A 56,837-nucleotide genomic window follows, 5' to 3' on the forward strand; every position below is an offset into this window, starting at 1 on the left:
GCCTACCGCCACACCGCGTGAGTGCCGCAATGACAGCAATCCACCGACGAGCAGGGTGACCGCCACCCCCAGGGGCGTGTTCCACCAGCCGGTCAGGGACTTCCGGGTCGCGTCGGCCTTCGCGAAGTCGATCGTCGGCGTGCTGCCGACGAACTTGACCCCGAGAATCACGAATCCGACGACGAGCACCGTCGACACGAACGCGATGATCGCGTCCACCTGCGTGACGCGCTTGAAGATGAGGCCGAGGAGGAAGGCCCCGAGCAGCGCACCGTAGGTGTAGCCGGCGATGCCCAGCGCCTGCACCACGATCGGATCGGCCGTGGTCTTGTTCGAGGAGGCGAACAGGCCTGCGCAGACGATCAGCAGGGCCGCCCACACGAGGGTCCAGATCCGGCCGTGGCGCAGGCGTTCGTCGTCGGTCATCGGGGTCTTGCGGATGCGTTCGTAGATGTCCGTGACCGTGCTGGAAGCCAAGGCGCCCAACGAAGACGACAGCGCGGCGGCGAGGATGCCGGCGATCACGAAGCCGGACAGGCCGCTCGGCAGGTCGTTGACGATGAAGTGGGCGAAGAGCTCGTCCTTGTTGTTGAGCTTGAGGTCCTTCACCGGGTCGACGCCGTTGTAGAACGCCCACATCATCACGCCGATGACGAGGAAGAACGCGAACTGCAGGAAGACCACGAAACCGGACGCGATCAACGCCTTCTGCGCGGACTTGACGTCCTTCGTGGCCATCAGCCGTTGCACGATCAGCTGGTCCGCGCCGTGCGAGGCCATCGACAGCAGCGCGCCACCGAAGAACGCCGCGATGAACGGGAAGGAGCCCGTCAGCGGGGACGACGTGAAGTCGAAGATCTGGAACTTGTTCAGGTCCGCGGCCTTGCTGAACCAGCCGTCCGGCAGCTGACCGGCCAGCACCCAGATCACCACGACGCCACCGAGGATGTACCAGAGCATCTGGATGGCGTCGACCCACACGACCGCACGCACGCCGCCGAAGAAGCTGTAGAACACCATCGCGATGCCCAGCGCGACCACGATCGCCCAGTACGACGCGGTGATCCCGTACTCGGCGAGCACGACCTTGATCGGGATCGCCGTCGCGAAGAGCCGGATGCCGTCCGCGAGCAGGCGGGTGAAGAGGAACGTCACGGACGCCGTGGCGCGCATGCCGTTGCCGTACCGCTTGCCCAGGAACGCGTACGCCGTGACGAGGTCACCGGCGATGTAGCGCGGCAGCAGCACGAAGCTGACGATGATCCGCCCGACGATGTAGCCGAGCGCGAGCGTCAGGTACGTCATGCCGCCCTGCGCGGGCGTGGCCATGTAGGCGATCACCGGCACGCTCAGGACGGTGAGCGTCGAGGTTTCCGCGGACACGACCGACAGACAGACGACCCACCACGAGATGCGCTTCTCGCTGACGAAGTAGTCGGTGGACGACTTCTGCCTGCCGCCGATCCACGTGCCGATCAACGGCATGCCGACGAGGAACAGGGCGATGATCGCCAGGTCTAGTCCGCGCACGTCGCTTCCCCCACTTTCAGCTTGGTCACGGCGGTGGTGACGGGCTCAGGCAACCGCAGCGGCCCGTTGCCGGGCGTGATGCTGCCGAGCAACCGCGGTCCGGACGCACCGGTCGCGGACGGCGTGTTGCCCGGAACTCCGTGCCACGTCAGGAATGCGAGCAGGGCGGCGAGGTAGGCCTCCTTGCCGTCCCTCGGCAGGCCCAGCGAGTCGCTGATCTTGAGCGGGATCGGGTCGAGCGCCTTCGTGAGCGCCTCGACCAGCACCGGGTTGCGCATCCCGCCGCCGGACGCGACCACCACGCTCGCGTCGTGCGCCCGGCAGGCGTCCGCGATGGTGCGGGCGGTCAGCTCCGCGAGGGTCCTGAGCATGTCCTCGGCCGGCACCGTCGGAAACCCTTGCAGGTACTCGGCGTTGAAGAGCTCCTTGCCCGTCGACTTGGGCCAGGGCTTCGCGTAGTACGGGTCGGCGAGGAGCTTCTTGAGGATGTCCTCGCGCGTTTGGCCACGGCTGGCGAACTCGCCGTTGGTGTCCTGGCGCCTCTGGCCGTGGGAGATGACCTCCATGACGGCGTCCATCAGCGCGTTGCCGGGGCCTGTGTCGTACGCGATCGGCGGGCTGCCCGGTCTGACGACGGTGATGTTCGCGATGCCGCCGATGTTCAGTGCGACCGCGGGGGCGTCACCGGCCAGCCAGAGCGCGTCGAGCGTGCTCGCCAGCGGTGCGCCCTGGCCTCCCGCGGCGACGTCTCGCACCCTGAGGTCCGCGACGACCGGGACGCCGGTCCGTTCGGCGATCCAGGCGGGCTGCCCGAGCTGCAGCGTGCCGAGGCAGTCGCCGTCCTGCACCTCGTGGTGGACGGTCTGCCCGAGCGAGCCGATCAGGTCGGCCGGCAGATATCCGGCGGCGACTTCACCGAAAGCCTGCCCGAGCGACGTGTCGAAGGCGCACACTTCAGCGAGGTCCCGGGGTTTCTCCAGCAGGTCCTTCGGGAAGGGGTGCTCGGCGTGTTGCACCGGCACGAGTTCGACGACGTCACCGCTGATCGACAGGTCGGCGACGGCCACGTCGATGCCGTCCATCGACGTGCCGGAAATCAGTCCGATCACCCTCACGACGTGTGGTCTATTCCACACCGCAGCCGGGCGCAAGAGCTTTGGTGAAATTTTCGCCTAATTGAGCAATATGTGGTTGACAGGTCACATGCGGGCCTGTGAAACCATGAGCCCGTGCCGACGTCTTCCCTTGTCCTGATCCTCGCCGTGGTGGCGGTCGTGCTGATCGCCGCGCTGGTGACCGGTGTGGTGCTGACGCGTCGCCGTCGCATCAGCCTGACCCAGAAGGACGAGGCGCCCCGGTCGGGCAGTTACCAGGCCTCGTCCGGCTTCACGCTCACTCCTGCCGCGCCCGACGCGTCCTCGGCCGAGGCGGTCGCCGGGGCGGAGGTGGCCGAGGTCGCGGAGGACACCGCGCCGGTCGAGCATCCGGTCGCAGAGCGGACCGAGGTCGACGGGCAGCCAGGCGTCGGGGACGACGCCTCGGTGCCGCGTGACTCGGTGAAGCGCGGGTTCGTCGAGGTCGACCTGCCGGAAGAGGCGTCCGAGGTCGAGGAGATCGAGCCGACCGCGGGACGGCTGGAGCGGCTGCGCGGGAAGTTGTCGAAGTCGCGCAACGCGTTCGGCACCTCGCTGCTGGGGTTGCTCGGGGCCGGCGACCTGGACGAGGACTCGTGGCAGGACGTCGAGGACACGCTGCTGATCGCTGACCTCGGGGCGGCTACCACCACCGAGATCGTGGAGACGTTGCGGTCGAAGATCGCTTCGGCCGGGGTGCGGACCGAGGCCGAGGCCGCCGCGTTGCTGCGGTCGGTGCTGGTGGATGCGTTGGGGCCGAAGATGGATCGGTCCTTGAAGGCGCTGCCGCATGCCGGTAAGCCCGCTGTGTTGCTCGTGGTGGGCGTTAATGGCGTTGGTAAGACGACTACTACGGGCAAGCTGGCTCGGGTGCTCGTGGCTGATGGGCGCACAGTGTTGCTGGGTGCGGCGGACACGTTCCGGGCTGCTGCGGCTGATCAGTTGGAGACGTGGGGGAAGCGGGTCGGGGCTGAGACCGTGCGCGGGCCTGAGGGTGGGGATCCGGCGTCGGTTGCCTTTGAGGCTGTCAAGCGCGGGGTGGAGACCGGGGTTTCCACGGTGCTGGTCGACACCGCGGGGCGGCTGCACACCAAGAAGGGCCTGATGGACGAGCTTGGCAAGGTCAAGCGCGTCGTCGAGAAGCAGGCTGTGGTGGACGAGGTCCTGCTGGTGCTGGATGCGACTACTGGGCAGAACGGGTTGACGCAGGCTCGGGTGTTTGCGGAGCAGGTCGACATCACCGGGATTGTGTTGACCAAGCTGGATGGGACTGCCAAGGGCGGGATCGTGTTCCAGGTGCAGCGGGAGCTCGGGGTGCCGGTGAAGTTGGTCGGGCTCGGGGAAGGGGCCGACCACCTGGCGCCGTTCGAGCCTGGGGCCTTTGTGGACGCGTTGCTCGGGTGACGGTCCGCTGGTGGTCGGGTTGGCACCGTCGGTTTCTGTTTAGGGATTCCGGGGCTCCGCCCCGGACCCCGCCCCGGACCCCGCCAATCTGATCAAGGACCAGTTCCACGCCGTGCGCGGGTTGATGGCACGCCAGTTGCGTTGGGCGGCGGCGCGTTGCGTAGGTGGTTGCGTTGGTGGTGTGGTCCCGTCACAAGCCGTACCAGGAGCGAGCCACAACGACTCGTGACGGGACCACACCACCGGAAACGCTCGCGAATAGCTAAGAGCCGGTGGCCTGGTCTGCCAGGCGCTTCGCTATGGCCAGCACCTCGGGGAGGATGCGGTTCACCGCGTCCTTGGTCAGCCTGCCCTCCGGGCCTGAGACTGACACTGCGGCCAGGGTTGGGCCGCCGATCACCGGTACCGCGATGCAGCGGACGCCCAGTTCCTGTTCGGACTCGTCCAGTGCGTAGCCGCGCGTTGCGATCTCGTCCAGCGAGTCGAGCAGTTCGGTGGCGTCGGTGATGGTGTTCGAGGTGTAGGCGGGTAGACCGGTGCGGTCCAGGAGCGCCTTCACCTCGTCGCGGGGGAGTTGGGAGAGCATCGCTTTGCCCACGCCGGTGCCGTGGGGGAGCAGGCGGCGGCCTACCTCGGTGAACATGCGCATCGAGTGCTTTGACGGGACTTGGGCCACGTAGACGACCTCGTCGCCGTCCAGGACCGCGAGGTTTGCGGTTTCCTCTACTGAGTCAACTAGTTGCGAGAGGAACGGGCGGGCCCAGGTGCCGTATTGGCGCGAGGCGGTTTCGCCCAGGCGGATCAGGCGGGAGCCGAGGGTGTAGCGGCGGTTGCTGTTCTGGCGGACGTAGCCCAGCGTGACGAGGGTGCGGATGAGACGGTGGATCGTCGGGAGGGGGAGGCCTGAGGTGGTGGCCAGTTCGGAGAGGGAGGCTTCGCCGCCTGCGTCGGCTAGGCGTTCTAGCAGGTCGAACGCCCTTTGCAACGACTGCACGCCACCTGTCGACACGTGCGACTCCTCTCGTTGCAGTTCCGCAATGCAAAAACTATAGTCCACACAGCAAAACCGAGAGAGGTGGATCCAGGTGCAGGTCCTCACTGACGAGGCTCTTGAGTTCGTGGCGAAGCTGCACGAGGCGCATGCCGCCCGCCGGGACGAGTTGCTCGGCCTGCGCAAGGAGCGGCGGGCCCTTGGATTCCTCGAGGAGACGCGAGGCATCCGCGAGGGTGAGTGGCAGGTGGCGGAGGCTCCTGAGGCGCTGCGGGATCGGCGCGTGGAGATCACTGGGCCCACTGAGCGGAAGATGACGATCAACGCGCTCAACTCGGGTGCGAAGGTGTGGCTGGCGGACCTCGAGGACGCGAACACGCCGCATTGGGACAACGTCGTGCAGGGGCAGGTGAACCTGTACGAGGCGGCGCGCGAGACGATCGCGTTCACCTCGCCGGAGGGCAAGGAGTACTCGCTCAAGGGCGGGCCGTATCCGACGATCGTCGTGCGGCCGCGTGGGTGGCACCTCGACGAGCGGAACCTGCAGTTCGGCGGCAAGAACGCTGTGGGTGCGCTCGTGGACTTCGGACTGCACTTCTTCCACAACGCCGAGTTGGGGCGGCCCTACTACTACCTGCCGAAGATGGAGTCGCATCTTGAGGCACGGCTGTGGAACGACGTGTTCACCACGGCGCAGAAGCTGAAGGGTGTTCCGCACGGCACCATCAGGGCGACGGTGCTCATCGAGACGATTCCGGCCGCGTTCGAGATGGAGGAGATCCTCTACGAGCTGCGCGACCACGCGTCGGGGCTCAACGCCGGTCGGTGGGACTACCTGTTCAGCGTCATCAAGTACTTCCGCGACGCGGGGGCGGACTTCGTGCTGCCGGACCGCAACAGCGTGACGATGACGGCGCCTTTCATGCGCGCGTACACCGAGCTTCTGGTGAAGACGTGTCACAAGCGCGGGGCGTTCGCCATGGGTGGCATGGCGGCGTTCATTCCGAACCGGCGTGATCCCGAGGTCACGGAGAACGCGCTGCGCAAGGTGCGCGAGGACAAGACGCGCGAGGCGACGGACGGGTTCGACGGGTCGTGGGTGGCGCACCCGGACCTCGTGCCGATCTGCCGCGAGATCTTCGACGGGGTGCTGGGCGACAAGCCCAACCAGATCGACAAGCAGCGGCCGGAAGTCGAGGTCACGGGCGCGCAGTTGCTGGACTTCAAGTCCGCGGGTGGTGGAGCTACTCGCGCGGGGCTGGAAAGCGCCGTTGACGTCGGGGTGCGGTACATCGCGTCGTGGCTGGGTGGCAACGGGGCGGCGGCGATCCACAACCTGATGGAGGACGCGGCCACGGCCGAGATCTCGCGCAGTCAGATCTGGCAGTGGATCAACAACAAGGTCGTGCTGGACGACGGCACCCAGGTCACCGCCGACGCGGTGCGGGAAGTGCTGGCGCGGGTGGGGAACGAGGTCGAGGGGCCGCACGTCGCGGCGGCTGTCGAGCTGTTCGAACAGGTCGCGTTGTCCGAGGACTTCGTCGACTTCCTGACGCTGCCGGCGTACGAGCGCATCTGATGTACGAGACATCGCTGTCGCCGGACGACGTGGCGCGGGTGACCGCGCGGTTGTCCACTGTGGAGCGTGACTGGCCGGTGGGGCGTCAGCCCGTGCACACGTGCTACGTGCCCGCCGGTCGCATCATCGGGACCACGATCGGCGACTGGGGGCGGGAGGCGCTGGAGTCGATCGAGCCGGACCTCCTGCCCGAACTGCCGGAGGGCGTGCTCGAACGCGTTCAGGCGAAGTTGCGGCGGGAGCCGATCGAAGATCTGCGGATCGACTTCGAGGACGGCTACGGCGCGCCCGAGGACGACGTCGAGGACATGGACGCCGAGAGCACGGCGAACCTCGTGTCGCGCTGGCTCTCGGAAGGCGTCGCGCCGCCGTCGTTCGGGGTGCGGATCAAGTCGTTCGACACCAAGGCGTTGCGCGAGCGCGGGCTGCGGACGCTGGACATCTTCCTGACAGCATTGGGAGAGGTTCCGCCAGGTTTCGTCATCACTTTCCCGAAGGTGACATCTGCCGACCAGGTCGAGGTGTTCGGCGAGGTGCTCGACCTCTTCGGGAAGGATCTGAAATTCGAGATCCAGGTCGAGACCACGCAGTCCGTTGTGGATGGAGAAGGCCGGCTGGCGATCCCGCGGTTCATCGAGGCGGGCCGCGGCCGGGTGACAGGTCTGCACTTCGGCACCTACGACTACACGGCTGGCTGCGGGTTGTCTGCGGCACAGCAGCACCTCGCGCACGGCGCGTGTGACTTCGCGCGGCACGTCATGCAGGTTTGCGCTGCTGGAACGGGTGTGCGGCTGTCGGACGGCTCCACCAACGTGCTGCCCGTCGGCGACCAGAAGCAACACGGCTGGGACACGCACTACCGGCTGGTGCGACGGTCGCTGGAACACGGTTTCTACCAGGGTTGGGATTTGCACCCGGCACAATTGGTGACACGTTATGCGGCTGTTTACGCGTTCTACCGCGAGGGATTGGACGCGGACGCCACAAGGCTGAAGTCCTATGTGCAGCGCGTCTCGGGAGGCGTTCTGGACGAGCCCGCGACCGCCCAGGCGTTGTCGTCGTTCTTCCTCCGTGCGGTGGACTGCGGTGCACTCGATCCGGTGGAAGTGCAGGTGGCGACGGGTCTGGACGAGTCAGCACTGAAGGGGCTCGTCGCACGATCGGTCTGACCGGGTCATCACCCGTTCGTGTGGTTCTGTCAATGGGTGTCGAATGTTGTCGGCAATGGGTGCAGGGTGGCTGGCATGAGCATGCGTGCTGGCCTTTGGACCGGGCTACCCGACCTCGACGCGGCGGAGCACAAGTATCAGGTCGTCGCGTGCGAAGCGGATGTGGACACGTTGATCCGCCTGCTCGGCAGGCCGGAGTGCAACGACGGTTCGCTCGACCACTTCGGGCGGGCGCTCACCGCCGAGGGCGATCCCGACCACAACGTCGTGCTCGCCGTGCGCGGCGGGTGGGGCTACATGTACTTCGTCGACAACAGTTTCATGGGCTGGCCCAAGGGGTCGGAGGAAGCCCCGTACGTCAACGAGAAGTACACGGACTTCCCACCCGGCGTCGGCGTGCCGCTCAAGCTGTACAAGCAGTTGCTCATCGAGTTCATGACGACCGGGGAACGCCCGACCGGAGTGGACTGGTACTCCGAGGCGGACCTCTTCCACTCGTGGCGTGACCAGCAGATGGCCCTGCGCACGACCGAGAACCGGTGACCCTCAGCTGATCGCTGGTTCAATGGGCCCATGAAGGCCGTGGTGATAGGTGGGGGAATCGCCGGCTTGCTGGCGGCGCGTGTGCTGGGCGAGTCTCACGATGTCGTTGTCCTGGAACGGGACAAGCTGTCCGACGAACCCGAGTACCGGGCGGGTGTACCGCAGGGCAGGCACGTGCACGGGTTGCTCGTGCGCGGTGGCGAGCTCATGGAGGAGCTGTTCCCGGGGCTGCGCGAGGAACTCGTGGCCGCAGGGGCTCCGCTGGTCGACGCCGGGGACATGCGGATCCTCAACCCGCTCGGATGGCTGGCCACCACGCGGACCGGCTTGCCGCTGCTGTCGTTGAGCCGCCCGTTGCTGGAGACCTGCATCCGGCGCCGCGTCACCGCGAAGATCGTGGACGACGTGCACGTCACCGGGTTGTCGTTCCGCGACGGAAACGTGGACGGCGTGCTCACGCGCGACGGCAGGATCGAGGCGGACCTGGTCGTCGACGCGTCCGGGCGGTCGTCGAAGCTGCCGGCCTGGCTCGCCGAGGCGGGGATCGCGGCGCCGGAACCCGAGGTGGTCGACTCCCGCACCGGGTACGCGACCCGGATCTACACCGCGCCGCAGGACTTTCCCGTGGTGTACGCGCAAAGCCTGTCGGCTCCGGACATCACGCGCGGTTGTGCGGTGATGCGCATCGAGGGTGACCGGCTGATGGTCACCGCGCAGGGTGCCGCCGACGATCACGCGCCGCGGGACCTCGACGGCTACCAGGAGTTCCTGGACTCGTTGCGGGTGCCGATCTCGGAGCTGCTCGCCGAGGCCGAGCCGCTCACGCCGGTCTACCTGTTCGCCCGCACCGCCAGTCGCCGCAACGCTTTCGAGACCACCGCGAACTGGCCCGGCGGCCTGGTGGCGGTGGGCGACGCGGTGTGCGCGTTCAACCCCGTCTACGGGCAGGGCATGACCGTGGCGGCGATGGAGGCGCTGTTGTTCCGGCAGCACAACGACTTCAGCGCCAAGGGGTGCCGGGCGTTCCAGCGCAAGGTCGCGAAGGCCGCGCAGGGGACGTGGGCGATGTCCAGCAACGCCGACCGCAGCTGGGCGGAGACCAAACGTGGCGGCGTGCTCGGCTGGTACCTCAAGAAGTGGCAGGCCGGGATCGTGCACGACCCCGACCTGTTCCGCCGCTTCGTCCGGGTCGTGCACATGGTCGCCTCGCCGGCGAGCCTGTTCAACCCGATGGTGTTCAGAAGGCTGGCAAAGTACTCCAGGCAAGACCGGCGTCCGGCGCGTCGTCCCGGAGGATCGAGCCCTCGATGAGGCCGTACGGGCGGTCCGCGGCGTAGAAGACCTCGTTGTCGTTCTCCAGCCCGAACGCGCTGAGGTCCACCAGGAAGTGGTGCTTGTTCGGCATGGACAGGCGTACCTCGGCGACCTCCGAGCGGGCGTTCAAAACTGCCTCGCCCATCGCGTACAGCGTCTGCTGCAACGACAGGGAATGCTTGTCCGCGAACGTCTTCAGCATGATCGACCGGATCTCGGTGAACGACTTCGCCCAGTCCACGTCGGTGCCGGCGTAACGCCAGCGCGCCGTCACCGACGTCGCGAGGATGCGGTCGTTCGTCTCCTTCAACGTCGTGTACGGGTCCTTCGGGTAGCCGTGGAACTCCGAACCCGTCGACTTCAGCACCACGAGGTCGCGCACGCCCGACACGACCCACGCCTGTGAGCCCTCGATCGTCACGGCGGTGGTGCGCTTCTCGTTCGACCCCTGCGAGAACGCGTGGTCGTGGCCGTCGATGCGCTCCCAGGCGTGCTCGTCGATCAGGATCCGCGCACCGGAGATGGCTTCCTGCGTGCCGACGAAGTGCCGGCCCAGCCGCAGCGCGAAGTCCTCGATCTCGCCGACCGGCGCCTCCTTGGCGAAGGCGTAGACGGTGTTCTTCTGCGTGTCGGTCGCGAGCACCTTGGCGTTGTCGCCGGTGAGGTGCGTGTCGGCCAGGTCTCCGCGCAGCGAGGTGCTGACGGTCAGGTCTTTGATCGTGTGCACGGAACCGTTGCGCGACACCGTGACGAGGCGGTTCTCGGCTTTTCCGTACTGGTTCGGGCCCAGGACGATGGCCATGTTCTCAGCTCCCGATCAGCTTCTGCAGCCGCAAGGCGGCGATCTTCGCGAGTTCGTCGTTGACGACGCGGAGCTCGGTTTCCGGCGGGTTGTCCATGCGTGAGGACAGGTTGCCGAGCATTTCCGCGCCGCTCAGGCCGGTCGCGCACACCAGGTAGATGTGCCCGAACCGATCCTCGTACGCCGCGTTCGCAGCCGCCAGGCGATCAGCCTGGGAGCTGTCCACACCGGACTGTTCGGACCGCGACCACTTCGCCGACACCCCACCTGTCTTCTGTCGTTCGCCGATGCGCGGGTGCCCGGCGATGGCGCCGAGCACCTCCTCGTCGGAAAGTCCTTGTGCGGCAACCGAAGAAGCCGCGAGGAGTGCATCCGTCGACGCGTATGGCCTGCCCGCCACTATCGCGTCGACCCAGCGGGGTACCGCGAGGCACTCGGTGAGGAGAGGTCGAAGGTCGGCCTCCGGGGCGCTGTTGAAGCTGTCCACGTCTCTCCAAGTTTCTGTATCGCGGAATCTAACTTCCACATTCTTGACCTGGGCCGCGCGGAATGTCTAGTGTCTCCGTTGTACGGAATCTAACTTCCGCAATGTGGAAGGACCCCTCAGTGATGTTCGACGCCAACCTCTCGATGCTCTTCACCGAATTGCCGTTGCTGGAGCGCCCACAGGCGGCGCGGGCCGCCGGGTTCGACGCGGTCGAGGTCTGGTGGCCGTTCGCGGACGCCGTACCCGAGACGCGCGAGATCGAGGCGTTCGAACGTGCCGTCGAGGACGCCGGCGTGCGTCTGGTCGGCCTCAACTTCTTCGCGGGTGACATGCCCGCGGGCGATCGCGGGCTCGCGTCCTGGCCCGGCCGGGAGACCGAGTTCCGGACGAACGTCGAGATCACCGTCGCCATCGCGGCCCGCCTCGGCTGCCGCACGCTCAACGCGCTGCACGGCAACTTCGAGACCACCGCGCAGACCATCTCGAACTACCGCTTCGCCGCCGACATCGCGGCAGAGGCCGGCGCGCAGATCGTCATCGAGCCGCTCAGCGGCGCGCCCAAGTACCCGATCAAGACCGCCCAACAGGCGTTCGACGTCATCGAAGAGATCGACCGCGGCAACGTGAAGCTGCTCGCCGACCTCTACCACCTCGCCACGAACGGCGACGACCTCGACCTCCTCGCCGACCACGTCGACCTCATCGGTCACGTGCAGATCGCTGACGCTCCCGGACGCGGTGAGCCCGGCACCGGCGAGCTCGACATCTTCGGGCATCTCGCGAAGCTCCGCGCCAACGGCTACACGGGCTTCGTCGGCGCCGAGTACAAGCCCGTCACCCACTCCTTCGCTTGGAGGGATCAAGCATGACCCGCCCAAAGGGATCCACTGTCGGTTTCATCGGCCTCGGCATCATGGGCAGCCCGATGGCGGCCCACCTCGTAGCCGCCGGGCACGACGTGACGGGCTTCGACCTCAGCTCGGCCTCGCTGGAGAAGCTCGTCGCCGACGGCGGCAATGCAGCGGCATCCGCCCAGGAAGCCGTGACAGGCGCCGAGGTCGTCATCACGATGCTGCCGAACCACCCGCAGGTCGAAGCGGTGATCGACGAGGTCACGTTCGACGACGGCACGTTGCTGATCGACATGAGCACGATCCGCCCGTCCACGTCGATCGAGATCGCTCGGAAGCTGTCGAACGTCCGCGTGCTCGACGCACCGGTCAGCGGCGGCCAGACCGGTGCGGTCCAGGCGTCGCTGAGCATCATGGTCGGCGGCAACGAAGCCGACTTCGCCGCCGCCAGGCCGTTCCTGGAGGTCGTCGGCAAGACGATCGTCCACGTCGGACCGCACGGCGCCGGCCAGGTGGTGAAGGCCGCGAACCAGCTGATGGTCGGCGGCATCTACGCCCTGGTCGCCGAGTCGATCGTGCTGCTCGAGGCGTCCGGCGTGGACCCCAAGGCGGGCCTGGACGTGCTCGCGGGCGGTCTCGCGGCGAACCGGATCCTCGACCTCAAGCGCGAGTCCATGATCGCGCGCGAGTTCCAGCCCGGCTTCCGGATCGACCTGCACCACAAGGACATGGGCATCGCACTGGACGCGGCACGCGCCGCCGACGTCGCGCTGCCGGTCACCAACCAGATCGCCGCACTGGTCGCGGCGGCACGCGCGCAGGGTTACGGGTCGCTCGACCACTCCGCGCTGCTCAAGGTCATCGAGAACTTCGCGGGAAGGGCCTGAAATGCCGAAGATCCCAGTCATGCAGGCGGTCGTCGAGGTCCTCAAGTCAGAGGGCATCGACACCGTGTTCGGCTGCCCCGGCGCCGCGATCCTGCCGCTGTACAAGGCGATGGAGCAGGACGGTTCCATCGAGCACCTCATCGTGCGGCACGAGGAGGGCGCCACGCACATGGCCGACGGCTGGTCGCGCACGACCGGCAACGTCGGTGTCGCGATCGGCACGTCCGGTCCCGCCGGTACGAACATGATCACCGGGCTCTACACCGCGCAGGCCGACAGCGTGCCGATCCTGTGCATCACCGGCCAGGCCGCGGTGTCGAAGCTGCACCAGGAGGCGTTCCAGGCCGTCGACATCGTGTCGATCGCCGCGCCCGTCACCAAGTGGGCGGTGCAGGTCAAGGAAGCCGCGCAGATGCCGTGGATCTTCCGCGAGGCGTTCCGGATCGCCCGCTCCGGACGGCCCGGCCCGGTGCTGATCGACCTGCCGATCGACGTGCAGAAGCAGGAGATCGAGTGGGACTCGAGCATCGACGAACCGTTGCCCGTCCCCAAAAGCGTGCCGTCCGACGCGCGGGTCGAGCGGGCGCTGGAGATGTTGCTCGCCGCCGAACGCCCACTGCTGCTCGCCGGTGGCGGTGTCATCCTCGGCGAGGCGTCCGCCGAACTGCTGGACCTGGCTGAGTTCCTGCAGATCCCGATCCAGGCCACGTTGATGGGCAAGGGCGCGATCGACGAGGACCACCCGCTGTACGCGGGCATGACCGGCATCCAGACCTCGCAGCGCTACGGCAACGCGTCGTTCCTGGAGTCGGACCTGGTGCTGGCGCTCGGCGCGCGGTTCGGTGACCGGCACACCGGTGACCTCGCGACCTACCGCGGCGACCGGAAGTTCATCCACGTCGACGTCGAACCGACGCAGATCGGCAAGGTGTTCGGGCCGGACCTCGGGATCGTCGCGGACACCAAGCTGTTCCTGCAGGCGTTGCTGGAGAAGGCTCGTGAACGGGGGCCGCGCGCCGCCGGCGAGTGGGCCGACCGCTGCCAGGAGCTCAAGCGCACTCTGCTGCGGCGCGAGGACTTCGACACCATGCCGGTCAAGGCGCCGCGGGTGTTCAAGGAGATCAACGACTTCTACGGCCCGGACACCTACTTCGTCACGGCCATCGGGCTCTACCAGATCTGGTCCGGCCAGCACCAGAAGGCGCACAAGCCGCGGCACTACCAGGTCTGCGGCCAGGCCGGTCCGCTCGGCTGGGAGATCCCGGCGGCGATCGGCGTGAAGAAGGCCAGGCCCGATGCCGAGGTCGTGGGCATCGTCGGCGACTACTCGTTCCAGTTCCTCGTGGAGGAGCTCGCGGTCGGCGCCCAGTACGACGTGCCGTTCGTGCTGATCATGCTGAACAACGAGTACCTCGGCCTGATCCGGATGGCGGAGGACCACGGTGGCTACGACATGAAGTACGAGGTCGACATCCACTACGACACCAGCGGCTCGGACAACGTCAAGATCATGGAGGCCTACGGCTGCTCCGGCATCCGCGTGGCCGATCCCGGCGAGATCCGCGGTTCGCTGGAGTGGGCGCGCAAGGAGGCCGACAGGACCTCCAGGCCGGTGCTCGTGGAGATCATGATCGAACGCGAGGGCAACACCGCGAACGGCACGTCGATCGCCGCGATGAAGGAATTCGAGCCGCTGCCGTGACACGAGTGGTCCCGAAAGTGATCGTTGCGCCGGACAAGTTCAAGGGATCGCTCACCGCCCCGCAGGTCGCTGCCGCCGTCGCGCGCGGCCTGCGGGAGGCGGTCCCGGACGTGGACGTGCGCCTCCTCCCGGTGGCCGACGGCGGCGACGGCACCGTCGACGCCGCCGTCGCCGCCGGGTTCATGAGGGTCGGCCGATGGGTGGCCGGGCCTCTGGGCAAGCCCGTTCCCGCGTCGTTCGCGGTGCGCGGCACGACCGCCGTGGTCGAGGTGGCCTCGGCGGCCGGGCTCACGTTGCTGGAGACGCCGGCGCCGCTCGACGCCACCAGCCACGGTGTCGGCGAGCTGCTGAAGGCCGCGCTGGACATCGGCTGCACCACGATCGTGCTCGGGCTGGGCGGCAGCGCGTGCACGGACGGCGGCGCCGGAATGCTGGAGGCGCTGGGCAAGGCCTCGTTCACCGGCGTCGACCTGGTGCTGGCCTCGGACGTGGACAACCCGCTGCTCGGACCGTCCGGTGCGGCGGCGGTCTACGGGCCGCAGAAGGGTGCTTCACCCGAACAGGTGGAGATCCTCGAAGCCCGGCTCGAAGCGTTCGCCCAGCGGGTCGGGCCGGAGTACGCGGCACGACCGGGCGCGGGTGCGGCGGGCGGGATCGGGTTCGCGGCGCTGGCGGTGCTCGGCGCGCGGTTCCGGCCGGGCATCGAGGTGGTGCTGGAACTGGCCGGATTCGCCGAGGCAGTCGCGGAGGCGTCGCTGGTGATCACCGGCGAGGGGTCGCTGGACGCGCAGACCCGGCACGGCAAGGCGCCGTACGGGGTGGTCAGGGCCTCCGGGGACGTGCCGGTGGTCGCGGTGGCGGGTCAGTGCTCGGTCGAACCCGGTGACCTCGGGTTGAAGGCCGCCTACGCGCTGTTGGACGTCGAACCGGACGTCACGAGGTGCATGGCCCAGGCGGACCCGCTGCTGGCTGATCTCGGCGGTCGCATCGCCCGCGACTGGGTGTCAGAGTGAGGGACATGGACCTGGTCTTCCGCGCCCGCAGGGTCATCACCCCTCAGGGCGAGATCGCCTGCGACGTCGGTGTCGTCGACGGCAGGATCGTCGCCGTCGAGCCGTTCATCGACTCGCCGAACATCATGCATCTCGCCGACGACGAGGTGCTGTTGCCTGGCCTGGTCGACACGCACGTGCACGTCAACGACCCTGGCCGCAGCGAGTGGGAGGGCTTCGAGACGGCGACGAAGGCCGCTGCCGCCGGTGGCGTCACCACGATCATCGACATGCCGCTCAACAGCATCCCGCCCACGGTCGAGGTGGCGGCGCTGGAGATCAAGCGCAAGGCCGCGGCGGCCGTGTCGGTGGACGTCGGGTTCTGGGGCGGCATCATCCCCGGCAACCTCGCCGACCTGAAGCCGTTGCACGAGGCCGGTGTCTTCGGCTTCAAGTGCTTCCTGCTGCACTCGGGTGTCGACGAGTTCCCCGCGGTGACCAAGGCCGAGCTCGAAGCGGCACTGAAGGAACTCGCCACGCTCGACGCGTTGACGATCGTGCACGCCGAGGACGCCCACACGGTTCGTGACGCCGAACCGGACTACGCGGGGTTCCTCGCGTCACGGCCGCGCGAAGCCGAGAACCGGGCGATCGCCGATGTCGTCGAGCTGACCCGCAGGACCGGTGCCCGTACGCACGTGCTGCACCTGTCGTCGTCGGACGCGTTGCACATCATCGAGGGGGCGCACCGCGACCGGCTCCCCGTGACCGCGGAGACCTGCCCGCACTACCTCACGTTCACGGCCGAGGAGATCCACGACGGGCAGACGGAGTTCAAGTGCTGCCCGCCGATCCGCGAGGCGTCGAACCGCGAGGCGTTGTGGCAGGGGCTGCGCGAGGGCGTGATCGAGCTGGTCGTCAGCGATCACTCGCCGAGCACGGTCGAGCTGAAGGAAGGCGACTTCGCCACGGCGTGGGGCGGGATCGCGTCGCTGCAACTCGGCCTGCCCGCGGTGTGGACCGGGGCGCGGGAACGGGGTTTCCAGCTCACCGACGTCGTCCGCTGGATGGCCGTGCACCCGGCGCGTCAGGTCGGGCTGGAGACCAAGGGCGCCATCGAACCGGGCAAGGACGCCGACCTCGTGGTGTTCGCACCGGACGAGACTTTCGTGGTGGACAAGAACAAGCTCCACCACCGCAACCCCGTCACGCCGTACCACGGGCGCACGCTGCACGGCGTTGTGCGCCAGACGTGGTTGCGCGGCAAGGAAATCAGTACAACGCAGGGCAAGTTGCTACGCAGAGGAGAAGCATGACCGAGTGGACCCGGCTGCCCGATCTCGCCTCACGTGCGGTCGGAGGTGGTGTGGTGTGGGCGAACGACGAGCTGTTCGCCGAGCGGGAGAACCTGATCAAGCCCGCCGAGCCGGTCTACCAGACCTACACCTTCGGTCACAAAGGCCAGGTCTACGACGGCTGGGAGACCCGCCGCCGCCGTGAGGCCGGCGTCGACCAAGCGGTGATCCGGCTCGGGATGCCGGGTGTCGTGCGCGGAGTCGTCGTCGACACGGCGTTCTTCAAGGGCAACTACCCGCCGTTCTGCTGGGTCGAAGGTGCTCAGGTCGACGGCTATCCGTCCGCCGACGAGATCACCGAGTGGTTCCCGTTGGTCGAACGCTCCGCACTCAAGGGCGACGACAAGCACTACTTCGACGTGAGCGAAGGACGCCGTGTCACGCACGTACGCCTGACCATCGACCCCGACGGCGGCGTGGCCCGACTGCGCGTGCACGGCGAACCGCTCGCCGACCCGCGTCTGCTCGTGGGCGGCATCGACCTCGCCGCGCTGGAGAACGGCGCGGTCGTCACGGGGTGCAGCAACATGTTCTACAGCTCGCCCAACAACCTGATTTCCCCTGGTCAGGCCACGGTCATGGGCGAGGGCTGGGAGACCGCGCGCCGGCGTGACGACGGCAACGACTGGGTGTCGCTGCGGCTCGCCGCACCCGGCGTCGTGCAGCTGGTCGAGCTCGACACCAGTCACTTCAAGGGCAACGCGCCGGGCTGGGCGTCGGTCAGCGGCTGCGACGAGCGCAAGGACCCGGAGGCGTGGTTCGACCTGCTCCCGCGCACCCGGTTGCAGCCGGACACGCGGCACCGGTTCGTCGTGGACGGCACCGAGGCGACTCAGGTGCGACTCGACATCTATCCCGACGGAGGCATGGCACGCCTCCGAGTGCTCGGCACCCCTACGAGTGATGGTCTATCCCACCTGCGGACTATGTGGGCCAAAACGACTAACTGACGGTGGTTGTACGACCACAGTCTGATTCTTTTCCCTACCTCGGTTGGTTGCCTACGTCACACGATCGGTGGAAGCGTTTCCTCTCGCAAGATCGGGGATCTAGGGAGGAAATCCACATGCAACCGATGATGCGCGCCCTCGGGGCCGCGCTCGCGAGTTCTGCATTGGTTCTGGGCATGACGCCGCTCGCGTTCGCGGCTCCGGAAGGGCAGCCGGAGTTCAAGGTCGGCGCGATCGACTGGAAGCCGTGCGAAGAGGTGCCGACCGTCGAGTGCGGCTTCTTGACGCTGCCGATCGACTACAGCAAGCCGAACGGGGAGAAGTTCCAGCTGGCCGTCTCGCGCAGAAAGGCGAGCGACCCGGCCAAGCGCATCGGCGCGATGGTCATCAACCCCGGCGGACCCGGTGGTTCCGGCGTCGACTTCTCGATGTTCGCGGACCGCTACTTCAGCAAGGACATCATCGACAAGTTCGACGTCATCGGGTTCGACCCGCGTGGCGTCGCGCGCAGCGCGCCGATCAAGTGCTCGGCGGAGGTGCTGCAGCGGCAGCCGTCCGACTACCCGAAGAGCAAGGCCGAGTTCGACAAGCTGGTCGAGTTCAACAAGGAGCTGCGCGCCGACTGCCGCAAGGTGTCCGGCGCGATCTTCGACCACGCCTCGACGTTCGACGTCGCGAACGACATCGACTCGATCCGTCGTGCGCTCGGCGAGAAGAAGATCAACTACTACGGCGTCTCGTACGGCACGATCATGGGCCAGCACTACGCGGCGCAGTACGGCCAGAACATCCGCGCGATGATCATCGACTCCAACATGGACCACAGCCTCGGCACCTGGAAGTTCGTCGAGACCGAGGCCCGCGGTGCCGAGGACATGTTCAACGAGTGGGTCAAGTGGAGCGACCGCACGCCGACCTCGCCGTTCTACGGCAAGGACCTTCGCAAGATCTGGAAGGACCTGCTCGCCAAGGCGGACCGCGGTGAGGTGACCGACCCGAACGGGCGCAAGATCACCGGCCAGGAGCTCGGCGGCTCCGTGGTGGGCATGGGCTACGGCCCGGCCTTCAAGCCGTTCGCCGACTTCGTCGCGTCGCTCGTGCAGGGCACGCCGGCTGCCGCTCCGGCGGGCTTCGCGGCGGGTGAGACGTTCGAGAACCCGTTCGCGGGCATCTTCTGCAACGACTACAACCTGCGCGTCGGCTCGTGGGGCGAGTACCAGGCGCTCTACGCCATGGAGAACCGCGTCGCGCCGAACACGCGTGGTTCGTCGCTCGGCCACGGCGCCACGATGGGCTGTGTCGGGTTCCCGAAGGCCACGAACCCGCAGCGCCCGCTGAAGATCAAGAACGCACCGAAGATCCTGATGACCAACGCCAAGTACGACCCGGCGACGGTCTACGAATGGGCGGTCAACGCGCACCGTCAGACCCGCGACACCACCGTCTTCGTCACCTACGAAGGCTGGGGCCACGGCGTCTACGACCGCAGCGAGTGCACGCTGAAGATCAACGACGAGTACCTGACGTCGCTGAAGCTGCCGCGCAACGGCACCTCGTGTGCCGCTGTCGAGCCGCCGGCCCAGGCGTCGATCCTGACGGCCAAGCGCCCGGTGCCGGCTGGACCGTTCTCGGTTCGCTAAAGACCAGGTCGTGAGCTATACCCCCGGTGTATACGCCGGGGGTATAGTCAGCCGCCATGGTCGGCCTGTGGTGGCCCCGAGGCAGGGGTGCGTGGGCGCGTTTCGCGTTCACGGCTGCCGGTGTGGCCGTTGGCGTCACGGTTCTGATGCTGTGTCTCACGGCCCAAAGTGCTTTGCAGGGCCGTTCTGACCGTTCGGCGTGGCAGTACACACGCGCGGACACGCCTGGTTCCGGTGACGTGCGGTGGTTGACCGTCACCGACTACTTCCGCGGCGAGCAGATGCTGCGGATCCACGTGGCCGATGTCGATGCCGACTCGCCACAGCCTCCTGGTTTCTCGCTGCCCGGTCCCGGTGAAGTCGTTGCCTCACCGGCGATGCAGCGGTTGTTCGAGTCCACTCCGGACGATCAGCTCGATGATCGCTATCCGGGCGAGGTCGTCGGCACGATCCCGGTGGACGTGCTGGCCTACCCCGAGCAACTCGTCGCAGTGGTCGGTGGGCAGGTTCCCGGCATGTTCCAGGTCTCGGGGATCGCGGTCGAACCCGATCACGCGTTCTTCATGTTCGCGCGGGTCCTCCTCGGCATCGCGGCGCTGCTGCTGCTCCTGCCGGTCGCGGTGTTCGTGGCGATGGCGACCAGAATCGCCGCGGCCCAACGGGAACGGCGCCTGGCCGCGCTTCGGCTGGTCGGCGCGACCCGGTTGCAGACGGCGTCGATCGCGGCCGGCGAGACGGGGATCGCAGCGGTGGCCGGCACGGTTCTCGGCTGGCTCACCTGTGAAGGCGGCCGGCGCTGGTTCGCCTCTTCGCTGACCTACCAGGGCTTCCACTTCCACGCCGCGGACGTGCGCGCGCCGTTGTTCGTGCTGGTCGTGGTGCCACTGCTGGCGGTCGCGGTGTCCGTGATCTCGTTGCACCGCGTGAACATCGGCCCGCTCGGGGTGCTGCGCCGGGCCGCTGCCAAGCCTCCGCGGGCGTTGCGGGTGTTGCCTCTCGTGGTCGGGCTCGGCGGCCTGTTCCTGATCACGTACACCGATGTGGCGGGGTTCGACGAGCTGACCCCGTTGTTCCTGATCGCGACCATGGTGGGCGTCGCAGTCGTCGGCCCGTGGGTGTGCCTGCAGGTCGGACGGCTGCTGGCCAGGGCTTCGAGTGCCACCACGGTGCTGGCCGCGCGCCGGATCGAGCACGACCCCAAAGCGTCGTTCCGCGCGGCGAGCGCGCTGGTGTTCGCGGCCTTCGCGGCGACGTACCTGAGCGGCCTGGTCAGCGCGTACGGCGACGACCCCGGCACCGCGACCCCGCCGGGTTTGGTGACCGTGTTCGACGGCCGCGACCGCGAGATCGTCAGCAACGGCACGGTGGAGGACGAGGAACGCATCCGCACCCGAGAAGCCGTTGCCGCACCTCGGGCCATCATCAACACCCGCCGCGAGTTCGTGCTGCGCGAGCAACGCCTGTGGGACGACGTCGAAACCGCCGTGCACTTCGCCGTCGCTGTCGTGGTGGTGGTCGCGGGCTGTGGTCTCGCGGCGGGCGCGGTGGGAGGCGTGCTCGAACGGCGCCGGTCGTTCGCGCTGCTGCGGGCGGCGGGCACGACCGTGGGTCAGTTGCGACGGGTCGTGCTGCTGGAGACCGGAGTGCCGTTGGTGGCGATGACCGGGCTCGGGGTGGTGCTGGGCGTGGTCACGTTGCTCGCGACGAAGGGACCGCTGCCGACGCCCAGGTTCGCCGGGGTGGTGGTCAGCGGGCTGGCGGTGGCGTTGCTCATCGCTGCTACACCGCTCGTCCTGCTTCGGCAGTCCACTGGTGAAGCGGCGATCATGGGCAGATGACTCCGCCGTGGCCGTTGGCTGGACATCAGCCCACGGTGTCGAGCGGCCACGACGGGTGCGTCCAACTGCCCCGGAAGTGGGAGCCCGCGGCTACGTCTCGTCACCGGATCTCGTTACCTGCCCGGCGCCGTGAGGTGGCCGAATCGAGACCGTGAACGCCGCGAAACGTGGACGTAACAACCTCGGCCCGACAGTTCACCTCCGCGAAACGTTCGGCGTAAGTGCGCGAAACCTGACATCTCGATGCTCCCTGCAACCGACGTGCAGTGGAGGTCGAAGTGGATACAGGGGACACCGCCTGGGTGCTCACCAGCGCCGCATTGGTGCTGCTGATGACGCCGGGCCTCGCCTTCTTCTACGGAGGCATGGTCCGTTCGAAGAGCGTGCTCAACATGATGATGATGAGCCTGGGCGCCATGGCTGTGGTGGGTGTCCTCTGGGTGCTGTTCGGGTACTCGACGGCATTTGGCGCCGACGTCGGCGCCGGTTTGGTGGGCAAGCCGTTCGAGTTCTTCGGCCTTGACGGGCTGCTGGGTGCCGACTCGCTCGCGGGCAAGATCCCGAGCACGGTGTTCGTGGCGTTCCAGGCGATGTTCGCGATCATCACGGTCGCGCTGATCTCCGGTGCCATCGCGGACCGCGCCCGGTTCGGACCCTGGCTGCTGTTCGCGGGCCTGTGGGCGACGATCGTGTACTTCCCGGTCGCGCACTGGGTGTTCGACTTCGACGGCAAGGACGCGGCCGGCAACGTCGTCGATCCCGGTGGCTGGATCGCCAACAAGCTCCTCGCGATCGACTTCGCCGGTGGTACGGCAGTGCACATCAACGCCGGTGCGGCTGGTCTCGCGCTCGCGATCGTGCTCGGCAAGCGCGTCGGCTGGCCCAAGGAGCCGATGAAGCCGCACAGCCTGCCGCTGGTCGTGCTCGGCGCCGGTCTGCTGTGGTTCGGCTGGTTCGGGTTCAACGCCGGTTCGGCGCTGGGTGCCAACGGACTCGCTGGTGTCACGTTCATCAACACGCTCGTCGCCACCTGCGCGGCGATGCTCGGCTGGCTGCTCACGGAGCGCATCCGCGACGGCAAGGCCACCACGCTGGGTGCCGCCTCCGGTGTCATCGCCGGTCTGGTCGCGATCACGCCCGCCTGTTCCTCGGTCACCCCGATCGGTGCCATCGCGGTCGGTGCGATCACCGGTGTCCTGTGTGCCCTGGCCGTGTCGCTGAAGTACCGCTTCGGCTTCGACGACTCGCTCGACGTCGTCGGCGTGCACCTCGTCGGTGGTCTGTCCGGCACGATCCTGATCGGTCTGTTCGCCAGCGAGGCGGCCCCGGCCAAGATCAACGGTCTGTTCTACGGCGGTGGCTTCGACCAGCTGTGGCGCCAGGCCGTCGGTGCCTTCGCGGTGCTCGCCTACTCGTTCGTGCTGAGCCTCGCGCTCGGTTACCTGGTGAAGTTCACCGTCGGCTTCCGCGCGTCGGAAGAGGCCGAGGTCGCGAGCATCGACGAGGCTGAGCACGCTGAGCGCGCCTACGAGTACGGCAGCCTCACCAGTGCGCGTGGTACCGGCAAGCCGAGCGTGGCCGCTGGTGCGACCGCGGTCCTCGAGGGGAGCAACAAGAAATGAAGCTGGTCACCGCGATCATCAAGCCGTTCACGCTCGACGACGTGAAGGGCGCCCTGGAACAGCTCGGGGTGCTGGGCATGACCGTCAGCGAGGTGCAGGGCTACGGCCGCCAGAAGGGCCACACCGAGGTCTACCGCGGCGCCGAGTACTCGGTGGACTTCGTACCCAAGATCAAGATCGAGGTCGTCATCGACGACACGGCCGTCGAGAAGGTCCTGGAAGCGGTGGTCGAGGCCGCCCGCACCGGCAAGATCGGTGACGGCAAGGTCTGGGTCACTCCGGTCGAGACGGTCGTGCGCGTGCGCACGGGCGAACGCGGATCGGACGCGCTGTAACAACGCTTGGGGAGACGGTCCGTGGAGAACAACGAAACGGCCGTCGTCACGGCTGACGACCTGGTACGAGCACGCGAAAGGCTGCTCGTGCCAGGTCGTCGTCGCTTGGCCGCCGAACCACTGCGCGAGGCACTCGTGGACCTGCACGAGTTCTGGCTCACCAAACACGCGGGGGGAGCGGGGATATCCGGATCGGGTATCGCGCTCGTGGCGGTCGGCGGGCTGGGGCGGCGTGAGCTCGTGCCCTACTCCGACCTAGACCTTGTCCTGGTGCACAACGGCGTCAAGAACGTCGACGCCATCGCAGAGAAGCTCTGGTACCCGCTCTGGAACTCCGGCATCGGGCTCGACCACTCGGTCCGCACGGTCGGTGAAGCGCTGCGGGTCGCCGCCGGTGATCTGCGGACAGCGTTGGGACTGCTGGACCTCCGGCACATCGCGGGCGATCCCGAGGTGTCGCAGAAACTCGCCGAGGGGGCGCGCCAGGCGTGGCGCGGCAACGTCCGCAACCGGCTGGACGAGATCGCCGAGTCGTCGCAGAAGCGCTGGGGCCGCAGCGGCGAGATCGCACACCGTGTGGAACCCGACCTGAAGCACGGCCGTGGCGGGTTGCGGGACATCACGATCCTGGATGCGCTGTCGATCGCACAGGTCGTGGATCGGCCTTCCGCTGACGTGGATGAGGCCCGCAAACTGCTGTTGGACGTTCGCACCGAACTTCGCCGTGTGGCCAGGAAACCTCGTGACGTGCTGCGGGCACAGGACGGCGACGAGGTGGCGTCCGCGCTCGGTTTGGCCGACCGGTTCGCTTTGGCCCGTTCACTTTCTTCTGCCGCACGCACTGTCGTCTACGCGTTCGACGTTGCTGTGCGCACGGCTCGTGCCGCCGCGCCCAAGCGTGGGCTCGGGGCCTTCCTGAGGGGACAGCCGCCGCGTCGGCCGTTGGACGAAGGCGTTGTGCTGCACGGGTCTGAGGTCTCCCTCGCCCGTGACGCGATTCCCAGCCGTGACCCCGCGTTGTTGTTGCGCGTGGCCACGGCGGCGGCACGTTCGAAGCACCCGATCGCGACCGGTACGTTGTCCCGGCTCGCGGACTCGGCGCCGGAGCTGCGGCAGCCGTGGCCGCGTGAGGCCCGTGAGGAGCTGCTGGCGTTGCTGGGCAGCGGTAGCGGGCTCGTGGACGTCGTGGAAGCGTTGGACCGCACGGACTTGTGGGGCCGGCTGTTCCCCGAGTGGGGCGCGGTGCGGGACCTGCCGCCACGCGACGCCGCGCACATGTGGACGGTCGACCGGCACTTGGTGCAGACGGTCGCGCACGCGGCTCGTCTCGTGACCACGGTGGCGCGCCCGGATCTGCTGTTGCTGGGCGCGCTGGTCCACGACATCGGCAAGGGCCGGCAGCAGGACCACTCCGAGGTGGGCGCCGCGCTGGCGACCCAGATCGGGGAGCGGATCGGGTTGTGGCCGCAGGACGTCGAGACGCTGTCCGCGATGGTGCGGCACCACCTCCTGTTGCCGCACACCGCGACCCGGCGGGACGTCGAGGACGAGGCGACCGTGCACCGGGTGGTCGAAACGCTCGGCGGCGACCCGATCCTGCTGGAGCTGTTGTACGCCTTGGCGGAGGCCGATTCCCTCGCGACCGGCCCCGGCGTGTGGACCGACTGGAAGGCCGCGCTGCTGGCCGACCTGGTCGCGCGGTGCCGCAAGGCGATGGCCGGGGAGGCGTTGCCCAAACCGGAACCGCTGGATCCGACTTTTGTCGCCATGGCGGAACGTGTCGCGACATCAGGAAAGCCGGACGTGCTGCTGGAGAAGCAGGACCACGCGGCGATCGTGACGGTGCTCGCGCCGGACCTGCCCGGCCTGCTGTCCAAAGCCGCCGGCGTGCTCGCGTTGAACTCGCTGGAGGTCCACGCGGCGACGTTGCGCTCGCACGGCGGTGCCACGGTGGACGCCTTCACGGTGTCGCCGCGGTTCGGCTCGCTGCCGGACGCCTCACTGCTGCGCGAACAGCTGGCCAGGGCGATCGAGGGCTCGTTGCCGTTGGCGGACAAGCTCGCCGCGAAGGAACGCGACTACGGCGGCCCGCCGCTCGACCCGCCGCCCGCGAAGGTGCTGTGGTTCGACGACGAGGCGACCGGCGCGGTGGTGCTGGAACTGCGTGCCGCGGACCGGATCGGGCTGCTGCACCGGGTGGCGGGCGCGTTGGAGCAATGCGGCGCCGACGTGCGGTGGGCGCGCGTGTCCACGTTGGGCGCGACGGTCGTCGACTCGTTCAGCATCGCCGGCGACGACCTGGACCGGCGGCGGATCGAACGAGCGGTGCTCGACGCGGCCAAGTAGAGGTTGAGTAGCTCTACGCACAACCTCTCCGGGTGCTCACGCTCCTGCGCGCTTCCGGAACCGGGCAGTCTTCGTGGTGTCCGGAAAGCGTCCTCGAGGGGTGGATCGCTTCCCGGACGGGCAGAGGCGGTGGTGACGAGTGACGGGCCGGGGGAGGTACCGCGCACTCGCACCGCCGCCGGTGTTCCTCCTTGCATGACAACGAGACAGCTTCCTGGACAACGCTCGTGCGGTCCGGGCATGGTCGAGTTCTCGTTGTTCTGACTGGGGAGGAACAAAGTTGAGAACCGCAATGGTGGCCGCCGTCGTCGCGGCCCTGATCATTCCCGCCACCGCTCAAGCGGCTCCACTGGCCGTGGAGGACCTCGGCACATTGCCGGGTGATCTCCGGAGCGCCGCGATCGACATCAACGACTCCGGCACGATCGCCGGCGTCTCCTACGGCTCAGGCACCTCGCAGCACGCCGTGCGCTGGGACCGGTGGGACGGCATCAAGAAGCTCGCGGACCTCGGGTTCGACTCGCATGCGACAGCCATCAACCGCGACAACGTTGTCGTCGGTTATGCGGTGAACTCCGCGGGCGCCGCCCAAGCCGTGAAGTGGAATTCCACCGATGCGGTGGTGCAGCTGGCGGTGCCGGGCGCGACCAGCTCCGTGGCGTACGACGTCAACGACTCCGGCACCGTCGTCGGTACCGCCACGATCAACGGCGTCAGCCAGGCGGTGCTGTGGGAGTCGTGGGGTGACGTGACGGTCCTGGGTGCGGGCAGCGCGCACCACGTGGCCAACGGCAACACGGTCATCGGCAAGAGCGGCAACGACGTGGTCCGGTGGAGCCCGTCCGGCGTGCGGACCGTGCTCGACGCGGGCGAGTTCCTCGGTGCCAACCAACTCGGTGAGGCGACCGGAACCGTTGGCGGCAACGGCGTGCTGTGGCTGCGCAACAGCAAGACCCAGCTGGGTGCCGGCGCACGGCCGTTCGACATCAACGACAACGGATACGCGGTAGGGGACCTCTCGTCGCAGGCGATGCGGTGGGACGTCTTCACCGGTGGCGTCGAAACGCTGGCGCCGGCACCCTCCCGCGCGTCCGAGGTGAACAACTCCGGTGTCGTCGCGGGCACCGTCGGCACCGCCGCCGCGACCTGGAACATGGGCGGCACGCAAACCTTGTTGCCATCGCTGTCAGGTGCCGCACGTCACTCCGTGACGGGCCTGAGCGAGGTAGGCCTGGTCATCGGCGTCGCGACGTTCGCCAACGGCACGTACCGCGCGGTCGTCTGGCGCTGAAACCGCCGTGCATTTCGCCCGAAATCGGACCAAACTGAACGAGAAGGATGGTCAAGACGTCTTCTAGGACATGACCGCCGTGTTGAACACGCAGACCGCAGTCATCCGAGTGCAGCCGCGCTCGCTCGTAGTCCTCGCCGGAATCCCCGGCGCGGGCAAGACGACGCTGCTCACCCGCCTGGACGCGGACGAACCGGTCACCGTCCTCGACTCCGACCAGGTGCGCATGTGGCTGGAACCGCGCATGCCCCTGCCGTACAAGTACTGGCGCGTCTTCGTGCACCTCACACACCGGCTACGGGTCTTCTGGGCAGCCCTGTTCTCCGCGGGCCTGCTGGTGGTGCACGAACCGTCCACCCGCCCAGGCACCCGTTTCATGCTGGTACTGGCCGGCCTGCTGTCGGGGCGCTCCCGTCACTTCCTGTGGCTGGACGCCTCGGCGGCCCAGGCCCTGGACGGCCAGATCGCCCGCCGCCGCGTGGTGCGGACTCACGCTTTCGAGCGACACGTGCGCCGCGGCTCGTCGATGCGAGCCCAGTTCGAGGCGGGCTGGGTGCCCTTCGGCTTCGCGAGCGTGACGCTCCTCACCCGTGCGGGCACCTCGGGTGGTCTGCGCATCATGGTGTCGTGATCAAGGCCGTCCTCTTCGACTTCGCAGGCACCCTGTTCGGGCGTCCCACCTACCGCTGGCTCTCCCCACCCCACCTCACCGTGCTCCGCGCGCCGGCCCCGTTCATCGCTCGGATGAACGCCGCCGAACGCGCGGTGTGGGACGCCCGCGACCTGACACCGCTGGCCAACCGGTCGGCCTACCTGACCCTGTTCCGGCTGGCAGGGCTGACGATGACCGACGACCTGTTCCAACGGCTGCACAACCCGGCGTTCTGGCTGCCCTACTCCGACACCGCCGCCGCGTTGTCGCGCGTCCGGCCGCTGAAGGTCGGGGTGCTGAGCAACATCTCGTGGGACATCCGGCGGGTGTTCGCGCGCGAGTCGCTGTCGGTGGACGGGTTCGCGCTGTCGTTCGAGATCGGCGTCTCGAAGCCCTCGGCTCGTGCCTTCGAGGCCGCCTGCGTTCGTCTCGACGTTGCTCCGTCCGAGTGTTTGTACGTCGGCGACGACCCGGTGTCGGACGGGGCGGCGGTGTCGGCGGGGCTGCGGTTCGCGCAGATCTCGACGGCTCCGGTGGGGCGCCGCGAACCGGTGCTGCTGGAGGCTCTGGCGGCGCACGGGATCAGCTGATCCGCATCCTGGCTTCCTCGATGAGATCAGCGACGTCCTGACCTGTGCAGGACAGCGGATGAGCGAACCCGTCCGACGTGTCCCAGTACCGCACGGTGTGATCGGCTGAACCGGTGACGGCCAGGCCCTCCGTCGACCACAGCGCCGCGGTCACCCGTCCCGTGTGTCCGATCAACGCCGTGCGCTGACCACCTGTTCGTGAATCCCAGACGCGAGCGGTGTGGTCGTTGGACGACGTGAGGAGGCTGCGGCCGTCCGGTGACCAGGCGATGGTGTTGATCTCGTCCCTGTGCCCGGACAGCTCGGTGATCAGCGTGAGCTCGTTCGACAGGTGCAGGAGCGCGATGGTTCCGTCCGTCGCGCCGACCGCGAGCACGTCGCCGTGCCAGGCGGCTGAGGTGAACCGCTTGCCGGCGCGGTACGAGCACAGCGTGCGCTCGAGGGAGTTCACGGTGATCAGGTTGTCCTCGCCCGCGACCGCGAACACCTCACGATCGGGATGCCACGCCACCGCGCGCAGGAACCCGGAGTGCCGAGTCCACCCAGGAGAAGGGAGCAGGCGGCCGTCGCGGTCGTACACCCTGGGCAGCCAGGTGCGATCCCGTGAGGCGACCGCGATCCATTCCCCGTTCGACGACCACTGGGCGTCGTGGACACCGTCGAATGCGTCGGCCAGTCGCGCCACCGTGTTCAGGTCGCGGTCGAAGATCGTGACCGTGCCATCATCGACGCCGATCGCCAGCAGTTCTCCGTCCGGGGACCAGGCGAGCGATTCCGGACGGTAGCGCGGTTCGAGCACGCGTTCGTCGCGGAATCCCAGATCTAGCAACCACGTCCTCGGTAGATCTTTCGAGTCGTCCTTCTGTCCAACGGTCACCTGACCGGTGCGCGGGTCCAACGCCATCGCACTCACGGCGTCACGCGTGCTGGCCCACCGGTAACCGGGTTCCGATCCGATCTTCCACACCCGCTGCCCGCCGTCGTCCGCGACGGTCGCGAGCCGATCGCCGGCGTGCGACCACGCCACGTCGCACACACCTTGCCGATGGCCGCGCAAGCAGAGGACCTCCTGCGCGGTGACGGCGTCCCACACCCGCACGGTGCCGTCCGCGGAAGCGGTGGCGAGCCTCGTGCCGCTCGGTGACCAGGCCACCCTCCTCACCTGATCGGAGTGCCCCATCAGGACGACCTGGTCGCCCTCGCTGAAGATCACGCCATCGGCGTTCTGATCGCCGGTGGCGAACACCTCGGCATCGAAGGGGTGGAAGCGAACGGAGCGGACCGTGATACCGGCACGTGCCTCGAACCGGTGTTGCGCATCCTCAGGTCCGGTCAGCTCGATCAGGCCGTCGTCCCTGGCGATCGCGATCCACTCGGCGTCCGTCACGAAGTCCACGACGATGTCGGCGTCCCACAGACGGACCGGCTTGCCGCTCTCGTCGACGCTGCGCACCTCGCCGATGGGGTTTCTGCTGCGGCTGCCGACCTCCCACAGGTAGGCGCCACCATCCGCGCAGGCCACCAGCGCCTTCGTGCCCTGTCCGTCGAAGCGCACGGACCAGGGACGGTCCGGCAACGGGATGACCATGATCTCCCGTTCCTCGACGGGCGACCACATCCTCAACGTCTCGTCGGTCGCCACCGATGCGATGACCTCGCCGGTCGGTGACCACGCGACCGAGCGCACCCAGCCGGGATCGGTGCCGCGATGTTCCTGACCGTGCTGGAAGACGTGCAGGCACGCGCCCGTTTCGGCGTTCCACACCCGCACGGTGCCGTCCTTGGACCCGGTGACGAGTGCTGTGTCGTCGGGTGACCAGTCGACGCCCCAGACGCCTCCCGTGTGTCCGGTGAACGCCCGCAGGACGTGTGTGGAAGCCATGGCGCGCAACAAGCTGACTCGCCACTCGGTGAGGTCGGGTGCGTGCAGCAGCAGCCGGACGTTGAGGTCGTCACCCGCCAACGCGCGTAGTGCGTCGTCCGGATCCATGAACCTCGCTCGCCGTACCTCATCGTCAAGGCGTTGCTGCAACGAGCGGCTGAGCAGCTGTCGCGCGTTCTCGGAGAACTGGAAGGACCGCAGCGCGTCGTCCAGCTGCGGCCACAGTTCGGTGAACGATTCGTCGTTCGGCGACAGCACGCTCAGCAGTGAGGCGAGTCGCGATGGCGCGATGAGCTGATCGGGGTGCTTCACCCATTCCGCGGCGATGTCCTCGACCTCACGCCGTGCTCTGAGTGCTGCTTGGTCGCGTTCCAGCCCTTCCCGCAGCCGAGGCCAGTGCAGGAAGAGGCTTTCGTGCGCCACCTCGATCGACTGCTGGTTCGCGGTGAGCACGCGGTTGGTGATGAAGGGGTCGAGCAGCTCCCGGTCCTGCGCGGTGACGCCGTCGACCGCCACCGCCCGCTTGGTGAACTTGCCGGACTCGTCCACCGCCACCAGCAGCCGCAACGTGCGCAGCACTCGTCGTTCGGCTTCCCGTACCGGAGGCCACGAGCCGTCGTCGTCGCGCACCAGGTCCCGCGCCATCGCGAAGGCCTCGTCGGCCTGGCGCCGCAACACGTCCATGACGCGCCCGGACGCCTCGTACTCGGCTCGGGTGATCGAGCGCGGTGCGCGCAGGCCGTCGGGGTTCACGTGCCGCCACAGGTTCTCCAGCGCGAAGGCCAGCAGTGGCAACGACTCGCGGCTCGCGTCCTCCTGGATGAGGCCCAGCGCCGCGTCGTCGACCTGCCAGCCGCGGGCCCGCAGCGGTCCGTTGATCACCAGCGGGAGCTCGGCCTTGGCCAGGGGCATGACGAGGAAGTCGTCGCGGAAGAGCGGTTCGAAGTCTTCCCGGCGCATGAGCTCGTCGAGGAAGTCGGCGCGGACCGTGTAGACGACCCAGGCCTCGCCGCGGCTGGCCGCGACGAGGCGTCGCAGCAGTGCGCTGGAGTCGCCGATCAGCAGCTCCTCGGCCTGGTCGAGCACTACCAGCAGGCGGCCAGGACCTTCGATCGGGGGCAGCACGCCCTGGGACGGCGTGACCGGGCCGATGATCGTCCAGCCCGCGCGTCGCAGCAGCGGGATCAGGCCGGCGCGGACCAGCGACGACTTGCCGGCGCCGGACGGGCCGATCACCGCCATGGCGCCGGACTTCCGCGGTCCCAGCAGCGGTTCGGCGAGGCGCTGGACGTCCTCTTCACGGCCGAAGAAGAGCGAGGCCTGGTTCTCGTCGAACGCCTTCAAGCCGGGGAAGGGCGACGACGGCGGCGCTGCTTTGCCGACTCCGGCCCGGTCCAGGATCTTCAGCGCCGTCTTGAGCGCGGCTGCCAAGGAGGAGGCGTCGGTGTGGTCGACCTTCTGTGCTTGCAGATCGTTGAGGATCGCGCGGTTCTGGGAGAGGGCGCTGAAGAACTCGATGCACGGCGCCTGCGGTTTGAGCTCGCGGAACAGCGACGACTCCCAGGTGCACCACTCGGAGTACGCGCCGGGTGAGGTGACGACGATCAGGGCGTCGGCGCCGAGGAGTTCGCGGCGCAGGCTGTCCTTCCACGGCAGCGCGACGTCGGGGCCGGAGCCGGGCGCGGTGTACGCGTGCACGTCCTCGTAACCGGCGTCCTTCAGGGCGCCGTGCAGGTAGAGCGCGATCTCGTCGCCCTCGTCGTGACCGTGGTAGCTGAGGAAGATCCGACCCACGCGGAGCATCCTGCATCATTCGGGCATGAAAGAGGACCACTTCCGCGACCCCGGCGCACCGCGAGCGAACCGGTTGTGGCCGGTGGTGCAGGCCGCCGTGCGCACTGACGAGGGCCTTCTGCTGATCGAACGCGCGGACGACGGCTATTGGGCGTTGCCAGGCGGCCTGGTCGACGTGGGGGAGACCTTCGCGCACGCGGCGGTCAGAGAGGTGCGCGAGGAGACGGGGTACGAGGTCGAGGTGACCGGGCTCGTCGGGCTCTACTCGGATCCGGAGCACGTCACGTCCTACGACGACGGCACGGTCAGCCAGGAGTGCTCGATGGTCTTCCGTGCGCGCGTAGTAGGAGGGGTGAAAGCGGTCAGCGACGAGTCGACGCAGGTGCGGTTCGTCAAGGCTGAGGAGATCGAGAACCTCCGAATGCACCCGTCGATGCGACTGCGGGTGGAGCACGCGCTGGGGCCCGGTGGGGAGCCGTACCTCGGGTGAACGTGCGGTTAGCTAGTCTGGGAGGCGTGTTCTCCACGCTTTCCGACCGGCTGACCACGGTTCTCCAGGGCCTTCGCGGCAAGGGCCGGCTCAGCGACGCCGACATCGACGCGACCGCCCGCGAGATCAGGGTCGCCCTGCTCGAGGCCGACGTCGCGCTGCCCGTTGTGCGCAACTTCATCGCGAAGGTGAAGGAGCGCGCCAAGGGCGCCGAGGTCCACCAGGCGCTGAACCCGGCGCAGCAGGTCGTGAAGATCGTCAACGAGGAGCTCGTCAACGTCCTCGGTGGCGAGACGCGGCGGCTGAACCTCGCCAAGAACCCGCCGTCGGTGATCATGCTGGCGGGTCTGCAGGGTGCCGGTAAGACGACGCTCGCGGGCAAGCTGGCCAAGTGGCTCAAGGGCCAGGGCCACACGCCGTTGCTCGTCGCCGCCGACCTGCAGCGCCCCAACGCGGTGACGCAGCTCCAGGTCGTCGGTGAGCGCGCGGGCGTGCCCGTCTTCGCTCCCGAGCCCGGCAACGGCGTGGGCAACCCCGTCGAGGTCTCGCGCCTCGGCATCGCGGAGGCCAAGGCCAAGCAGCACGACATCGTCCTCGTCGACACGGCCGGCCGGCTCGGTGTCGACGAAGAGATGATGCAGCAGGCCATCGACATCCGGGCCGCGGTGAACCCGGACGAGATCCTGTTCGTCGTCGACGCCATGGTCGGTCAGGACGCGATCAACACCGCCACGGCGTTCCGCGACGGTGTCGGTTTCACCGGTGTCGTGCTGACCAAGCTCGACGGCGACGCCCGCGGTGGTGCCGCGCTGTCGGTCCGCGAGGTCACCGGCCAGCCGATCCTCTTCGCGTCCAACGGCGAGAAGCTCGAGGACTTCGACGTCTTCCACCCCGACCGGATGGCGTCGCGCATCCTCGGCATGGGTGACGTCCTCACGCTGATCGAGCAGGCAGAGCAGCACTTCGACCAGGACCAGGCCGAGAAGGCCGCGGCGAAGCTGCACTCCGGCCAGTTGACGCTCGAGGACTTCCTGGAGCAGATGCTCGCGATCCGCAAGATGGGCCCGATCGCGAACCTGCTCGGCATGCTTCCCGGCGCCGGTCAGATGAAGGACCAGCTGGGGATGCTGGACGAGAAGCACCTCGACCGCATCCAGGCGATCATCCGCGGCATGACCCCGGCCGAGCGGGACGACCCGAAGATCATCAACGGCTCCCGCCGGCTGCGCATCGCGAACGGCTCCGGCGTCAAGGTCAGCGACGTCAACGACCTGGTCAACCGCTTCTTCGAGGCCCGCAAGATGATGGCGTCGATGGCCGGCCGGATGGGCTTCGGCGGCGGTGGCGGCAGCAAGACCCGCAAGGGCAAGAAGGGGAAGAAGGGCAAGGGCGGACGCGGCCCGACGCCCCCGAAGGTCAAGGGCGGCTTCCCCGCCGGCATGTTCCCCGGCGGCATGCCGGGCATGCCTCCCGGCGGGATCCCCGGCATGCCTCCCGGCGGCCTGCCCAACCTCGGCGGCGGCATGAACGAGCTCCCGCCCGGCTTCGACCCGTCGAAGTTCAAGTTCGACGGGGACGACAAGAAGAAGTGACCATGCACCTGCGCGGCGTCGTCCTCCCGGACGGCGAGCCGCGCGACCTGTGGGTCGTCAACGGCCGTGTGCGCACCCAGCCGGTGCCGAACGCACAGACCGTGGTCGACGGCGGGTTCCTGGTTCCGGGCCTGGTCGACGCGCACTGCCACGTCGGCCTGGGCTCCAAGGGCGGCGTCGAGCTGCCCGAAGCCGTCGAGCAGGCGCTGACGGACCGCGACGCGGGCACGTTGCTGATCCGCGACTGCGGTTCGCCGATCGACACCACGCCGTTGCAGGAGCGCCTGGACCTGCCGCGGATCATCCGCGCGGGCCGCCACATCGCCCGCCCGAAGCGCTACCTCCCGCACATCGGCGTGGAGATCGAGTCGGACCTGGCCTCAGCCGTGGCAGAACAGGCCGCGTACGGCGACGGCTGGGTCAAGCTCGTCGGCGACTGGATCGACCGCGACGCGGGCGATCTCGCTCCACTGTGGACGGACGACGAGCTGGCGCAGGCCATCAAGGTCGCTCACGACACCGGTGCCAAGGTCACGGCCCACGTGTTCGGCGAGGACGCCCTGCCCGGCCTGATCAACGCGGGCATCGACTGCATCGAGCACGGCACCGGCCTGACCGACGACACCATCTCGCTGATGGCCGCGCAGGGCACCGCGCTGGTGCCCACGCTGATCAACATCGAGACCTTCCCCGGCATCGCGGACAAGGCCGGCAAGTACCCCGCGTACGCGAACCACATGCGTGACCTGCACGCCCGTGTGTCCACGACCGTCTCGTCGGCCATCGAGGCGGGCGTGCCCGTCTACGCGGGCACCGACGCGGGCGGCGGCATCCAGCACGGCCGCATCGTCGACGAGATCGCCGCGTTGCACCGCGTGGGCATGAGCGCCGTGGACGCCATCGGTGCCGCGTCGTGGAACGCCCGCGAGTGGCTCGGCTTCCCGTCGCTGACCGAAGGCGCGGCCGCGGACATCGTGGTCTACGACGAGGATCCGCGGGAGAACCTCGATGTCCTGCGGACGCCGCGCATGATCATGCTCAGGGGCCGGATCCACTAGCTCTCGAACTGGGCCATCGCGCCGGTCTGGTACGAGCCGCCCTTCTGCTGCGTGATCACGGCCATCCGGTTGGCGGCGTTGATGAGGCCGACCAGGCACACGAGAGCGGCCGTCTGCTCGTCGTCGTAGTGCTTGCGCACGTTGTCCCAGGTCTCATCGCTCACGCCCTCACGCGTGAGCAGCGTGCCCTCCTCCGCGAACGCCAGCGCGGCCTGTTCGGCCTCGGTGAACACGGTCGTCTCACGCCACCCGGCGACCAGGTGCAGCCGCAGCGGGTCCTCGCCCGCCGCGATGGCCTCCTTGACGTGCATGTCGAGGCAGAAGCCGCAGCCGTTCAGCTGGCTGGCCCGCAGGCTCACCAGTTCGGCGGTGAGCGTCGGCAGCGACGTCTGGTGGACCGCCTGGCCGAGCCCGGCGAACCTCTTCGCGATCTTGGCGCCGGTCGTGGTGCCGAAAAGGTTGAAGCGGGGTTCCATGATTTCCTCCTCGTGGCTTTCGAACGACCATGAGATGCCGCTGCCGCTTCGCCTGTGACAGCTCGTTTCTGTGACCCATGCCACTGTCACAAGCCGCAGTTCGCCGGTGTCTCATGGGGAGGCCCGTTCCCAGGAGGAGATCAATGCCGGACGCCACCGACACCTTCGTCAGCCACCGCAACCTGCTCTTCACGATCGCCTACGAGATGCTCGGCTCGGCCGCCGACGCCGAGGACGTGCTGCAGGAGACGTGGCTCAAGTGGTCCGGCGTAGACCTCGGCGTAGTGGAGAACCAGCGCGCCTACCTGGTCCGCATCGTCACCCGCCAGGCCCTGACCCGGCTGCGCACACTGGGCCGCCGCAAGGAGTCCTACGTCGGCTCGTGGCTCCCTGAACCACTGCTGACCACCCCGGACGTCGCCGAGGACGTGGAACTGGCCGACAGCGTCTCGATGGCGATGATGCTCGTCCTCGAAACCCTGACCCCGACCGAACGCGCCGTGTTCGTGCTGCGCGAAGTCTTCGACCTGGACTACGACGAGATCGCCGCCGCCGTCGACAAGAACCCCGCGGCGGTCCGCCAGATCGCCCACCGGGCCCGCTCGCACGTGGCCTCGCGCCGCCCGCGCGAGGCGGTCACCCAGAACGAGACCCGCGACGCGCTGGCAGCGTTCCAGCGCGCCGCCGAAACCGGCGATCTGCAAGGCCTGCTCGACCTTCTCGCACCGGACGTCGTGTTCCTCGGCGACGGCGGCGGTGTGAAGCAGGCGGTGCCGCGCCCGGTCGTCGGTGCCGGCAAGGTGGCCCGCATGCTGCTCGGCGGCCTGCTCAAGGTCTCGGACTGGACGATGGAACCGGCCAGCGCCAACGGGCACCCGGCGCTGATCGTCAGGTTCGGCGGCGAGCTGGACACCGTGATCGCGGTGCGCATCGACGGCGGGCGGATCAGCGGGCTCTACGCGGTGCGCAACCCCGAGAAGCTGTCGCACATGGAGGAGGAGACGGCCCTGCGCCGCTGAGGCCTGGCCAGGTTCGCTGGACGCCTGCGCGGCGAAGCCGGACCCGGCGAACCAAGCCCCTCAACTGCGCGCACCCCAGCGCCCGACCGGCTGACACCAGGTTTAGTAGCAGCGTTTGTCCGCCGATCCGTATCACCAGGAGCAAGGACATCCGGCGGGACCCGATCTGACCATCTTTTGGCCAGATGCTTGGCCCGGTTTCCGTCGGTGCCGCACAGTAGCCTCGGATTCGGGGGCGGCAGCACTCCCCCAAGGGGGCTCGCGGTCCCCACTCCAAGCGTATCGCGAGGCACCGACAGCGCATCGGTGCTTCAGAAGCCGTCGATCGCGAGGTGAGCTGATCATGAGAGTGTCACTGGCCGCTGTGCAGCCGCGGGTAGTTGAGGCGTGACTAGATTGCAGAGCGTGAGTGAGCCGGAGTCCCTGAAGCCGAAGCGAGGCTTCCTCGAAAGCGTGCGGGACATCAGCCGCAACCCGGAGCCCGAGCGGGTCGGCCAGCGTTGGGGGTTCGGCGCTTTTCTGCTGGTGGAGGCTGTCTTCATCCTCAGCGCCGTGTTCATCACGGCCGTTGCCAAGCAGTTCGGTGTGAGCCTGGTCGACTCGGTGTCGTTCGTGCTGATCGGCTCGATCGTGCCGACGATCCTGGCGGCGGCCGTCGCCATCGTGATCACGTACGTCAGAGGCAACGGGCCGAAGATCGACCTGCGCTTCACCATGACCAAGGAAGACCTGGCCACGGGTCTCAAGCTCGGCATCCTCGGCCTCGTCCTGACCTACTCCGCCGCCACGATCTGGGCGAAGGTCGTCGGCGAGGAGAACGCGACCAGTGCCGTCGGCGACCTGCTGTCCGGCTCGAACCTGCCGCTCAGCGCCGCGATCACGATGTTCCTCTACGTCAGCCTCATCGGGCCGGTCTGCGAGGAGATCATCTACCGCGGCCTGCTGTGGGGTGCCGTCGAACGTCAGGGCTGGAGCCGCTGGGCCGCGTTCGGGCTCACCACGGTGATCTTCGCGATCGGTCACTTCGAGCCGCTGCGCACGTCGTTGCTGCTCGTGATCGCCATCCCGATCGGCATCGCCCGCCTGCTCACCCGCCGGCTCGGGGCGAGCATCGTGGCGCACATGATGAACAACTTCCTGCCCGGCCTCACCCTCCTGCTCGTCTCCGTCGGGGTCATGTGATGGATCTGAACAGCGACCTCGGCGAGGGCTTCGGCATCTGGCAGCTCGGCGACGACAACGCGTTGCTGGGCATCATCACCAGCGCGAACGTCGCGTGCGGCTTCCACGCGGGCGATCCGTCGACCATGCGCAAGGTGTGCGAGGAAGCAGCCAAGAACGGCGTGAAGATCGGCGCTCAGGTCAGTTACCGCGACCTGGCCGGCTTCGGGCGGCGGTTCATCGACGTCGACCCGATCGAACTGGCCGACGAGGTGCTGTACCAAATCGGTGCGCTCGACGCGTGCGCACGAGCAGCAGGCACTGAGGTCGTGTACGTGAAGCCGCACGGCGCCCTCTACAACGCGACCGTGCACCACGAGAAGCAGGCGAAAGCCGTGGTCAACGGTGTCAAGGCGTTCAAGGACCTGCCGATCCTCGGTCTGCCCGGTTCCCAGCTGCTCGAGAAGGCCGCCCAGGCCGGGCTGAGGCCCGTCCAGGAGGCCTTCGCCGACCGCGGCTACACCCCGGAAGGCACGCTGGTCCCGCGCGGTCAGCCGAACGCCCTGCTCACCGACACCGCGCAGATCGTCGAACGAGCGACCCGGCTGCTCCAGGGCGAGCTCGTCGCCGTCGACGGAACTGTCATCAAGACCAGCGCGGAGTCGTTGTGCGTGCACGGCGACACGCCGGGAGCGGTCGCGCACGCGGGTGCCGTGAGGGAGGCGCTCGGCACGGTGACGGCGTTCGCGTAGGACCCGATTCGGATCCACCGACCCCCATCTGGCAGAATTGCTCGCTGTCCGTCGTGGTCGGCCCCTCTGCCCGGGCCACGACTGTGCGAATCATCAACACAGAGCTTCGAGGAGTACCAGGCCAATGGCCGTCAAGATCAAGCTTCAGCGTCTCGGCAAGATCCGCCAGCCGTACTACCGCATCGTGGTCGCCGACGCGCGCACCCGTCGCGACGGCAAGGCCATCGAGACGATCGGCAAGTACCACCCCAAGGAAGAGCCGTCGTTCATCGCGGTCGACACCGAGCGCGCGCAGTACTGGCTGGGTGTCGGCGCGCAGCCGACCGAGTCGGTGCAGCGTCTCCTCGAGATCACCGGTGACTGGCAGAAGTTCAAGGGCCTGCCGGGCGCCGAGGGCACCCTGAAGGTCAAGGAGCCGAAGCCGTCGAAGGCGGACCTGTTCGCCGCCGCGCTCGCCGCCGCGAGCTCCGAGCCGATGACCGAGGCCACCACGCCGAAGGCGAAGAAGGCCAAGAAGGCCGACGACGCGCCCAAGGCTGACGCCGAGGCGCCCAAGGACGAGGCGTGAGTTTGTTGGCTGACGCCCTCGAACACCTCGTTCGCGGCATCGTCGACCACCCGGACGACGTCCGGGTGAACCTCGTGACGACCCGTCGCGGCCGCACCCTCGAGGTCCACGTCCACCCGGACGACCTCGGCAAGGTGATCGGTCGTGGCGGTCGCACCGCGACGGCTCTGCGCACCGTGATGGCCGGTATCGGCGGTCGTGGTGTGCGGGTCGACGTCGTTGACACCGACCGCTGAACGAAGCTGCAAAGGGCAAATGGACGTCGTCGTCGGCCGCGTGGCCAAGGCGCACGGGATCACCGGCGAACTCTCCGTTGACGTGCGCACTGATTCACCCGAACTGCGTTTCGCACTCGGGCAGAAGATTCAGGCCAAGCTGCGTGACGGCACGTCCCGAAGCCTCACCGTGTCAGCCGCCCGGCCTCATGCCGGGCGGCTGCTCGTGCGTTTCGAGGAAGTCCTCACGCGCGACGTCGCGGAGTCGTTGCGCGGCACGTTGTTGCTGGGCAGCACCGACGATCTGCCGCCGACCGGCGATCCGGACGAGTTCTACGACCACGAGCTCGAAGGGCTCTCGGCCGAACTCGTCGACGGCACCAAGATCGGCACGGTCAAGGAGATCCTGCACGGCCTCGGCGGCGAGCTGCTCGTGGTCATCCGTGACCGCGGCGAGGCGCTGATCCCGTTCGTGCGCGAGATCGTGCCCACTGTGGACGTTCGCGGCGGCCGTGTCGTGATCGATCCGCCAGAGGGCCTGCTCGATGCAGATTGACGTCGTCACGATCTTCCCGGAGTACCTGGCGCCGCTGCGTGCCGCGTTGCTCGGGAAGGCGATCGACAAGGGCCTGATCAGCGTCGGCGTCCACGACCTCCGGGACTGGACGCAGGACGTGCACAAGGCCGTCGACGACAGCCCGTACGGCGGTGGTCCCGGCATGGTCATGAAGGCCGACATCTGGGGTCCCGCGCTCGACGACGTGTGCACGGACGAGACCCGTCTCATCGTGCCCACGCCGGCCGGACGCCCGTTCACGCAGGCGGTCGCGCACGAGTACGCGAACGAGTCGCACCTCGTGTTCGCGTGCGGTCGCTACGAGGGCATTGACCAGCGTGTTGTCGATGACGCCGCACGGCGCGTGCGCGTCGACGAGGTGTCGATCGGCGACTACGTGCTCGTCGGCGGCGAGGTGGCCGTGCTCGCGATCGTGGAAGCGGTCGCGCGACTGCTGCCCGGCGTGCTCGGCAACCCGAAGTCGCACGCCGAGGACTCGTTCCAGGACGGCCTGCTCGAAGGTCCGAGCTACACGCGGCCGGAGGTGTGGCGTGAGCTCGCCGTGCCGGACGTGCTGCGTTCCGGCAACCACAAGCTGATCAACCGCTGGCGGCGTGACCAATCGCTCGTGAGGACCTTCGCAAGGCGTCCTGACCTGCTGGAATCGTTGCCGGAGGACGCGTTCGACAAGCACGACCGGGCCTTGCTCACGCGCTTGCGCGAGGGCGGGGAGTAGCCCGATTTCATTCCGGAGTGCCTGGTCTGGCACACTGGACCAGTTGCCGCACCCGGTTGTCATATCGGCGTGCGCACCAAGCCGACCCCCATCATGTCGTGCACAGCCATGGAACATGCTCTGGGGAGTTCACAGACACGTGAGGAACCACCGATGAACATCCTGGACGCTCTCGACGCCCAGTCGCTGCGCTCTGACATCCCGAGCTTCCGCGCGGGTGACACGCTGAAGGTCCACGTCCGCGTCATCGAGGGCTCGCGCGAGCGCGTCCAGGTGTTCCAGGGCGTCGTGATCCGTCGCCAGGGCGGCGGCATCCGCGAGACCTTCACCGTCCGCAAGGTCTCGTTCGGTGTCGGCGTCGAGCGCACCTTCCCGGTGCACTCCCCGAACATCGCCGAGGTCGAGGTCGCGACCCGCGGTGACGTGCGTCGCGCCAAGCTGTACTACCTGCGCGACCTGCGCGGCAAGGCTGCCAAGATCAAGGAGAAGCGCGAGGCCCGTCCGGTCTCCTGATCGGTGGCTTCGAGCCCAGCAGACTTCGAGGACGCCTCCGCACCGGATGAACCGGAGCGGGGGCGTACTCCTGTTTGGAGAGAAGTTCTCTACGTCGTCATAACTGCCGTTGTGCTGACGGTGCTGATCCAGGCGTTCGTGGCGCGGGTCTACGTGATCCCCTCGGCGTCGATGGAACGCACGTTGCACGGCTGCACCGGCTGCGAGAACGACCGCGTGCTGGTCGACAAGATCACCTACCGCTTCGGCGACATCGAACCGGGCGAGGTGGTCGTTTTCCGCGGCCCCGAGGCGTGGACCGCGAACGACTTCCGCGCCGCGCCGTCGACGAATCCCGTTGCGCGTGCCGCACAGAACATCGGTTCGTTGCTGGGCATCGCGCCCGCGAACGAGCGTGACTTCGTCAAGCGTGTCATCGCGCTGCCCGGACAGACCGTGATGTGCTGCGATGAACAGCATCGTCTTGTCGTGGACGGCAAACCGCTTGATGAGCCCTATGTGTACTGGCAGCCCGGTACTTCGTCAGCGGACCACGAGCCGTTCGCTCCGGTGCGCGTGCCGGATGGACGGTTGTTCGTAATGGGGGACAACCGGATGAACTCCACCGACTCGCGCAAACAGGGCGGTGGGGGCGTAGCGGGCACAGTGCCCGTCGAGAACGTCATCGGGAAGGCGCGGTACGTCGTTTTCCCGAAAGATCGGTGGAGTGTTGTGTCGGATCACAACCCGCAGCCCCTAGGCTGATCTCGTGGTTGACGTCGATCCAGCGCAGAACCCGTCCAGCGACGAGCCCGCTTCGGACGCTTCGGATGAACCCACTTCGAAGAAGAAGAAAAAGGGCAACTTCTGGAAGGAACTGCCGGTCCTCATCCTGGTCGCGTTCGGCCTCGCGATCGGCATCCAGGTCTTTCTCGGCCGCGTCTACATGATCCCGTCGGAGTCGATGGAGGCGACGCTGCACGGGTGCACCGACTGCTACGGCGACCGGGTGCTCGTGGACAAGGTCACCTACCGCTTCACCGATCCGTCGCCCGGCGACGTGATCGTGTTCCGCGGGCCGCCGTCGTGGCAGAACGACTTCATCTCCGACGAGCCGGCCAACCCGATCTCGCAAGGGCTGTCGTGGCTCGGATCGCTGATCGGGCTGCCGTCGGCGAACGAGGAGGACTTCGTCAAGCGCGTGATCGCCGTCGGCGGGCAGACCGTGAAGTGCTGCGACGAGCAGAACCGCGTGACGGTCGACGGCAAGGCGCTCGACGAGCCGTACAAGCACTTCGACGACGGCACGCCGGCCGAGCAGGAGTCGTTCGAGGAACTCAAGATCCCGGGCGGCATGCTGTTCGTGCTCGGTGACAACCGCAACCACTCGTGCGACTCGAGGTGCCAGGGGCAGGGCGGGCTCAACGGGCTCGTGCCGGTCGACAACGTGATCGGCAAGGCGCGCGTGATCGTGCTGCCTCCGTCGAGGTGGGGCGGGGTGACGGACCACGACCCGCAGACCGTGTCGATGGGTGCGCCGGGCTGGCAGCAGAACGTTCCGCTGGGGCTGGGTATCGTCGCCGCGTGGCCCCTTCTCCTGCTGGGACGTCGAGCGCGGGACCGATTCCGCCGATGACCATGCTGATGCCGCCTCGCGCGGTGGTGCGGGGCTCGGCCGGGAACTGGGCGTTGCAGGGCTCGCTGGAGCGTCGGGGACTGGGTCCGGTCGCCGGCGTCGACGAGGCCGGGCGCGGACCCTGTGCCGGGCCGCTGGTGATCGCTGCGTGCGTGCTGCGGCCGGGTGACGCGGCGCGGCTCGAGGGCTTGAACGACTCGAAGCTGATGACGGCCCTGGCGCGAGACCGGATGTACGACCTGGTGCTGAAGCGTGCCGTCGATCACTCCGTCATCGTCGTGTCGCCCGCCGAGATCGACTGGCTGGGCATCCACGTCATGAACCTCGAGGGCATGCGGCGCGCGGTGGCGCAGATGGCGACGCATCCTGGGTACGTGCTGACCGACGGTTTCAAGGTGCCGGGGATGCCCGCGCCGAGTGTCGCGGTGATCAAGGGCGACCAGGCGGCCGCGTGCGTGGCGGCGGCATCCGTGCTGGCCAAGGTCACGCGGGACCGGATCATGGAGGACCTGCACTCGCGGTATCCGCAGTACGGGTTCAACGTGCACAAGGGGTACTGCACGCCGGAACACACAGCGGCGTTGATGGAACACGGGCCGTGTGCGGAGCATCGCTGGTCGTATGTAAATGTGGCAGCGGCGGCTTCGAAGCACGGTCTCGCCGCGCCGCACAGGGTGGCGCGCGGCACGACCGCGACAGCCGTGGTCCAGAATGGTGCAACCCCGGCTGACGTCGGGGAGCTCGCGACGAGTGAGGGCGCGGAGCAGATGACCCGCGCGGAGGCGTAATGAGTGCAGAGGATCTCGAGAAGTACGAGACCGAGATGGAGTTGTCGCTGTACAAGGAGTACCGCGACATCGTCAGCCAGTTCTCGTTCGTCGTGGAGACCGAACGGCGTTTCTACCTGGCCAACTCGGTGGACGTGCAGGTGCGCAACGCCGATGGCGAGGTGTACTTCGAGGTGCGCATGTCGGACGCGTGGGTGTGGGACATGTACCGCCCCGCGAGGTTCGTCAAGAACGTTCGTGTCATCACGTTCAAGGACGTGAACGTGGAGGAGCTGGACAAGCCGGACCTTCGCCTGCCGGAAAGCGGGCCGTTCCCCACGTAGCACCCACTAGCACACCCCACCGACAATTCCGCCGTTTCAAGATCGACGACGGCCGACTTGTCCACAGCCGCTGAGTTGTCCACAGATTCCCCTCAGCCCGGCCACCCGCCCCACCCCACCCTGCAAGGTCGTACCCAACGACCCGCAGGGAGGCGAAGGCAGTGGTGGCAACAGCGGAGGTACCGGCCGAGACCAGGCAGCAGGAGCTGGGCAGGCAGGGCGAGGATCTGGCGTGCAGGTACCTGGAGGGGCAGGGCCTGGTCGTCCTGTCCCGCAACTGGACGTGCCGCGACGGCGAGCTCGACGTCGTGGCCGTCGAGGGTGGCCGCCTGGTCGTCTGCGAGGTCAAGACCAGGTCCGGTCCCGTCTGGGGCCGCCCGGACGAGGCCGTGGACCAGCGCAAGCTGTCCCGCCTGCGCAGAACGGCCCTGCGCTGGCTGGCCGCGCACGGCGTCGGCTGGTGCCAGGTCCGCGTCGACCTGATCTCGGTCACCTGGCCCCCTGACGGCAAGGCGCACCTGCAGCACCTGCGGGGAGCCTGAGATGGGCCTGGCGCAGGCGTGGTCGGTCGCCCTCTACGGCGTCGACGGCCTGGCGGTCGAGATCGAGGCCGACGTGGGCGTGGGCCAGCCCCGCACCCACCTCCTCGGCCTGCCGGACGCTTCTTTGCACGAGTCGAAGGAGCGCGTGAAGGCCGCTGTCCGCAACAGCGAGGAGGAGTGGCCCAAGCAGCGCATCGTGCTGGGCCTGTCCCCGGCCAACCTGCCCAAGGGCGGCAGCGGCTACGACCTCGCCATCGCCTGCGCCACCCTGGCCGCCGCCGGCTCGGTCCCGCCCGACCGCCTGGCCACCACCGTCCTGCTCGGCGAACTGGCGCTGGACGGCAGAGTCCGCCCGGTCCGCGGCATGCTCCCGGCCCTGCTGGCCGCCCGCCGGGCAGGCCTGAAAACAGCCATCGTCCCGGTCGACGCCCTGCCGGAAGCGTCGTTGGTGGACGGCGTGGAAGTCCACGGCGCGCTGACCCTGTCCGAGGTCCTCTCCTGGTTGCGCGCCGAGGACGTGACGCTGCAACCCGCCCCACCCGCAGCCGACCCGCCCTGCCCGGCGGGCCCGGACCTGGCCGACGTGGTGGGCCAGCCTGAAGCGCGCTGGGCCCTCGAGGTGGCCGCGGCCGGCGCCCACCACCTTCTCCTGACCGGCCCACCGGGCACCGGCAAGACCATGCTGGCCGAACGCCTTCCCGGCCTGCTCCCACCGCTGACCCGCCAAGACGCCCTGGCGGTAACGGCCGTCCACTCGGTGGCAGGCGTCCTCTCCTCGGACTACCCGCTGGTGTCGAGCCCGCCGTTCGTGAACGTCCACCACACGACCTCGATCGCCGCCCTGATCGGCGGCGGCAGCGGAATGGCGAAGCCAGGCGCCGCCTCCCGAGCCCACAAAGGCGTGCTCTTCCTCGACGAGGCCTGCGAGTTCGGCCAGAAGACGATCGACACCCTCCGCACGGCCCTGGAAGAGGGCGAAGTCCGCATCCCCCGCCGCGACGGCATAGCCCGCTACCCGGCGCGCTTCCAGCTGATCCTCGCCACGAACCCCTGCCCCTGCGCCCCACCCAAAGAGATCGACTGCATCTGCACCACCACAGTCCGCCGCCGCTACCAGGCCCGCCTCTCCGGCCCTTTGCTGGACCGCGTGGACCTCCGCGTCCGAATGCGAGCCACCACCGCCATGTCCAACGCCGACGCCACCCCACCCGAACCCACCGAGGTGGTCCGCGCCCGAATCCTCAAAGCCAGATCAAGGGCCGCCACCCGCTGGTCCTCCCACGGCCACACCTGGCCCGCCAACGCCCTGGTCCCAGGCCCAGCCCTACGCCGCGAGTTCGCCCTCCCACGCCAAACCACAGCCCTCCTGGACCGCGCCCTGTCCACCGGCGCCCTGACCGGCCGAGGCGCCGACCGCTGCCTACGAGTCGCCTGGACCCTCTCCGACCTGGCCGAATCCGACACCCCGACCGCCGACCACGTAGCCGCCGCCCTCCAATTCCGAGAACGCCGAGCCCTCTCCTAACCCCGCCACCACCCCCACACAACCGGCCACAGCAGCACTCAAGCCCCGTCTCGACGGCCGGCCCATCCGAGCGGCCGCCAGCCCACCCCCGGCGAGCGCCCGCTCACCCCAACGCCCACAGTCCCCACCTGGGCCTCAGCCACCCGTCACTCACAGCCCGCACCCGGACCCGCCCGCCATCCGCCCGCATCCGCCCGCGCCCGAACCTGGCCCGCATCCCCAACCCCAGGCCCATCCCGGCTACATCTCGACCCGGCCGGATCCCAGATCCGGTCACATCCCGAACCCGACCGCGTCCTAAGCCGCCAGGCGTAGTGCCCCACCCCGCTCACCCCCTCACCCATCGATCTACAGCCAGCGGGTGACCTGCCCTCGATCTCCTCTCTACCCAGACGCCGTGCCTCCCCCCAAGCCGCCGGGCGCGGAGCCCCACTCCCACTCCGCGCCCGGCACCTCGCCTGATCCCCGCCGCCCGAGTCGCCGGACGCAGAGCCTCGAGCCTCGGCTCGCGTCCGGTCCCGAGCGGGGCGCCCGCCCCATCCCCAGCGGGCGCCCCGCTCACCTGCCCGTCCCACCGACAAGGAGTCCGACCATGACCCCACTCCTGGCCCCAGCCGCCTTCGCGGCGTCCGCCGTGCCTGCTCTTCTGCAGCTGCCCTGCACGCTCCGAAGGCGCCCCGCCGGCATCAGCCCGCCGAACCCGTGGCCCCCAGAACCCTGGAACCGCTGGCTGCCCTGGTGGTGGTTCCGGTGACCGCTCCACCCACCACCACGACGGCCGGTCCGTCCATCGATCCCGTCCGTCTGGCCAGGGCATACCTGTCCCGCGTTGCCGAGCCCTACCCGGCGGCGCTTGCGGGGTTGGTGGCCCAGGTCGGGCCGGTTGAGGCCGCTGAGCTGGTTCGGGCGGGGGAGGTGTCGCCGTCCGTTGCCAGCCAGACGTCTGCTCGCCGGGGTGAGGAGCGGGCGCGCGAGGACCTTGCGCGTGTTGCCGAGCGGGGTGGGCGGTTGGTGATACCGGAGGACGACGAGTGGCCGCGGTGGCCGTTCGTGGCGCTGGGGAATGCGCGGCGGGGTGAGCCGTTGGCGTTGTGGGTGCGTGGGCCGCATGACCTGGCGGAGGCGGTCGAGAAGGCCGTGGCGGTCGTGGGATCGCGGGCGGCCAGTGGGTATGGCGAGCATGTTGCGGCCGAGTTCGCGTACGGGTTGGCGGACGTGGGCGTGACCGTTGTATCCGGTGCGGCGTACGGGATTGACGGTGCTGCTCATCGCGGGGCGTTGGGTGCCAACGGGTTGACCATCGCGGTGCTGGCCTGCGGGGTGGACTTCGCCTATCCCGCTGGGCATCAGGGGTTGCTGGGCAAGATCGCGCGGGAAGGGCTGATCGTCAGCGAGTATCCGCCTGGGGTGACGCCCGCGCGGCATCGGTTCCTCACTCGCAACCGGCTCATCGCGGCCTTGGGCGGCGGCACCGTGGTGGTGGAGGCCGGGCGGCGTAGTGGGGCGAAGAACACGGCCGCGATCACGCTGGCCTTGGGGCGGCCGTTGATGGTGGTGCCTGGGCCAGTCACTTCGGCCAGTTCTGTCGGGTGCCACGAGTTGTTGCGGGACGGACAGGCGGTGTCGGTCAGCTCGGTGGCCGAGATCGTGGCGTCGGCGGGGCGGTTCGGCGACGACCTCGCCACCGAGCCCGCCGAGAAGGACAGCGAGCTCGGGGCGCCGCAGGGGGAGGCCATGCGGGTCTACGAGGCCTTGGGGAAGCGGTGCGGGGTCAGTGACGAGGGCGCGTCGGTCGAGTCCGGGGTGCCGTTGGAACGGGTTCGGGCGTTGTTGCCGGAACTCGAGCTCGCCGGGCTGGCGTTGCAGGTCGACGAGGGCTGGCAGAGGTTGGAGCTGCGGTGATCAGCCGGCCAAGGGGTCGTCCATTGTGGACAGAGGGTTGCCGCCGGCTGGAGTGAGTGCGCAGGTGGTGTGGCGTGCCTGACTCGGGTGCGGTGGGCGCAAGCGGTTGCGGTCCTCCTGTCAGGCGCCGCGCCCCGGGCTGCCTGCGGAGCGATCTTCCGCGCGGCCTGGCGGGCTGGGTGGGCTCGTTGTTCGGCTGTTTGGACGGCGGTGGCGGCCGCCGGCGCTACTCCGAAAGGTGATCTGCGCGGGCTGTCACGCTTCTGGTCGTCACAGGGAGTTGAAGCGTTATCGAGTTGCCGATCATGAGAGCGCTCTCAGATGGCGCGAGGGTGTGGCGATACTTGACCAAACGCCCCGACTGGCGCAGCGTCTTGGCCTATGTCCCCGCCGCCGCATGGTCGGACACGTCGTGTCGATCTCGTTCGCCTGCGCGAAAAACTGCCGGCGTGCGTTGCAGACGTGTTGCGGCAGTACGAACGGCACCTGATGTTGGAGCGTGATCTCTCGCCGCACACCGTGCGCGCGTACATCGGTGATGCGGTGGCCCTCCTTGGACATGTCGCGGGGAATAACCTGGAAAACGCCGACGTCGGGCGCGTTGACCTCGCGAATCTGCGGTCTTGGCTGGCCGCGCAACGCACGGCAGGTGCCAGCCGCACGACACTTGCGCGGCGGGCTGCTGCTGCGCGCACGTTCACGGCTTGGGCTCACCGCGCCGGTCATCTAGCCGCAGATCCGGGGCCTCGGCTCGCCGCTCCGCGACCGCATCGGACGTTGCCGTCCGTGTTGCGGGCGGACCAGGCGAAGGACGCGCTGGCTGCCGTATCCTCTGGCGCTTCCGAGGGCGATCCGGTTGCGCTGCGTGATCAGGCCGTGGTGGAGTTGCTGTACGCCACAGGTATCCGCGTGGCCGAACTCTGTGGTCTTGATCTCGGCGACGTGGACTACTCCCTAAGGGTGATTCGGGTTCTGGGCAAAGGTGGACGCGAGCGCAGCACGCCGTTCGGCGTGCCGGCGGAGCGAGCGCTGCGGCGGTGGCTGGACGAGGGGCGAAACGCCCTGGTAGCACCGGATTCGCCACCGGCGTTGTTCCTCGGTGCCCGCGGCGGCCGGCTGAACCAGCGGGCTGTTCGCACTCTGGTGCACGAGGTGGTCGCCGTGGTACCGGATGCACCGGACATCGGGCCGCACGGGTTGCGCCACTCCGCTGCGACCCATTTGCTGGAAGGAGGAGCGGACCTGCGCACCGTCCAAGAACTGCTTGGTCACGCTACGCTCGCAACGACTCAGCTTTACACACACGTCACTGTCGAACGGCTGAAGGCGATCCATGACCGAACCCACCCCCGTTCCTGACGCCGCAGGGGGAGGATCGCGTACGGCGACCGTGCCCCCTGAACCCGTCGTGCCCGCACCGGTTTCGAAACAAGCGAGCAACGGGCACCGTCAGAACGGCGCGCCGCGCACCGAGGCGAGTTCCGAGCCCGGTGCCGACACGCATGTCAACGGCATGCCCGCTGCCGTTCCGACTGCGGTGACGCGCGCGGACGCCAGGTCTGGTGACGACGTCGAGGCCGGCATCGTCGCGTTGTGGCGCAGCTACGGCGAGTCCCGCGAGCAGGGCCAGCGCGATCGCCTGGTGCTGCACTACGCGCCGCTGGTCAAGTACGTCGCCGGCCGCGTCGGCACCGGCCTGCCCGCCCACGTGGACGTGGCCGACCTGATCCAGTCCGGCATCTTCGGCCTGGTCGACGCGATCGAGAAGTTCGAGCCGGAACGCGGCCTCAAGTTCGAGACCTACGCCATGCAGCGCATCCGCGGCGCGATCCTCGACGACCTGCGCTCCCAGGACTGGGTGCCGCGCTCGGTCCGCAGCCGCGCCCGCGACGTCGAACGCGCCCTGGAACGCCTCGGCGCCAAGCTGCAGCGCACGCCCACCGACCGCGAGCTCGCCGCAGAGCTCAAGATCGGCCTGGCCGAACTGCGCGAGCTCTACGGCCAGCTCCAGCTCACCAGCGTCGTCGCCCTCGACGAGCTGATCGCCCCGAACAAGGGCGGCGCCTCCCTGGCCGAATCGCTGCCGGACGACGGTGCCGAAGACCCGGTCGCGAGCCTCGTCGACCAGGACAGCCGCCGTCAGCTGGCCGACGCGATCGCCCAGCTCGCCGAGCGTGACCGCGTGGTCGTGACCCTGTACTACTTCGAGAACCTGACCCTCGCCGAGATCGGCAAGGTCCTCGGCGTGACCGAGTCCAGGGTCTGCCAGCTGCACACCCGCGCCGTCCTGCGCCTGCGCACCAAGCTCAACGAGCAGTCCGAGGCCTGAGCAAGCCTCCTTCCTCACCCGCAACCCGGCGAGCGCCGGGCTGCCGCACGCTCACACCGCCATGCCGCCGCGGTGCGCTGACGAGGCCGCCGAGCCTCTAGAACTGGGCAAAACGTCCCTTTCCGTCGCTTGCCAGGGCTAATTCACTCGAACGGGTGGCTCTTGGAGCGGCTCCAACCACACCGAGTGCCCACTCGGGCAGCGGCCCGCCCGGAACCAGCCGGCGTGGGCTTGCCGGGCACGTCCAGGGCCAGAACAGGTGCTGGAAAACGGGCCGAAGACCGCAGATGAGGCCGCGCGTGGGGCGTGAGTCAGGGCGCACGGGGTGGGTTCGGCCGCTTGTCAGGCAGGTGTGGGGCCCGACATGCGGGTGCGGGGCCACCGCCAGCGGGTGTGGCGGGAGATGGATGGAGCTGTGGGCGTGACTGCCTTCTGGCGGCTGCGGGACGGCGGGCGTGACCGGGTTCGCCGCAGGGCGGAGGGACGGCTGACCGTCGCTGGGGCACGAGCTGTGGCGGCCTCGACTGGGTCAGGATGTCGAGAAGTCGGCATGGGCTTGCCGAGCACGTCCAGGGCGAGAACAGGTGCTGGAAAACGGGCCAAAGGCCGCAGGTGAGGCCGCGTTTGGAGGCGCGAGTCAGAGCGCACGGGCGTGGGTTCGGGCGCTGGTCAGGCGGGTGTGGGGCCAGGTCAGGCGGGTGTGGGGCCACGGCCGGCAGCTGTGGCGAGAGGTGGATCGCGGGTGGACTTGACTGCCTCCTGGTGGCGGTCGGGGTGGTCGGTGTGACCGGGTTCGCTGCGGGGCGAGGAGCGGCTGTCGGCCGTTGGGCACGAGCTGTGGGGCCGCTGCCGGCCGGGATGCGGTGGGCAGGTGTGCTGGGAGGTCGAGGAGAGGCACGCCGCTGCCCTCGACTTCCTGGTGGCTGTCGGGGTGGTCGGCGTGACCGGGTTCGCTGCGGGGCGGAGGAGCGGCTGACGGCCGTTGGGCACGAGCTGTGGGGCCGCGGCCAGCCGGGATGCGGGTGGGCAGGTGGGCCGGGAGGGTCGAGGGGGAGGCGCGCCGCTGCCCTCGACCTCCCGGCGCCTGTCGGGCGTCGCGGCGCGCAACGGGGACGCGCCGTCGTCGACCGCCGGGCAGTGGCGGGAGGACGCCCGATCGGGACCGCTGCGGGCGGGACGGGGCGGCCGCGCAGCGGAAGGTTCGTCAGCCGCCTCTGGGCGGTGTTGAAGGGGGCAGCGGGAGCAGGCGTACGCGACCTGAGGTCACCAGGCGGAGCGGGTCCAGGTATTCGGGGCCTCGGCGGACGCCCCAGTGCAGGCAGGGCGATGGGCAGTGGCCCTCTTGGAGGTGGCCGAGCACCTCGCCGCGGCGCACCGAGTGGCCTGCCACCACCACAGGGGCCACTGGCTCGTAGGTGGTTCGCAGGCCGCCGCGGTGTTGCAGGGACACGAGCGTGCGGGCTGCTACGGCGCCGGCGTAGACCACCACGCCGTCGCCTGCTGCCAGGACCGGGGTGCCCGCGGCGGCGGAGAGGTCGACGCCTCGGTGGCCTGGGCCGAAGGGAGTGGCCGGGGCGGTGAACGCGCGGACCACCGGGTGCGGGGGTGGGAGCGGCCAGGTGAAGCGAGCGGTGGAGGGGGCCAGCAGGGTTGTGAGCAGCAGGGCGGCGGGGAGGAGGGGCATGGGTCAACGGTGGGTCAGGGGGCACCCTGGGGACCAGCGGGTATCGGGGATCTGTGGATTACTCGCCGGTTGTGGACAACTGGCCGCCGTGGGCCGGGGGCGATTCGAAGTTTGTCGGGGGTTCGGCGTAGACTGTCGGGCGCGTCCCGTCTGTGCGCGGGACGACTTCGCGTGCCAACGCAGATCCGACCAGCTGATCCCAGCCGGGTCGAGTCACGACGTCCGACGGTCCTGATGGTGGAGAGATCCTCCGTGGGTGCGGACGGCGGCAATGGCACCAGGGCTGACGGCCTGAAAGGCCTGAAGCGTCAACCGAACTGACGCGCATGGGCGAGAGCCGGCGCGTCCCGACAGATGAGGTGCGAACCGGCCATGGCCGTCGTAACCATGAGGCAGCTGCTTGACAGCGGCGTGCACTTCGGGCATCAGACCCGGCGCTGGAACCCGAAGATGAAGCGTTACATCTTCACCGAGCGCAACGGCATCTACATCATCGACCTGCAGCAGACGCTGACCTACATTGACAGGGCTTTCGAGTTCGTCAAGGAGACGGTCGCGCACGGCGGGTCGATCCTGTTCATCGGCACGAAGAAGCAGGCGCAGGAGGCCATCGCCAACGAGGCCCTCCGCGTCGGCATGCCGTACGTGAACCAGCGCTGGCTGGGCGGCATGCTCACCAACTTCTCCACGGTCCACAAGAGGCTTCAGCGCCTCAAGGAGCTGGAGTCGATGGAGCAGACCGGCGGTTTCCAGGGTTTCACCAAGAAGGAAATCCTGATGATGAACCGCGAGAAGGACAAGCTGGAGCGCACGCTCGGCGGTATCCGCGACATGTCCAAGGTGCCCAGCGCCGTGTGGATCGTGGACACCAAGAAGGAGCACATCGCGGTCGGTGAGGCTCGCAAGCTGAACATCCCGATCGTCGCGATCCTCGACACCAACTGCGACCCGGACGAGGTCGACTACCCGATTCCGGGTAACGACGACGCGATCCGCTCCGCGGCTCTGCTGACCAAGGTCGTGGCCGAGGCCGCAGCCGCCGGTCTCATGCAGCGCTCCGGCTCCCGTCGCGACGCCGCCGACGGCCAGGACAAGCCCGAGGTCGCGACCGACGAGCCGCTGGCGGAGTGGGAGCAGGAGCTCCTCACCACCAACGCGGCCGTCGCGACCGAGGCCCCGGCCGAGGCAGCCCCGGCCGAGCAGCCCGTCCAGTCCTGATTTCCCCCACGAGGTGCCCGCGATCAGCGGGCACCTCGTGACCTAAGCGCGTACATCGCAGAAGGAAAACGATGGCGAACTACACCACCGCGGACGTCAAGAAGCTCCGCGAGCTGACCGCCGCCGGCATGATGGACTGCAAGAAGGCGCTGGACGAGGCCGACGGCGACTTCGACAAGGCCGTCGAGATCCTGCGCATCAAGGGCGCCAAGGACGTCGGCAAGCGCGCCGAGCGCACCACGTCCAACGGCCTCGTCGCCGTCAAGGACGGCGCGATGATCGAGCTGCGTTGCGAGACCGACTTCGTGGCCAAGAACGCCGACTTCATCGCCCTCGCGGACGACATCGTCGCGCTCGCCAAGACCAACAAGGTCGCCGACGTCGAGGCCCTCAAGGCCGTCGAGGTCGACGGCAAGACCGTGGACGCGCTGGTTCAGGAGTTCTCCGCCAAGATCGGCGAGAAGCTCGAGCTGGCCAAGGCCGTCGACTTCGACGGCACCGTCTCGGTCTACCTGCACAAGCGTGCCGCCGACCTGCCGCCCGCCGTCGGCGTGCTGGTCGAGTACACCGGTGACAACGCCGAGGTCGCCAAGGGTGCCGCGATGCAGATCGCCGCGATGCGCCCGAAGTACGTCACCCGTGACGAGGTTCCCGAGGAGCTCGTCGCCAACGAGCGTCGCATCGCCGAGGAGACCGCTCGCGAGGAGGGCAAGCCCGAGGGCGCGCTCCCCAAGATCGTCGAGGGTCGCGTCAACGGCTTCTTCAAGGACGTCGTGCTCACCGAGCAGGCTTCCGTGACGGACAGCAAGAAGACGGTCAAGGCTCTTCTGGACGAGGCCGGCGTGACGGTTACCCGTTTCGCTCGGTTCGAGGTCGGCCAGAGCTGATTGCGGTGAGGGCGGGGTTGCGGCACAACAGCGACCCCGCCCTCAGCATGTCCGAACTACTTCACTCCCAAAGGCGCGAGGAGAGGACCTGTGAGCGAAGAAGGTAGCCACGGCTACAACCGGGTGATGCTCAAGCTCGGTGGCGAGATGTTCGGCGGCGGTGGCGTCGGCGTTGATCCCGACGTCGTCCAGACAGTCGCCAAGCAGATCGCGGCCGTCCACAAGTCCGGCGTGCAGGTGGCCGTCGTGATCGGTGGTGGCAACTTCTTCCGCGGGTCCGAGCTCCAGCAGCGCGGGATGGATCGCTCGCGCGCCGACTACATGGGCATGCTCGGCACGGTCATGAACTGCCTGGCGCTGCAGGACTTCCTCGAGCGCGAGCACGGCATCGACACCCGCGTGCAGACCTCCATCCAGATGACGCAGGTCGCCGAGTCGTACATCCCTCGCCGCGCGATGCGTCACCTCGAGAAGGAACGCGTCGTGATCTTCGGTGGCGGCGCCGGCCTGCCGTACTTCTCCACGGACACCACCGCCGCCCAGCGCGCTCTGGAGATCGGCTGCGAGATCGTCCTGATGGCCAAGGCCGTCGACGGCGTCTACACGGCCGACCCCAAGATCGACCCGGACGCGCTGATGTTCGACAACATCACCCACCGCGAGGTGCTGGAGCGCGGCCTCAACGTCGCCGATGCCACGGCCTTCAGCCTCTGCATGGACAACAACATGCCGATCCTCGTCTTCAACCTCCTCACCGAGGGGAACATCGCGCGCGCGGTGCGTGGTGAGAAGATCGGCACTCTGGTCAGCACCCCCGGTGGCCGTCCGGCCTTCTAGACCTGGTGGGATCAAGACCAGACCGGGATTCGGGCACGTACACGCAGAGCAAGGAGCAGTCGTGATCGACGAGACCCTCCTCGACGCCGAGGAGAAGATGGAAAAGGCGGTTTCGGTCGCGAAGGAGAACCTCTCCTCCGTCCGAACCGGTCGTGCGACTCCCTCGATGTTCAACCGCATTCACGTCGACTACTACGGCTCGATGACGCCGCTGAACCAGATGGCCAGCATCACGGTCCCTGAGGCGCGCATGGCAGTCGTGAAGCCGTACGACGCGGGCCAGCTGAACGCGATCGAGAAGGCGATCCGGGACTCCGACCTGGGCGTCAACCCGAGCAACGACGGCAGCATCATCCGCATCGTCATCCCGCAGCTCTCCGAGGAGCGCCGCCGGGACATGGTGAAGGTCGCGAAGCAGAAGGGCGAGGACGCACGCGTCTCCGTCCGCGGTGTCCGCCGCAAGGCGAAGGAAGAGATCGACCGTCTCGTCAAGGACGGCGAGGTCGGCGAGGACGACGGCGCGCGTGGTGAGAAGGAGCTCGAGGCTCTGACCCACCGCTACGTCGCACAGGTCGACGAGCTCGTGAAGCACAAGGAAGCCGAGCTTCTCGAAGTCTGATGTTCCTGATGGTTTTCGCCCGGCCGAGTCGCGCCGCAGGCGTGAATGCCCTGGCCGGGCGGAGGTCGTGATGGGAGCACAGATGGCAGGCAGTCCAGCGGACGTGCCCGCGTCGAAGCCTTCGCGGGCGGGACGTGACCTGCGGTCCGCGATCCTGGTCGGCGTCGGGCTCGGCGCTGTGATCATCGTGTCGCTGCTGACCGTCCGGCAGACCTTCATCGCCATCGTCGCGGCAGCCGCGGCGGTGGCGACGTGGGAGCTCGCGACCGAGCTGAAGAAGAAGGGCTACAACGTCGCCCTGTGGCCGGTGCTGATCGGCGGCCAGGCGATCATCTGGCTCTCCTGGCCCTGGGAACGCACAGGCATCACGACGGCGTTCGTGATCACCATCCTGGTGTGCATGGCCTGGCGGTTCCGCGGCGGCTCCGACGGCTACCTGCGCGACCTCAGCGCGTCCGTCTTCACGGTCGCGTACGTGCCGCTGATGGCGGCGTTCGCGGCCATGCTCGTCGTTCCCGAGAAGGACGGCGCGGGCCGCGCGTTCGCGTTCCTCATCGGTGTCGTGCTGTCCGACGTCGGCGGCTACGCGGCCGGTGTCTTCCTCGGCAAGCATCCGATGGCCCCGACGATCAGCCCGAAGAAGTCCTGGGAGGGCTTCGCCGGCTCACTGGTCGCGGGCATGGCCGGCGGCGCGATCACGGTCACGACGCTGCTCGACGGCCAGTGGTGGCACGGCGTGCTGTTCGGTGCCGCGCTCGTCGTCACGGCCACCGCGGGCGACCTGGTCGAGTCGCTGATCAAGCGCGACCTCGGCATCAAGGACATGGGCACGCTGCTGCCCGGCCACGGCGGCATCATGGACCGGATGGACTCGCTCCTCCCGTCCGCCGTCGCGTCCTGGCTGCTGCTGAACCTCTTCGTGCAGTAGCAGCGGCCGCGTCAGTCGTCGTACGGGTCGTCCACCTCGGTGCGCGGCTCGGCCTCGATCACGCGCGACTGGTCGATCACCGAGAACGCCGCGCCCGCGTGGTCCTCGACGACGGTGATGCGTCCGAACGGGGTGTCGTAGGGCTCGACGGTCACCCGGCCGCCGAGCTCCAGCACCCGATACGCCACCGAGTCGGTGCCGATCTCGGGAGCCGCGTTGAAGTACACCATCCAGTGGGAGCGCTCTCCGTACGGGAACTCGCGGCCCATCTTCTGCCGGCCGATCACCTCGGTGCCCTCGACGGACCACGACGCGTAGTCCAGCCGGTGGCCGTCGCCGATCTGCGTGATGTCGTAGTGGCACAGCTCGCCGAAGAACTCGTCGGCCGCCGCGCCGTCCCTGGTGTTCAGCTCGGCCCACGCGTAGGCGCCGTGCCCGCCCGTGCCGAACCGCCAGTCCGGTGGCACGTGCCGAAATCCGACGACGGCACCGGTGGGGTCGGCGATCACGGTGCTCTGCGTGTGGTCGGCGGCGTCCTCCGGGTTGCGCAGCACGGATCCGCCGAGGTGGAACGCCTTCTCCGCGGTGGCTCGCGCATGCGGCGTGACCAGGTACAACCGCCACGAGTCCGGCTCGCCCTGCGGCAGCCCGGCGACGGGGATGCCGTCCACCATCGCCACGGTGTAGCCGTCGTCGTCGGCGTAGTGCCAGCCGAACAGGCCGGTGTAGAACTCGATGGCGCCCTTGAGGTCGTCCACGGTGCGCTCGGCCCAGCACGGACTTCCGGAGAGCAACGGTGCGAGCTGGGGCGTGTTCGGCGCGATC

At 68.4% G+C, this 56,837-nt stretch carries 55 protein-coding genes (3 of these 55 cut by a window edge); 46 read left to right on the forward strand and 9 right to left on the reverse strand.

The features are described 5' to 3' along the window. On the forward strand, positions 1–21 hold the 3' portion of the coding sequence (locus tag ACWGE0_RS17635; protein ID WP_452261936.1) for a GNAT family N-acetyltransferase. 903 nt of this gene lie to the left of the window's left edge; the window shows 21 of its 924 coding nt (coding positions 904–924); the start codon falls outside the window, past its left edge; its stop codon occupies positions 19–21. Here ACWGE0_RS17635 and ACWGE0_RS17640 read toward each other — a convergent pair. Then, positions 1–1,530 carry the 5' portion of a sodium:solute symporter gene (locus ACWGE0_RS17640; RefSeq protein WP_452261937.1) on the reverse strand. The gene continues 30 nt to the left of window position 1, outside the view, so only the first 1,530 of its 1,560 coding nucleotides appear in the window; it begins with the start codon at positions 1,528–1,530; the stop codon falls past the left edge of the window. The genes ACWGE0_RS17635 and ACWGE0_RS17640 overlap by 51 nt on opposite strands. Next, complete coding sequence (locus ACWGE0_RS17645; RefSeq protein WP_452261938.1) at positions 1,518–2,645, reverse strand: anhydro-N-acetylmuramic acid kinase; 1,128 nt, start codon at positions 2,643–2,645, stop codon at positions 1,518–1,520. The genes ACWGE0_RS17640 and ACWGE0_RS17645 overlap by 13 nt, the downstream gene beginning before the upstream one ends. Positions 2,646–2,759: 114 nt before the next feature. On the opposite strand from ACWGE0_RS17645, the gene ftsY reads away from it, so the two are divergent. Continuing rightward, a complete protein-coding gene (ftsY, locus tag ACWGE0_RS17650; protein WP_452261939.1) occupies positions 2,760–4,067 on the forward strand; it encodes a signal recognition particle-docking protein FtsY in 1,308 nt (435 codons plus the stop codon). A 262-nt stretch (positions 4,068–4,329) separates the two neighbouring features. On the opposite strand, the gene ACWGE0_RS17655 is transcribed toward ftsY, so the two are convergent. Further along, a complete protein-coding gene (locus tag ACWGE0_RS17655) occupies positions 4,330–5,076 on the reverse strand; it encodes an IclR family transcriptional regulator (protein WP_452261940.1) in 747 nt (248 codons plus the stop codon). A gap of 76 nt (positions 5,077–5,152) precedes the next feature. Between ACWGE0_RS17655 and aceB the strand changes: the two genes are divergently transcribed. From aceB to ACWGE0_RS17675, 4 genes are all read left to right on the forward strand, one after another. After that, on the forward strand, positions 5,153–6,637 hold the full coding sequence (aceB, locus tag ACWGE0_RS17660) for a malate synthase A (protein WP_452261941.1): 1,485 nt from the start codon (positions 5,153–5,155) through the stop codon (positions 6,635–6,637). Then, complete coding sequence (locus ACWGE0_RS17665) at positions 6,637–7,806, forward strand: DUF6986 family protein (protein WP_452261942.1); 1,170 nt, start codon at positions 6,637–6,639, stop codon at positions 7,804–7,806. Before aceB ends, ACWGE0_RS17665 begins: the two co-directional genes overlap by 1 nt. Before the next feature lie 75 nt (positions 7,807–7,881). After that, positions 7,882–8,349, forward strand: a complete 468-nt coding sequence (locus ACWGE0_RS17670) for an Imm1 family immunity protein (RefSeq protein ID WP_452261943.1) — start codon at positions 7,882–7,884, stop codon at positions 8,347–8,349. A 30-nt stretch (positions 8,350–8,379) separates the two neighbouring features. Continuing rightward, entirely contained in the window at positions 8,380–9,660 is a 1,281-nt protein-coding gene (locus ACWGE0_RS17675; protein ID WP_452261944.1) for an FAD-dependent oxidoreductase, read from the forward strand. On the opposite strand, the gene pucL is transcribed toward ACWGE0_RS17675, so the two are convergent. Then, positions 9,587–10,465, reverse strand: a complete 879-nt coding sequence (gene pucL, locus ACWGE0_RS17680; RefSeq protein WP_452261945.1) for a factor-independent urate hydroxylase — start codon at positions 10,463–10,465, stop codon at positions 9,587–9,589. The genes ACWGE0_RS17675 and pucL overlap by 74 nt on opposite strands. 4 nt (positions 10,466–10,469) lie before the next feature. Further along, on the reverse strand, positions 10,470–10,991 hold the full coding sequence (gene uraD, locus ACWGE0_RS17685) for a 2-oxo-4-hydroxy-4-carboxy-5-ureidoimidazoline decarboxylase (RefSeq protein ID WP_452261946.1): 522 nt from the start codon (positions 10,989–10,991) through the stop codon (positions 10,470–10,472). An 83-nt stretch (positions 10,992–11,074) separates the two neighbouring features. Here uraD and ACWGE0_RS17690 point away from each other — a divergent pair, with 83 nt between their 5' ends. The 14 genes from ACWGE0_RS17690 to ACWGE0_RS17755 all read left to right on the forward strand — a co-directional run bounded on the left by ACWGE0_RS17690 (position 11,075) and on the right by ACWGE0_RS17755 (position 28,003). Then, entirely contained in the window at positions 11,075–11,821 is a 747-nt protein-coding gene (locus ACWGE0_RS17690) for a hydroxypyruvate isomerase family protein (RefSeq protein ID WP_452262089.1), read from the forward strand. Beyond that, positions 11,818–12,690: an NAD(P)-dependent oxidoreductase gene (locus ACWGE0_RS17695; RefSeq protein WP_452261947.1), complete on the forward strand. Its 873-nt coding sequence runs from the start codon at positions 11,818–11,820 to the stop codon at positions 12,688–12,690. The genes ACWGE0_RS17690 and ACWGE0_RS17695 overlap by 4 nt, the downstream gene beginning before the upstream one ends. A 1-nt stretch (position 12,691) precedes the next feature. After that, a complete protein-coding gene (gene gcl, locus ACWGE0_RS17700) occupies positions 12,692–14,392 on the forward strand; it encodes a glyoxylate carboligase (RefSeq protein WP_452261948.1) in 1,701 nt (566 codons plus the stop codon). A 20-nt stretch (positions 14,393–14,412) separates the two neighbouring features. After that, positions 14,413–15,405, forward strand: coding sequence for a glycerate kinase family protein (locus ACWGE0_RS17705; RefSeq protein WP_452262090.1), 993 nt, complete (start codon positions 14,413–14,415; stop codon positions 15,403–15,405). Between the two features lie 5 nt (positions 15,406–15,410). Then, entirely contained in the window at positions 15,411–16,700 is a 1,290-nt protein-coding gene (allB, locus tag ACWGE0_RS17710) for an allantoinase AllB (protein WP_452261949.1), read from the forward strand. Further along, positions 16,697–17,689, forward strand: coding sequence for an allantoicase (gene alc / locus ACWGE0_RS17715; RefSeq protein WP_452261950.1), 993 nt, complete (start codon positions 16,697–16,699; stop codon positions 17,687–17,689). The genes allB and alc overlap by 4 nt, the downstream gene beginning before the upstream one ends. A 116-nt stretch (positions 17,690–17,805) precedes the next feature. Beyond that, positions 17,806–19,329, forward strand: a complete 1,524-nt coding sequence (locus tag ACWGE0_RS17720; protein ID WP_452261951.1) for an alpha/beta hydrolase — start codon at positions 17,806–17,808, stop codon at positions 19,327–19,329. Positions 19,330–19,385: 56 nt separating this feature from the next. After that, positions 19,386–21,167 carry an FtsX-like permease family protein gene (locus ACWGE0_RS17725; protein WP_452261952.1) on the forward strand — a complete coding sequence of 594 codons (1,782 nt, stop codon included), beginning with the start codon at positions 19,386–19,388 and terminating at the stop codon, positions 21,165–21,167. A gap of 278 nt (positions 21,168–21,445) precedes the next feature. After that, a complete protein-coding gene (locus tag ACWGE0_RS17730) occupies positions 21,446–22,789 on the forward strand; it encodes an ammonium transporter (RefSeq protein ID WP_452261953.1) in 1,344 nt (447 codons plus the stop codon). Beyond that, on the forward strand, positions 22,786–23,124 hold the full coding sequence (locus ACWGE0_RS17735) for a P-II family nitrogen regulator (protein WP_030479675.1): 339 nt from the start codon (positions 22,786–22,788) through the stop codon (positions 23,122–23,124). The genes ACWGE0_RS17730 and ACWGE0_RS17735 overlap by 4 nt, the downstream gene beginning before the upstream one ends. Before the next feature lie 21 nt (positions 23,125–23,145). After that, the gene (locus ACWGE0_RS17740) at positions 23,146–25,470 is read left to right on the forward strand and encodes a [protein-PII] uridylyltransferase (RefSeq protein WP_452261954.1); all 2,325 of its coding nucleotides are present in this window, start codon (positions 23,146–23,148) and stop codon (positions 25,468–25,470) included. A 280-nt stretch (positions 25,471–25,750) separates the two neighbouring features. After that, positions 25,751–26,761, forward strand: coding sequence for a hypothetical protein (locus tag ACWGE0_RS17745; RefSeq protein WP_452261955.1), 1,011 nt, complete (start codon positions 25,751–25,753; stop codon positions 26,759–26,761). Between the two features lie 70 nt (positions 26,762–26,831). Beyond that, a complete protein-coding gene (locus ACWGE0_RS17750; RefSeq protein ID WP_452261956.1) occupies positions 26,832–27,392 on the forward strand; it encodes an AAA family ATPase in 561 nt (186 codons plus the stop codon). Further along, positions 27,389–28,003 (forward strand): HAD family hydrolase, encoded by a 615-nt coding sequence (locus tag ACWGE0_RS17755; RefSeq protein ID WP_319970178.1) that lies wholly within the window; start codon positions 27,389–27,391, stop codon positions 28,001–28,003. Before ACWGE0_RS17750 ends, ACWGE0_RS17755 begins: the two co-directional genes overlap by 4 nt. Here the strand turns inward: ACWGE0_RS17755 and ACWGE0_RS17760 are convergent. Beyond that, complete coding sequence (locus tag ACWGE0_RS17760; RefSeq protein ID WP_452261957.1) at positions 27,996–31,679, reverse strand: nSTAND1 domain-containing NTPase; 3,684 nt, start codon at positions 31,677–31,679, stop codon at positions 27,996–27,998. The two genes, ACWGE0_RS17755 and ACWGE0_RS17760, sit on opposite strands and share 8 nt — an antisense overlap. Positions 31,680–31,704: 25 nt before the next feature. Here ACWGE0_RS17760 and ACWGE0_RS17765 point away from each other — a divergent pair, with 25 nt between their 5' ends. Genes ACWGE0_RS17765 through ACWGE0_RS17775 form a run of 3 tightly spaced genes read left to right on the forward strand, consistent with a single transcriptional unit; the run spans position 31,705 to position 34,819 of the window. Beyond that, entirely contained in the window at positions 31,705–32,169 is a 465-nt protein-coding gene (locus tag ACWGE0_RS17765) for an NUDIX hydrolase (protein WP_452261958.1), read from the forward strand. Between the two features lie 26 nt (positions 32,170–32,195). Continuing rightward, complete coding sequence (gene ffh, locus ACWGE0_RS17770; RefSeq protein WP_452261959.1) at positions 32,196–33,761, forward strand: signal recognition particle protein; 1,566 nt, start codon at positions 32,196–32,198, stop codon at positions 33,759–33,761. A 2-nt stretch (positions 33,762–33,763) separates the two neighbouring features. Beyond that, complete coding sequence (locus ACWGE0_RS17775; RefSeq protein ID WP_452261960.1) at positions 33,764–34,819, forward strand: amidohydrolase family protein; 1,056 nt, start codon at positions 33,764–33,766, stop codon at positions 34,817–34,819. Here the strand turns inward: ACWGE0_RS17775 and ACWGE0_RS17780 are convergent. Next, positions 34,816–35,295 (reverse strand): carboxymuconolactone decarboxylase family protein, encoded by a 480-nt coding sequence (locus ACWGE0_RS17780; RefSeq protein ID WP_452261961.1) that lies wholly within the window; start codon positions 35,293–35,295, stop codon positions 34,816–34,818. The genes ACWGE0_RS17775 and ACWGE0_RS17780 overlap by 4 nt on opposite strands. 143 nt (positions 35,296–35,438) lie before the next feature. Between ACWGE0_RS17780 and ACWGE0_RS17785 the strand changes: the two genes are divergently transcribed. From ACWGE0_RS17785 to ACWGE0_RS17870, 18 genes are all read left to right on the forward strand, one after another. After that, positions 35,439–36,314, forward strand: a complete 876-nt coding sequence (locus ACWGE0_RS17785; RefSeq protein WP_452261962.1) for an RNA polymerase sigma-70 factor — start codon at positions 35,439–35,441, stop codon at positions 36,312–36,314. A gap of 405 nt (positions 36,315–36,719) precedes the next feature. Beyond that, on the forward strand, positions 36,720–37,496 hold the full coding sequence (locus tag ACWGE0_RS17790) for a CPBP family intramembrane glutamic endopeptidase (protein ID WP_319970171.1): 777 nt from the start codon (positions 36,720–36,722) through the stop codon (positions 37,494–37,496). Next, the gene (locus ACWGE0_RS17795) at positions 37,496–38,227 is read left to right on the forward strand and encodes a LamB/YcsF family protein (RefSeq protein ID WP_452261963.1); all 732 of its coding nucleotides are present in this window, start codon (positions 37,496–37,498) and stop codon (positions 38,225–38,227) included. Before ACWGE0_RS17790 ends, ACWGE0_RS17795 begins: the two co-directional genes overlap by 1 nt. A 124-nt stretch (positions 38,228–38,351) precedes the next feature. Then, positions 38,352–38,795, forward strand: a complete 444-nt coding sequence (gene rpsP / locus ACWGE0_RS17800; protein WP_452261964.1) for a 30S ribosomal protein S16 — start codon at positions 38,352–38,354, stop codon at positions 38,793–38,795. After that, on the forward strand, positions 38,792–39,031 hold the full coding sequence (locus tag ACWGE0_RS17805) for an RNA-binding protein (protein WP_030468017.1): 240 nt from the start codon (positions 38,792–38,794) through the stop codon (positions 39,029–39,031). The genes rpsP and ACWGE0_RS17805 overlap by 4 nt, the downstream gene beginning before the upstream one ends. A gap of 19 nt (positions 39,032–39,050) precedes the next feature. Next, positions 39,051–39,566 carry a ribosome maturation factor RimM gene (gene rimM, locus ACWGE0_RS17810; protein ID WP_452261965.1) on the forward strand — a complete coding sequence of 172 codons (516 nt, stop codon included), beginning with the start codon at positions 39,051–39,053 and terminating at the stop codon, positions 39,564–39,566. Then, positions 39,556–40,302: a tRNA (guanosine(37)-N1)-methyltransferase TrmD gene (gene trmD / locus ACWGE0_RS17815; protein ID WP_452261966.1), complete on the forward strand. Its 747-nt coding sequence runs from the start codon at positions 39,556–39,558 to the stop codon at positions 40,300–40,302. The genes rimM and trmD overlap by 11 nt, the downstream gene beginning before the upstream one ends. Before the next feature lie 153 nt (positions 40,303–40,455). After that, positions 40,456–40,815 (forward strand): 50S ribosomal protein L19, encoded by a 360-nt coding sequence (gene rplS, locus ACWGE0_RS17820; RefSeq protein WP_452261967.1) that lies wholly within the window; start codon positions 40,456–40,458, stop codon positions 40,813–40,815. Positions 40,816–40,818: 3 nt separating this feature from the next. Further along, positions 40,819–41,559 carry a signal peptidase I gene (gene lepB / locus ACWGE0_RS17825; protein ID WP_452261968.1) on the forward strand — a complete coding sequence of 247 codons (741 nt, stop codon included), beginning with the start codon at positions 40,819–40,821 and terminating at the stop codon, positions 41,557–41,559. A gap of 4 nt (positions 41,560–41,563) precedes the next feature. Next, positions 41,564–42,430 carry a signal peptidase I gene (lepB, locus tag ACWGE0_RS17830; protein WP_452261969.1) on the forward strand — a complete coding sequence of 289 codons (867 nt, stop codon included), beginning with the start codon at positions 41,564–41,566 and terminating at the stop codon, positions 42,428–42,430. After that, positions 42,427–43,218, forward strand: a complete 792-nt coding sequence (locus tag ACWGE0_RS17835; RefSeq protein WP_452261970.1) for a ribonuclease HII — start codon at positions 42,427–42,429, stop codon at positions 43,216–43,218. Before lepB (ACWGE0_RS17830) ends, ACWGE0_RS17835 begins: the two co-directional genes overlap by 4 nt. Continuing rightward, complete coding sequence (locus tag ACWGE0_RS17840) at positions 43,218–43,541, forward strand: DUF2469 domain-containing protein (RefSeq protein WP_030468024.1); 324 nt, start codon at positions 43,218–43,220, stop codon at positions 43,539–43,541. The genes ACWGE0_RS17835 and ACWGE0_RS17840 overlap by 1 nt, the downstream gene beginning before the upstream one ends. Before the next feature lie 161 nt (positions 43,542–43,702). Continuing rightward, positions 43,703–44,083 carry a YraN family protein gene (locus ACWGE0_RS17845; protein WP_452261971.1) on the forward strand — a complete coding sequence of 127 codons (381 nt, stop codon included), beginning with the start codon at positions 43,703–43,705 and terminating at the stop codon, positions 44,081–44,083. Position 44,084: 1 nt separating this feature from the next. Further along, on the forward strand, positions 44,085–45,608 hold the full coding sequence (locus ACWGE0_RS17850) for a YifB family Mg chelatase-like AAA ATPase (protein ID WP_452261972.1): 1,524 nt from the start codon (positions 44,085–44,087) through the stop codon (positions 45,606–45,608). A gap of 592 nt (positions 45,609–46,200) precedes the next feature. After that, positions 46,201–46,362 (forward strand): hypothetical protein, encoded by a 162-nt coding sequence (locus ACWGE0_RS17855; protein ID WP_452261973.1) that lies wholly within the window; start codon positions 46,201–46,203, stop codon positions 46,360–46,362. After that, positions 46,359–47,510 (forward strand): DNA-processing protein DprA, encoded by a 1,152-nt coding sequence (gene dprA, locus ACWGE0_RS17860; RefSeq protein ID WP_452261974.1) that lies wholly within the window; start codon positions 46,359–46,361, stop codon positions 47,508–47,510. The genes ACWGE0_RS17855 and dprA overlap by 4 nt, the downstream gene beginning before the upstream one ends. A 381-nt stretch (positions 47,511–47,891) precedes the next feature. Then, entirely contained in the window at positions 47,892–48,869 is a 978-nt protein-coding gene (locus ACWGE0_RS17865) for a tyrosine recombinase XerC (RefSeq protein WP_452261975.1), read from the forward strand. 154 nt (positions 48,870–49,023) lie between these two features. After that, positions 49,024–49,839, forward strand: a complete 816-nt coding sequence (locus tag ACWGE0_RS17870) for a FliA/WhiG family RNA polymerase sigma factor (protein ID WP_452262091.1) — start codon at positions 49,024–49,026, stop codon at positions 49,837–49,839. 1,204 nt (positions 49,840–51,043) lie between these two features. Here the strand turns inward: ACWGE0_RS17870 and ACWGE0_RS17875 are convergent. Beyond that, positions 51,044–51,523 (reverse strand): M23 family metallopeptidase, encoded by a 480-nt coding sequence (locus ACWGE0_RS17875; protein ID WP_452261976.1) that lies wholly within the window; start codon positions 51,521–51,523, stop codon positions 51,044–51,046. Positions 51,524–51,895: 372 nt separating this feature from the next. On the opposite strand from ACWGE0_RS17875, the gene rpsB reads away from it, so the two are divergent. The 5 genes from rpsB to ACWGE0_RS17900 all read left to right on the forward strand — a co-directional run bounded on the left by rpsB (position 51,896) and on the right by ACWGE0_RS17900 (position 56,012). Further along, positions 51,896–52,741: a 30S ribosomal protein S2 gene (rpsB, locus tag ACWGE0_RS17880; RefSeq protein ID WP_452261977.1), complete on the forward strand. Its 846-nt coding sequence runs from the start codon at positions 51,896–51,898 to the stop codon at positions 52,739–52,741. A 71-nt stretch (positions 52,742–52,812) separates the two neighbouring features. Beyond that, positions 52,813–53,628: a translation elongation factor Ts gene (tsf, locus tag ACWGE0_RS17885; RefSeq protein ID WP_452261978.1), complete on the forward strand. Its 816-nt coding sequence runs from the start codon at positions 52,813–52,815 to the stop codon at positions 53,626–53,628. Between the two features lie 126 nt (positions 53,629–53,754). Continuing rightward, positions 53,755–54,465, forward strand: coding sequence for a UMP kinase (gene pyrH, locus ACWGE0_RS17890; protein WP_396426237.1), 711 nt, complete (start codon positions 53,755–53,757; stop codon positions 54,463–54,465). Positions 54,466–54,526: 61 nt separating this feature from the next. Further along, on the forward strand, positions 54,527–55,084 hold the full coding sequence (gene frr / locus ACWGE0_RS17895) for a ribosome recycling factor (RefSeq protein ID WP_452261979.1): 558 nt from the start codon (positions 54,527–54,529) through the stop codon (positions 55,082–55,084). Between the two features lie 82 nt (positions 55,085–55,166). Next, positions 55,167–56,012, forward strand: coding sequence for a phosphatidate cytidylyltransferase (locus tag ACWGE0_RS17900; protein WP_452261980.1), 846 nt, complete (start codon positions 55,167–55,169; stop codon positions 56,010–56,012). 11 nt (positions 56,013–56,023) lie between these two features. Here ACWGE0_RS17900 and ACWGE0_RS17905 read toward each other — a convergent pair whose 3' ends face one another. Continuing rightward, positions 56,024–56,837, reverse strand: partial view of a VOC family protein gene (locus ACWGE0_RS17905; RefSeq protein WP_452261981.1) — the 3' portion only. The gene runs 11 nt beyond the window's last position; the window shows 814 of its 825 coding nt (coding positions 12–825); the start codon falls outside the window, past its right edge — the gene reads right to left on this strand; its stop codon occupies positions 56,024–56,026.

This window comes from Lentzea sp. NPDC054927, from assembly GCF_053610285.1.

Excerpts from the sequence above, each read along its gene's own strand:
- ACWGE0_RS17665 (WP_452261942.1), top strand. The coding sequence starts at position 6,637 with ATGTACGAGACATCGCTGTCGCCGGACGACGTGGCGCGGGTGACCGCG.
- ACWGE0_RS17670 (WP_452261943.1), top strand. The coding sequence starts at position 7,882 with ATGAGCATGCGTGCTGGCCTTTGGACCGGGCTACCCGACCTCGACGCG.
- ACWGE0_RS17675 (WP_452261944.1), top strand. The coding sequence starts at position 8,380 with ATGAAGGCCGTGGTGATAGGTGGGGGAATCGCCGGCTTGCTGGCGGCG.
- pucL (WP_452261945.1), bottom strand. The coding sequence starts at position 10,465 with ATGGCCATCGTCCTGGGCCCGAACCAGTACGGAAAAGCCGAGAACCGC.
- ACWGE0_RS17690 (WP_452262089.1), top strand. The coding sequence starts at position 11,075 with ATGTTCGACGCCAACCTCTCGATGCTCTTCACCGAATTGCCGTTGCTG.
- ACWGE0_RS17695 (WP_452261947.1), top strand. The coding sequence starts at position 11,818 with ATGACCCGCCCAAAGGGATCCACTGTCGGTTTCATCGGCCTCGGCATC.
- gcl (WP_452261948.1), top strand. The coding sequence starts at position 12,692 with ATGCCGAAGATCCCAGTCATGCAGGCGGTCGTCGAGGTCCTCAAGTCA.
- allB (WP_452261949.1), top strand. The coding sequence starts at position 15,411 with ATGGACCTGGTCTTCCGCGCCCGCAGGGTCATCACCCCTCAGGGCGAG.
- alc (WP_452261950.1), top strand. The coding sequence starts at position 16,697 with ATGACCGAGTGGACCCGGCTGCCCGATCTCGCCTCACGTGCGGTCGGA.
- ACWGE0_RS17720 (WP_452261951.1), top strand. The coding sequence starts at position 17,806 with ATGCAACCGATGATGCGCGCCCTCGGGGCCGCGCTCGCGAGTTCTGCA.
- ACWGE0_RS17725 (WP_452261952.1), top strand. The coding sequence starts at position 19,386 with ATGGTCGGCCTGTGGTGGCCCCGAGGCAGGGGTGCGTGGGCGCGTTTC.
- ACWGE0_RS17735 (WP_030479675.1), top strand. The coding sequence starts at position 22,786 with ATGAAGCTGGTCACCGCGATCATCAAGCCGTTCACGCTCGACGACGTG.
- ACWGE0_RS17750 (WP_452261956.1), top strand. The coding sequence starts at position 26,832 with ATGACCGCCGTGTTGAACACGCAGACCGCAGTCATCCGAGTGCAGCCG.
- ACWGE0_RS17765 (WP_452261958.1), top strand. The coding sequence starts at position 31,705 with ATGAAAGAGGACCACTTCCGCGACCCCGGCGCACCGCGAGCGAACCGG.
- ACWGE0_RS17775 (WP_452261960.1), top strand. The coding sequence starts at position 33,764 with ATGCACCTGCGCGGCGTCGTCCTCCCGGACGGCGAGCCGCGCGACCTG.
- ACWGE0_RS17780 (WP_452261961.1), bottom strand. The coding sequence starts at position 35,295 with ATGGAACCCCGCTTCAACCTTTTCGGCACCACGACCGGCGCCAAGATC.
- ACWGE0_RS17785 (WP_452261962.1), top strand. The coding sequence starts at position 35,439 with ATGCCGGACGCCACCGACACCTTCGTCAGCCACCGCAACCTGCTCTTC.
- ACWGE0_RS17795 (WP_452261963.1), top strand. The coding sequence starts at position 37,496 with ATGGATCTGAACAGCGACCTCGGCGAGGGCTTCGGCATCTGGCAGCTC.
- rpsP (WP_452261964.1), top strand. The coding sequence starts at position 38,352 with ATGGCCGTCAAGATCAAGCTTCAGCGTCTCGGCAAGATCCGCCAGCCG.
- rimM (WP_452261965.1), top strand. The coding sequence starts at position 39,051 with ATGGACGTCGTCGTCGGCCGCGTGGCCAAGGCGCACGGGATCACCGGC.
- trmD (WP_452261966.1), top strand. The coding sequence starts at position 39,556 with ATGCAGATTGACGTCGTCACGATCTTCCCGGAGTACCTGGCGCCGCTG.
- rplS (WP_452261967.1), top strand. The coding sequence starts at position 40,456 with ATGAACATCCTGGACGCTCTCGACGCCCAGTCGCTGCGCTCTGACATC.
- ACWGE0_RS17835 (WP_452261970.1), top strand. The coding sequence starts at position 42,427 with ATGACCATGCTGATGCCGCCTCGCGCGGTGGTGCGGGGCTCGGCCGGG.
- ACWGE0_RS17840 (WP_030468024.1), top strand. The coding sequence starts at position 43,218 with ATGAGTGCAGAGGATCTCGAGAAGTACGAGACCGAGATGGAGTTGTCG.
- ACWGE0_RS17850 (WP_452261972.1), top strand. The coding sequence starts at position 44,085 with ATGGGCCTGGCGCAGGCGTGGTCGGTCGCCCTCTACGGCGTCGACGGC.
- ACWGE0_RS17855 (WP_452261973.1), top strand. The coding sequence starts at position 46,201 with ATGACCCCACTCCTGGCCCCAGCCGCCTTCGCGGCGTCCGCCGTGCCT.
- ACWGE0_RS17865 (WP_452261975.1), top strand. The coding sequence starts at position 47,892 with ATGTCCCCGCCGCCGCATGGTCGGACACGTCGTGTCGATCTCGTTCGC.
- ACWGE0_RS17870 (WP_452262091.1), top strand. The coding sequence starts at position 49,024 with ATGCCCGCTGCCGTTCCGACTGCGGTGACGCGCGCGGACGCCAGGTCT.
- ACWGE0_RS17875 (WP_452261976.1), bottom strand. The coding sequence starts at position 51,523 with ATGCCCCTCCTCCCCGCCGCCCTGCTGCTCACAACCCTGCTGGCCCCC.
- rpsB (WP_452261977.1), top strand. The coding sequence starts at position 51,896 with ATGGCCGTCGTAACCATGAGGCAGCTGCTTGACAGCGGCGTGCACTTC.
- tsf (WP_452261978.1), top strand. The coding sequence starts at position 52,813 with ATGGCGAACTACACCACCGCGGACGTCAAGAAGCTCCGCGAGCTGACC.
- pyrH (WP_396426237.1), top strand. The coding sequence starts at position 53,755 with ATGCTCAAGCTCGGTGGCGAGATGTTCGGCGGCGGTGGCGTCGGCGTT.
- ACWGE0_RS17900 (WP_452261980.1), top strand. The coding sequence starts at position 55,167 with ATGGCAGGCAGTCCAGCGGACGTGCCCGCGTCGAAGCCTTCGCGGGCG.